This window comes from Peribacillus muralis, assembly GCF_001645685.2.
Classification (GTDB): Bacteria; Bacillota; Bacilli; order Bacillales; family DSM-1321; genus Peribacillus; species Peribacillus muralis_A.
In genome coordinates, this window is record NZ_CP017080.1 from 3,414,262 (window position 1) to 3,471,932 (window position 57,671).

Consider the following 57,671-nt stretch of genomic DNA (forward strand, 5'->3'; position numbering starts at 1 on the left):
GAGAGTATAAAGTCATTGTATCGGTATTAATCATCTATTTTTTGTACGGAAAACTAGGTGTTTACACTCAAAGTGTTTGGTTTGACATTTTCGCATCCTTTACCGCTTTCAATACTATGTATTCCACATTGGAAGCATTTCTGCCATTGGTTCTATTATTTATCATGGCGATAATATTACTGATCGCAGGTGTAAATAAGACAGTTAAAAATCCAGAAAGTTAAAGGTCTAAAAAAGTGGCGATAAAAAACTATCCAATATTATTACTAACCGTTATGATCACTTCCATTTCATTAGCTTTTATTAACTATATCCAAGGCTATCAACATATCATCATCTATATGAATGACTATAATGAATCGTTACCAGCTGAAGCGATCCTTGATCGGATCTTTGTTAATAAAGCCTTTAACCAGAATGAACATATGGAAGGAAATAGCGTTCTTCATTTCATCAGTCCATATACGTTTTATGCAGCGTCGATTTTTTGGGGTTCCATTTCTTTCCTCATGATCAAGAAAACCTATCATCCATTTGTTTTTTCCCGAATCAACCTGCAACGAGAGGCTTTAAGAATAATCAGGGGTCGATACATCCTTCCTGTAACGTTATTTGTATTTATATACATCAGTTCCATTTTTACGTTCGTTTTTGTTCATGGTGCACTGGAATTTGAGTATCCAGCTTCAATCATAAGACAATTTTTATTTTTTGGCATCGCAAGCATTCTCATTTCCTTAGGACTTTCATCAATCTTGTTTTACCTCTATTTGAAATTCCAAGAAACGATGGCATTATTGACTGTGTTCATACTCATTTCCGTATTATTCATCATGGATCTGCAACTAAAGACGTTCAGCATTGTATTTATTAGTGGAGATGCTTATTATGTAGGCGGGATGATTTTGGGAATATGCTTAATGATTCTTTCCCACTTTTTACTACGGAACTTGAAATATAAAATTGCATAGGGGCCTTAAAATGATTAAAGTACAGAATATTAATAAGAGCATAAAACATCACACCATTCTAAATAATATTTCCTTATCTATTAATCCAGGTATTTGTGTGGGCTTTGTAGGGCCAAACGGATCAGGCAAAACGATGTTGTTAAAAGCGATTTGTGGATTTACGGCAATTAATGATGGCGAGATTTGGGTGGAAGGCAAACGAATCCTTTTCAGTAAGAAATATATTGACAATGCCGGCATCATCATTGAACAGCCTCCATTCATAAACTACTTAACTGGCATGGATAATTTGTCCATCTTAGCGAATATACAAAAAAAGATTACAAAAGAAGATATCGTTCAAACCTTAAAAAAGGTGGATCTAGCTCAGGCAAAAGACAAAAAAGTGAAGGAATATTCCTTAGGCATGAAACAACGCTTGAGGATAGCGCAAGCTATTATGGAGAATCCGAATATATTAGTTTTGGATGAACCTTTCAATGGATTGGATAAGAAGTCCGTTATTGAGATCCAAGAGCTGTTATTGGATTACAAGAAGAACGGAGTCACGATTTTACTGACAAGCCATGATGATAGGCAAATAAATTATCTTTGTGACCTAGTCTATGAATTGAATGGAGGCGAACTCGTTGAATAAAAAATATGCTTGTCTTATCTTGGGCATACTCTTACTAACAGCATGTTCGCCATATGGAATTACTGGAAATCCAGAAGATGCTAGTGATACCGAATCCACTCCTGAAGAAATAACTGCCATGGAAAATCCTACAACTTTTTCAATAACAGTGGAGGAATTTGAAAAAGAGATAGTAAACAATGATAATCAAAGGCTCCTGATTAAAACAGAGTCAGGTTTCAATACAAAAGATAATAAGATCCAGCTTACTTATGATTTAACAGATGAAAAGAAAAAACTAGACGACCTTTTTTTATTCGTTGAGGAATCTAAAGAAGACTTCCCCACTATTGAAAAGAAATTCACGGCTGTTTTAGAAGTGATTTTTCAATCTTTGGACGTATCCTATGATATAAGCGAATTAAAAGCTAATTTAAAAGGAAATGATTTCCTCGGTATGGATACGGACGATGTTTCCGTATCCATAACAAATAATAGTACAAATATTCAATTGGCTATCATTCCGAAATAGCGACATATACGCCTGAAAGGGCTTAAGCTTATTTTGCGTCACCCGCACTATTATTCATGGTGAAAAATATATATAATAATTTTTTCCCGAAACTTTTCTAAAAACATTTCTAAACAAATAAAAAATCACCCTGAAATGTTGACCAACCAACATTTCAGGGTGATTTTTCTAGTTAGTGTCCCAGGAGAGATTCGAACTCCCGACCGACGCCTTAGAAGGGCGTTGCTCTATCCAGCTGAGCTACTGAGACATGATGCTGTCCCTTATCAGCCAAACAACAGGCATATCAAAGGTTTACACAGAATTAAAACTTTCACTGTAAGACTACACTATATAAATAGTAGGGATTAGAACAATTCCCTAACAAAGTTCTATTACCATGTATCAGAATACCCTAAAGCTTTAAAGTTTTCAAGTACTTATGTATAATATGTTTGCTTTATTTATCACATACACATTTCATAAAATACTAGTTACTCATTCCGATAGATCCAGAAGACTATGGGGCATGAAAAGCGTAGCACTTTAAGTCTTTCAAGAGCCTAAATAGGCATGATTTTAGCTCGCAGTTTCAGGCGAACATTTATAGACGGAGACACCCTCTCAAAAATTATTGTAAGGACTTCTATCAGCAGCAGGAGGAAAGGTCTTAAGATTATCAGCAACTTCCCCTACATCCAAGTCAAGATACTGAATTGTAGCAGCTCAGCTCAATGTGTGCTCCTTGCTTAATAAGAGAAATGCCAGCCTCACCCTTATCTGTCTCCTCCGATATGGGTATTAGGAGATAATAGAACCAGGCAGGGATATTGCATTGCATGAACGAAAAAAGGTATGCTCACACAGTGTTATAACCTGTGTTAGCATACCTTTTCTGTTAGTGTCCCAGGAGAGATTCGAACTCCCGACCGACGCCTTAGAAGGGCGTTGCTCTATCCAGCTGAGCTACTGAGACGTTTATGATATAAGTTGCGGTACTACTTATGTATTACCTTAACTGTTCCCTTAGGACACTTCTTATTATAGTAGGATATCAAAAGAAAGTCAACGATTTTTCAAAAAAAGTTTTTTCCTTTTTTTGAATCCAGGAAGCGGGGAAAAACGCTTCCTGTTCATTATACATGAAGTCATTCGGTTTGATAAGCATTTCTTAGCTCCTCAACGATTTTTCCTTCAAGGTCATAATAGATGATTTCAAGCTGCTTCGCTCCGATTTCCAAAATGGCATAGGTCTTTTCCATTCGTCCCCGCGGCTGTCGGATGCTGCCAGGATTGATGAAAAGCTTGCCGTCGATCATTTCAGAGCCTGCAGCATGGGAGTGGCCAAAGCAAATGATATCCGCTCCGATTTCTTCGCTTTTATAAGCTAAGTTCATCAGCGTCATCTTGATGTTGTAGAGATGCCCATGAGTAAGGAAGAACCGCTTGCCAGCGATGTTCTCCACAAAGTCATCCGGATAGGCATCATCATAGTCACAGTTCCCGCGAACGGCTAGGAAATCCTCCATGAGCGGATTCTTTCTTTCCAATTCGGAGTCCCCGCAATGAATCATCGCTGCGACTTCCTGTTTATGACGGTCGGTTATCATGCTGATTTCCTGCGTGAGTCCATGACTGTCACTCATGATCAGAACCTTCATCGTCACATTCCTTCCTCCCTCTTTAAAAATAGATCAAGTTTTTCATCCAAAGCCTTCAAGGCATGAGCCCGGTGGCTGATTTGGTTTTTTTGCTCTTTCGTCAATTCTGCACTTGTTTTGCCTTTATCTTTAACAAAGAAGATGGGGTCATACCCAAATCCATTCTCACCAGAGGGCTGCTCCGTTATTACCCCCTCCATCGTCCCGGATACAGTAATCGTTTCCTGGTTCGGTGAGGCTAGGGCCAAGGCGCAATAAAATCTCGCGGTCCTCTCCGCTTCTGGTACGCCTTCCAGTTCGCTGAGGACTTTTTGCGTGTTCGCTTCGTCACTTTTCGCTTCACCAGCATAACGCGCAGAATATACGCCCGGCCGGCCATCCAGGGCATCTACAATCAAGCCCGAATCATCCGCAATGACAAAATGCCCTAGCTGCTGGGCAATGGCCTCTGCCTTCAGGATTGCATTTGCTTCAAAAGTTGTACCCGTCTCCTCTACATCCGGTGCATCCGGTACATCGAGGAGCGTTTTGACTTCATATCCTTTAGCAGCGAACAAGCTTTCGAATTCCTTTGCTTTCCCTTTATTCTTCGTTGCAATGATTACTGTCTTCATCCTTCATCTCACCTTTTTTCGTTTTTTGATCTTAGAATAATGCGCGAAGCCCTTTTGGGCCACGGAAATCATCTCTTTATATGTAATTGCCGACGCTTCCCAGTGCCTTGTAGTTCAACTGGCTTCCAGGTAATTTAAGTCTAACACAATTCTCGCTTCATCAATAATCCCGGCTCTTACGGCCAACAGATAATTTCCCTCGCTGAATTTCCATGTTACGTCGTTAATCCAAAATAAGAGACAGCGGTAGGCTGCCTCCAACTAATCCAGCTATAGTATCCAAAATCGGTGCTTTAGAAGCTGCCCGTGTTGACCTTTTCCGGACGGACGACAGGCTCCGATATTTTCTTTCCTTCTTCATTCAGAATATCGGCGCTGCCCTTCACTTGCACTTCAACGCTTTCAATCCCTTTTTGTTCCGTTAACGAAAGGACCAAGGCATCGAGAACTTCTTTTGAAACTTTTTTCTCTTTAAAACTGCCTAGAATATTCTCGTTAAAGTTGAGGCTGACCTTGCCATCCGCCATTTTAGGCTCGTCAAGTAAAGCTACATCACTCATGAATCCTGTTAGTAACTTCGAGCCTGAAGGACTTTTCGTCAGTTCCTTGACCGCTGCGGTTACATCATCAGACACCGTTTCACTGATTCGGCGCGTTACCGGAACATAATAGGTATATTCCTCGTCACCGCCGACATAATAAACGGTCAGAGCTTTCGTATTCGAAATGTCGACTACGTCACTTGTATCGATATTGATTCCTGAAGACCTGGAAATATTCTCATCTATCGGTGTGCCATTGACCGGCATTTCGGAAATATCCTCGCCATTTATCCTCATTTTGATTTTATCGACGGAGTCAAATTGTGTCAGTGTCCACGTAATGGACTGGAGGATCTTAAGCTCATCTTCTTTTTTATAGTTTTTGAACTCCGGAGAAAAGTCCGCCACTGCCACTCCATCTTTAATGTTCACGCTTATTTGGGTATCAGTGGGAATGACCGCCCTGAACCCATTTGGCAGTTTATCCGTGACAGGGCCATTATCGACAAGGTAATCAAGTGCCTGCTTTGCGACGGCTTCGGATTTCGGCAGCTCCAATGTCTGTGGAACGACATACCCGCTTTTATCAATCAAATATAACTCCGTTTTTACCGTTTTGGATTCAACAGCGCCTTCCTCACCATCTGTTGCAGGCTGCTTTTGACCATTTGACTCTTTTAATGAAGATTCATCGTCTACTAATGAAACATCCTTCGGTGGATCGATTTCCTTTTTTTCTTCACCGCCGAATAATCCGCACCCGGAAAGCCATAGAGAAGATGCGAGAATGGTAACAGCCATCGTTACTTTTGATTTATTGGACATAAAATCACTCCTAGGACAGTTTGTACTCCTATTTATACGAGCCCTGGAGGAAAATAGACCAATTATTTTTCATCTTTCCCTGACCGTCTTCCTTCATGTTCATTGAAGGCATGCAGCTTCCCCTATGTCTAAAGCTCCGTGATCACTGCAGCCTTTTTTCATCTTGGACTTTCCCACCCAAAAAAAAGACTCCCATAATGGAAGTCTTATAAATGATCGATTTTTATCGTTTCAATCATATTAATATGAATGCCAAGCCAGCTCGATGCGATCGAACCGAACATATCCCTAGATCCCGTCGTATAAAAACGATGAACCGGGCGGAGCTTGCTTTTGTTGATCAATCTATAATAATCCAAAATGACGCTTGCCTCACGAGCAGTCTCTTCCCCCGAGGAAATGACCTGCACTCCAGCTCCCATATAGGATGAGATGACAGGCCCCAATAATGGATAATGGGTACAGCCAAGAATTAACGTGTCGATCTTCGTTTTCTTCAACGGGCTTAAGGTTTGTGCCACGACCCTATTGACGATACCCCCTTCAAACTCCCCGCTTTCCACGATCGGGACAAATTTTGGGCAGGCCAAACTATCCACTTTCACATCGGTATTGATGGAAGCCAGTGCGTCGTCATACGCTTTGCTTTTCACCGTGCCTTCCGTGCCAATAATGCCAATATGTAAGGAACTTGAAACTTTCAATGCCGCTCTTGCACCTGGATGGATGACACCCAGTACAGGAATAGAAAGTGTCGCCCTGATTTCTTCCAGTACCGCCGCTGTCGCTGTGTTGCAAGCAATGATCAGCATCTTAATATCCTTCTTCAACAAAAACCTCGTCATTTGCCATGTAAAGGCTTGAACATCCTTTTTGGACCTGGGCCCGTAAGGACATCTTGCGGTATCGCCTAGGTAGATTATATTTTCATTGGGCAGCTGCCGCATGACTTCTTTCGCTACAGTCAAGCCGCCTACCCCTGAATCGATGATTCCTATTGGTTGTTTCAAAAAACTCGCCTCATTTTTCTTTCATTTCTTGATGTAATTTAGCTAGAATCGCTTGTAGGGAAACGATATCGGCTTCATTGAATTGGGCCAATACCCCACTCAAATACTGTTGCCGTTTATTGATCACTTCTTCAATGATCCGTTCCCCTTCACTAAGAAGGTGGATACGAACCACGCGCCGGTCCTTTCCATCTTTTACGCGCTGGACAAGCTGATGATTCTCCATCCGGTCAATCAGATCCGTCGTTGTGCTGAAGGCGAGAAACATCTTCGTCGACAATTCACCAATTGTCATGTCGCCCGATTCAAAAAGCCATTGCAAAGCCACGAATTGAGGAATGGTAATTTTATAATCATGGAGAATTTCTCTTCCCCTTTGCTTAAGCCACGTCGATACATAGCGCAATTCTTTCTCGATATCGGCTACATAAGCAACCTGCTTCTCTTCTTCCATACACCCAGCTCCCCACTTCATGAAACTTACTATACTACCATTTTGGATGAAAGTGAAATGATTTTCAAGATTGATTACCTGGAAACCGCGATACCCCAGCATAAAAATAAGCAGCATCCAAAGAAGTCAAAACAACGATATTGTTTTGGACTTCCTTATATGCTGCCAAATAGAACGGGAGAGAAAATATTTATAAGGCTTACGTATTAATCGTTAACACATTAAAGCTTAAGTTCTCCCATACGAAGGAGTTCTATGACTGCCTGCGAACGTCCTTTGACTCCAAGCTTTTGCATCGCATTCGAGATATGGTTTCGAACTGTTTTTTCGCTAATAAACAATTCACCTGCGATTTCTTTTGTTGTTTTGTCTTGTACTAGTAACTCAAATACTTCTTTTTCTCTTTTGGTGAGTAGTGGCTTATGAGTGAATTCGTTCTCCGTCAAGTAATGTTACCCTCCTTGCCTTCACCAGCATAAAACCCGGAGTGGGTGTCTATTTAGTCAAGATATAGTATGTCGGCAAGTGCAGGGGAGTGACTATTTTACTTAATGGGATGAAATTTTTTCAGGAATGTTCGACCTCCGCATAGCACATCCCCTGCTTCATCTCTTCCGTCCAAGGAGTCGGCTTGCCGGTGGCCTTGGAGACCTGGACGATCGTTCCCCTGCCCGTCAAGCATATGGAACCATCCTGCTTAGTGCCCATGTAATGAATGTCCACGGAGGAATTCCCTATACGGTCGGCTTTCACATGAATCGTCAATTGATCATTGAAAAACACCTGCTGTAAATAATCACACTGCAGATCGGCCACTACCGGAATTTCATCACTTGTGAAAGCAGTCCAATCCTTCATGAATCCCATACTATTAAAATATTCTATACGTGCTTCCTCAAAATAAGTGAAAGGAACCGTGTTATTTAAATGTCCGAACATATCCGTTTCCGAAAAGCGGACCTTAACCTCATGTTTAAAAGAGAAATCATTGATCCACTCCGTTATATTATCGATATATGATATTCTGCCCAACTTGTGCACTCCCTTTCGAAAATGAATGGCTATTCACTCATTTTATAAGAAAAAACAGATAAAGAAAAGGATTTTCTCCTGTAAAGCTGCTTAATTTAAAAATTACACCCTTCATTTAATGAAATACTTATAATTTTTGATGAATTTCAATTAGAAAAGAGCCCGTATCCTAAGATACAGGCTCTTTTCTAATTGATGATTAAACTTCGTCGCTTCCAAAGAAGTTACGGAATTGCTGAATGGCAGTATCACGGTTCAATGCTGCAATCGATGTAGTCAATGGAATGCCTTTAGGGCAAGACTGCACACAGTTTTGTGAGTTACCGCAGTTTGCAAGTCCTCCATCGGACATGATTGTATTTAAACGTTCTGCCTTGTTCATTGCACCAGTTGGATGTGCGTTGAATAAACGGACTTGCGATAACGGTTGTGGTCCCATGAAGTTTGAGTTGCTGTTCACGTTTGGACAAGCTTCCAAGCAAACGCCGCAAGTCATACATTTTGATAATTCATAAGCCCATTGGCGTTTCTTTTCAGGCATACGCGGTCCTGGCCCAAGATTGTACGTTCCATCAATCGGGATCCAAGCTTTCACTTTCTTCAGCGAGTCGAACATGCGGCTGCGATCCACTTGAAGGTCACGGACCACTGGGAAAGTACGCATTGGAGCAAGACGGACAGGCTGTTCCAATTGGTCGATAAGGGCTGTACACGATTGCCTTGGTTTGCCATTGATGACCATGGAACAAGCACCACATACTTCCTCAAGGCAGTTCATGTCCCAAGCGATTGCTGTCGTATGTTTGCCTTGTACCGTTACCGGGTTACGGCGGATTTCCATAAGAGCGGAAATGACATTCATATTCGGACGGTATGCTAATTCAAATTCCTCATCATAAGGAGCTGAATCCGGTGTATCTTGACGAGTGATGATAAAACGGACTGTTTTAGTCTCAGATTTAGTTTCAACCATTTTTTTGCTCCCCCTCTTTAATGTTTCGTAGTGTAGTCACGTTTACGCGGTGCGATTAGTGATACATCAATATCTTCATAATGGAATTCAGGTGCTTGATCCAAGCCCTTGAAAGTCGCCATTGTCGTTTTCATGAATTCTTCATCATTACGTTCCGGGAAATCAGGTTTGTAATGCGCTCCGCGGCTTTCATCACGGTTTAACGCACCAATCGTGATTACACGTGCCAATTGCATCATATTTTGCAGCTGTCTAGTGAAGGCAGCTCCTTGGTTACTCCATTTAGCCGTATCATTGATGTTGATTTTTTTGTAACGCTCCATTAACTCAAGAATCTTGTTATCCGTTTCTTTCAACTTGTCATTGTAACGAACTACAGTAACATGCTGAGTCATCCACTCACCAAGTTCTTTGTGAAGTACGTACGCATTTTCAGTTCCATCAAGAGACATGACATTGTTCCATTTTTCTTGCTCTTGTTTTTCATACCCATCATACAATGATGAAGGAATGGATTCGGAAGTTTTGCCAAGGCCTTCGATATATTTAACGGCATTCGGACCAGCAACTGAACCGCCATAGATGGCAGAAAGAAGTGAGTTCGCACCAAGACGGTTACCGCCATGCTGAGAGTAATCACACTCACCTGCAGCGAATAAACCTTTAATGTTAGTCATTTGGTCATAATCAACCCAAAGTCCGCCCATTGAATAGTGAACGGCAGGGAAAATTTTCATTGGGACTTTACGAGGATCTTCACCCATGAATTTCTCGTAAATTTCAATGATTCCGCCAAGTTTAATATCAAGTAATTTAGGATCTTTATGGGATAGATCCAGATAAACCATGTTTTCTCCATTAATACCAAGCTTCATGTTCATACATACGTCGAAGATTTCACGAGTCGCGATATCACGAGGTACAAGGTTACCGTAAGCAGGGTATTTTTCTTCAAGGAAATACCAAGGTTTTCCGTCTTTATAAGTCCAGATACGTCCACCTTCACCACGAGCCGATTCACTCATTAGACGAAGTTTGTCATCTCCAGGTATTGCTGTCGGATGAATTTGAATGAACTCACCGTTCGCATATTTAACACCTTGTTGATAGACGATCGATGCTGCTGAACCTGTATTGATCATCGAGTTAGTCGATTTACCGAATATGATTCCTGGGCCCCCGCTCGCCATGATGACTGCATCGCCAGGGAATGATTTAATTTCCATTGTCGTCAAGTTCTGAGCTACGATGCCGCGTGCCGTTTCTTCATCATCGATAACGGCTCCAAGGAATTCCCAGCCCTCATATTTCGTTACAAGACCTTCCACTTCGTAACGGCGAACCTGCTCGTCCAATGCATAAAGTAATTGCTGTCCAGTCGTTGCACCAGCGAATGCTGTACGGCTATGTTGTGTACCGCCGAAACGACGGAAATCCAGAAGACCTTCCGGAGTACGGTTGAACATAACGCCCATACGGTCAAACATATGGATGATCGATGGTGCCGCTTCGCACATCGCTTTAACCGGCGGTTGGTTAGCCAAGAAATCCCCGCCATAAACTGTATCATCAAAGTGGATGAATGGAGAATCCCCTTCACCTTTTGTATTTACTGCCCCATTGATTCCGCCTTGGGCACAAACTGAGTGAGAGCGTTTAACAGGGACTAATGAAAATAAATCAACCTGTTGCCCAAGCTCTGCTGCTTTGATCGTCGCCATTAAACCGGCTAGACCTCCACCTACGATAATGATTTTACCTTTACCCAATTCTGTCACTCCCTTATTCCATTAGCAAAGCTATGTTTTTTATCCGGATACTATAAATGAACTCTAACTTCTTATACGAAAGCGAAAACTGCGCTAACGCCGATATAAGAAAGCAGAACGAAAATGATCAAAGTAACGTACGTCATGATTTTTTGCGATTTAGGTGAAACCGTCAGGCCCCAGCTCACTGCAAATGACCATAATCCATTGGCAAAGTGGAATATTGCAGAAATGATACCCACAATATAGAACACGATCATGAATGGGTTAGAGAAAATCTCTGCCATCATGTCAAAATCAACATCAGCACCCATGGCTGCTTGAACTCTAGTCTCCCAAATATGCCAAACAAGGAAAATCAGCGTTATGATCCCAGTTAGGCGCTGTAGCATGAACATCCAGTTACGGAAGAAACTGAATCTCCCTAAGTTGTTTTTTGCTGTAAAGGCAATATAAATTCCGTACACAGCATGGAAAATAAGCGGTAGATAGATTACGACCCATTCTACCAAAAGCTTTACGGGCGTAAACTCAATTAAATGAACTGCCCCATTGAACGTCTCTTCCCCTTTTGTTGCCATAAAGTTTACCGATAAATGAAAAATTAGGAATAGACCGATTGGAATAACTCCAAGAAGTGAATGAAGTCTACGGTTCCCAAACTCACGATTTTTTGCCACTAAGTGCCCCCCCTTAATTTGTGAAAAATCATGCAAAGATAATCTGGTGGCTACCTTTTATCTCCGCGTGAAAATAAAGTATAGAGTGCAAAAAGCTCTCTTATACTTTCTTACAATTATGTGACATGTCCATTTTACTCCTGACTTCTATGTGCGTCAAGAAAACGGATACAACAAATCTCTTTTTTAAAATAGATATTCTTGGCTAAAATTGCTTATTATTTTATTTGTCAAGGTTATTATTAGTGAAATCACGTAAGAATCTATTAATATTTCGGTATAATTATCATTTTTTTCCAATTGTGTTTTAAATAAATAAAAAAACAATATAATTTGCAAAAGAAAAACGTTTATAATAGATTTACAGAAAGAGGCGATAAACTATGAAAAAAAATATTGCTGCAGCGATAGAGGAAGAAATTCAAACGGAAACGTTCCAAGTTCCGGCTTTCGGATATGAATTAATCAGGGAAGTGCTTCTGAACGATATCCTTGGAAAAGACTCGAATAAAATTCTCTATTGGGCAGGTAAACAATTAGCACGAAAATTCCCACTGAATGGCGATCAGGAGGTTATGGAATTTTTCCAAAGCGCCGGTTGGGGCGATCTGGAAATCCTTAAGTATACAAAAAACGAGATGGAATTGTCCTTGACGGGTGAAATAATCAGCCGCCGTCTCGATTTGCATCCTGATTGTCACTTCCAGCTTGAAGCCGGCTTTCTTGCCGAGCAGTTCACACTGCAAAAAAAATTCCTCAGCGAATCAACGGAAGAAGTTAAACGCCGCGCAAAAAAAGTGACATTCACCATTCAATGGGATCCAAGAGATCCAATCTAATGAGCCCAAAAAACAGACTTACCCTTTTTACCGGAAGTCTGTTTTTTATTGGACTCCGCACATTCAAGCTAGCACATTTGCATGCTGTCCCAATTTAAATGCTTCATGCAGGGCTTCGACCGCCTTCACCATTTCCGTTTCATTGACGACAGTGGAAACTTTAATTTCCGAAGTGCTGACCATTTTCACTTGGATGCCGGTATTGGCCATCACTTCAAACATCTCGGCAGCCACTCCCGGATTCGAAACCATTCCCGATCCGACGATGGACACCTTGGCCAATCCTCCCTCCGTTTCCACCCTTTCAAATGCCAATTGGTCTTTGTTGTTTTCCAGCACGATCAAGGCCGCTTTTTTATCTTCACTTTTGATGGAGAAAGATAAATTGGTCGTGTCCTCTGCTGTCATGCTTTGAATGATGATATCCACATTGATCTGGTTTTTCGCCAGCGTCATGAAAATGGTCGATAATGCACCAAGTGATTGGGGCAAGCCATATACCGTCACCCTTGTAATGCTGTCTTCAAAAGCGATGCCGCGGACAATTAAGTTTTCTTCCATAGTTGCTTCCTCCTCAATGATCGTTCCTGATTCCCTCTCCATGCTCGAACGGACTTCAAGCGGGATTTGATAATTTTTTGCATATTCGACAGCCCTTGGGTGGAGCACGCCTGCCCCTAAATTGGCAAGCTCGAGCATCTCATCATAAGAGATCGATTGCAGTTTCCGCGCTCCTTTTATGAAACGCGGATCCGTTGTGAAAACACCCGTTACATCCGTATAAATATCACATCTATCCGCATTGATCGCTGCAGCGATGGCAACAGCCGTCGTATCGGAACCGCCTCTCCCCAATGTAGTGATCTCCCCATTAACATCACTCCCCTGAAAACCGGCGACGACGACAATTTTCCTCTCTTGGAGCTTAGCTTGGATTCTTGACGCATCGATGTCCAATATCCGGGCATTCCCATGAATGGATTCCGTTTGCATGCCAGCCTGCCAGCCCGTGTAGGAAATCGCTTCATGCCCTTTCTCAAGCAAGGCCATCGTCAGCAGGGAAATCGTAACCTGTTCCCCCGTCGTCAATAGCATATCCATTTCCCTCTTGCTTGGGGTGCTGGATATATCTTGGGCCATGGAAACCAATTGGTCGGTCGTTTTGCCCATTGCTGAAACAACGACGACTACCTCATTGCCCTTCTCCGTTTCCTCGATTACCCGATTGGCAACATTTTTAAGTTTTTCTACGCTGCCGACGGAAGTCCCGCCGAACTTTTGAACGATTAACGCCATCCTCATGCACCCTCTCTACCTTTTTAGGCAATAAAAAAAGCAATGAGAAATATCTCATTGCTGTGATCACATATTCTATCCTGTAAGCACAGTGAGATAGCTCTCCAGGATATACATCCTGACAATCCGCCATTTTTTAAATGTCGGACCAGAAAAACAAGGTATGAGTCTCGTCTTCCTTCGGCGTCCTTCCCTTTCAAAACCCTTCATGGAAGCTCATACTTCTCCAGGTTTTTACTCTTGAATTCCGCACCTCTATCAGCACTTTTAAGTTGTCTAGTTAAAATTCCTTTTAATCATAGCATAGAGATTTATCAGGAGCAAGATTATTCTTGCAATTTTCTTACGATTCCCTCAGCTACCCCTTTTGGCATGCCTGCACCGATAATTTCCTCGACTGAGGCCTCTTTAATTTTCTTCAATGAACCGAAATGTCTCAATAATTGCTTTCTCCGTTTTTCGCCGACTCCGGGGATATCATCAAGCTGCGAGTGTACGGCATTTTTACCGCGCAGCTGGCGGTGAAACGTAATCGCAAACCGATGCACTTCATCCTGAATTCTTTGCAATAAATAGAATTCCTGACTTCTGGAATCAAGCGGTACAAGCTCAAGCGGATTCCCGATCATCAATTGCGAAGTTCGGTGCTTTTCATCTTTTATTAGACCGGAAAGCGGGATATCAAGGCCAAGCTCATTTTCCAAAATATCGCGTACGGCCTCGACATGTCCCTTACCGCCATCGATGATGATTAAATCGGGAAGCGGAAGACCTTCCTTCAATACTCGTGAATACCTTCTTCGGACAACTTCCCGCATCGATTCATAATCATCAGGCCCCTGGACCGTTTTAATCTTATATTTGCGGTATTCCCTTTTCTCAGGTTTACCGTCAATGAACACGACCAAAGCGGAAACGGGGTCGCTACCTTGGATGTTGGAATTATCAAAAGCTTCAATTCGGTGCGGGGTATAAATCCCTAATTGCACGCCAAGGTTTTCCACTGCATTGATCGTTCTTTCTTCATCCCGCTCGATCAAAGAAAACTTTTCCTGAAGCGCAATGGAGGCATTTTCATTCGCCAATTTCAGCATCTCTTTTTTCGGTCCCCGTTTTGGGTGAATCGTCTTCACGCCAAGCAGCCCTTCAGCCAATTCGGCATCCACCGACTCCGGCAGCAAGATTTCCTTCGGCTTGAAATGGTTGGTAATCTCGTAAAACTGACCTAGAAATGTGAGCAGTTCCTGTTCCGGTTCGTCATAGACGGGAAAATGGGAAACATCCCTTTCTATCAATTTACCTTGTCTCACAAAAAATACTTGAACGCACATCCAGCCTTTGTCATGGGCAAATCCAAATACATCCCTGTCGATGAAGTCGGTGGTCATCATTTTTTGCTTTTCCATCGTGATATCGATATGGGCAATTTTGTCACGGAACTCCTTTGCCCTTTCAAAATCGAGCTCCTCGGATGCCTCCAGCATTTTTTCGGTCAGTTCTTTTTTTATCTCAGTATGCCCGCCGTTCAGGAAGCGGTTGATATCATCGACCATTTTTTTATATTCCTGTTCCTCCACATCATATACACATGGAGCCAGGCATTGGCCGAGGTGATAATACAGGCAAACCCGATCCGGTAACGTATTGCACTTTCGAAGAGGATAGATGCGGTCGAGCAATTTCTTCGTTTCATTAGCCGCAAAAGCATTGGGATAGGGACCGAAATATTTCCCTTTGTCTTTTTTGACCTTTCGCGTAATGATCAAGCGTGGATGCCGCTCCGCAGTCAGCTTGATGAAGGGATATGTTTTATCATCTTTAAGCATGACATTATATTTTGGATCATGTTTTTTGATTAGATTCAACTCTAAAATGAGCGCCTCGATATTGGAAGATGTGACAATGTATTCAAAATCCTCAATCTCATTTACAAGCCGAAATGTCTTTCCATCATGAGACCCGGTAAAATAGGAACGAACACGGTTCTTCAACACTTTCGCCTTGCCTACGTAAATGATCGTTCCTTGACGATCTTTCATCAAATAACAACCAGGCTGATCGGGAAGAAGGGCAAGTTTATTCTTTATTTGTTGGTTCATGCTTTCAGCCTCCTGTTCTCCCATTTTACAATTATTATATATCAAGATAGTGAAAAAAGCTTCAAGTCCGGAGACTTGAAGCTTTTTTTGGCGGCCCGCTTATTAAGCGTGTTTTGCAATAAGATCGGCAAGAGCTTCTTTAGGTTGGAAGCCAACCACTTTATCCACCACTTCACCGTCTTTAAGGACGATTAATGTTGGGATGCTCATTACACCGAATTTCCCGGCCGTTTCTTGGTTTTCATCTACATCGACTTTTACGATTTTCGCTGTATCGCCGATTTCCGTATCAAGCTCTTGAAGAACAGGAGCGATCATTTTACAAGGTCCGCACCAAGGAGCCCAGAAATCTACAAGAACGACACCTTCGCTAGTATCGGTTGTGAAAGTTTGGTCAGTTGCATTTACAATAGCCATATATAATTCCTCCTCAAATTTACTCAAATAACTAAAGACAGTATACCATTGTTGCTAGAATCGATGCTAATATTTTGCTTCAGTGGTAGGATGTCCAAAAAAAGAGGGAATATGCACCCATAAGTCCCCGTGCATTACAAAAAAGAAAGGGACAAGACTATAATGTCTCATCCCTGATACGAGGCGTTTTTGCTTTTTATGCGTTCACTTTAAGCTTTTTGAATTCTTCCGTCAGTAATGGAATGACTTCGAAAAGATCGCCAACAATTCCATAGTCGGCAACATTGAAGATGTTCGCTTCAGGATCTTTGTTGATCGCCACGATAACTTTGGAGTTGGACATGCCAGCTAAATGCTGGATGGCTCCAGAGATTCCGCAAGCAATATATAGATCAGGTGTAACGACTTTTCCCGTTTGCCCGATTTGCAACGAATAATCACAATAGTCTGCGTCACATGCACCACGTGATGCACCTACCGCTCCGCCAAGAACTTGTGCCAGCTCCTTCAAAGGTTCAAAGCCATCTTCACTTTTCACACCGCGGCCGCCAGCAATGATAACCTTGGCTTCTGAAAGGTCGACGCCTTCACTTGCTTTTCTGACCACATCTTTTATGATGGTGCGTAAATCCTTGATATCCACGTTCAATGCCGCTACATCGCCGGAACGGGACTCATCTTTCGCCAATGGCTCAATATTGTTCGGGCGGATCGTCGCGAAAACCACCCCACCTGTAACAATTTTCTTTTCAAAAGCTTTACCGGAATAAATCGGCCGGGTGAACACGATATTTCCGCCTTCTTCTTCAATGGATGTCACGTCGGAAATCAATCCTGATTCAAGCTTTCCTGCCAATTTAGGGGCAAGGTCTTTTCCAAGTGCCGTATGGCCGAAGAAAATGCCTTCCGGCTTTTCCTGCTCGATGACGGCGAGCAAGGCTTGAGCAAAACCATCTGAAGTGTATTGCTTCAATTGAACGTTTTCGACTGCAACAACGCGGTCTGCACCATATTGAATCAATTCATTCCCGAGATTTTGAACACTGTCACCAACTAAAACACCTACGATTTCTCCGCCATCAGCAGCAAGTTTTGCCGCACCGATAGCTTCAAATGATACATTTCTTAGTGAACCGTCGCGAACTTCGCCCAATACAAGAAACTTTCTAGCCATTTATAAAAACCTCCTGTGCTCTATTTTATCCATTTGTTGTGTGTAGTTTATTTAAAGACGAACCGTTACCATTAAATCACTTTAGCTTCGCTGCGTAATAACTGAACAAGTTCGCTAACTTGGTCACCGATCTCGCCACTCAACACTTTTCCTGCTTCTTTTTTTGCTGGAAGGTAGATTTCAATCGTTTTCGTTTTCGCTTCAACATCATCCTCTTCCAGGTCCAGATCATCCAATTCCAATTCTTCAAGCGGTTTTTTCTTCGCTTTCATGATCCCTGGCAAAGAAGGGTAACGCGGTTCATTTAATCCTTGCTGAGCGGTAACCAACAATGGAAGGGAAGCTTCAATCGTTTCGGAATCTCCTTCAACATCACGGATAACGCTTACATTTCCATCTGCAATATCCAATTTAGTGATTGTTGTAATATAAGGAATTTCTAAAATTTCGGCAACGCGTGGACCGACTTGACCTGAACCGCCATCGATTGCCACATTCCCTGCAATGATTAAATCGGCCGATTTGTCTTTTAAGTATTCGCCAATGATTTTGGCAGTCGTGAATTGGTCGCCATTTTCTATATCATCTTCGATATTGATCAATACCGCTTTATCTGCACCCATTGCAAGAGCTGTACGCAATTGCTTCTCAGCCTCTTCGCTTCCGACGGAAATGACCGTTACTTCGCCGCCTTGTGCATCACGCACTTGGATGGCTTCTTCAACAGCATACTCATCATACGGATTAATGATGAATTCTGCTCCATCCTCATTAATTTTCCCGTTTGATAATGTAATTTTTTCTTCTGTATCGAATGTTCTTTTCAGCAGCACATAAATGTTCACGGTAATACCTCCCGAATGATTTGAGTTTTGAAGATTATGAATTTTATTGATATATGAATAGTATTCTTCAGGTTCCGGCAAAATCCTGCATAATATTTAAAAATAGTTTTTTGGTACCTTCAATAATATTATTTCCCTTTGAATACAGCTTCCCTTTTTTCGATGAAGGCCTGAATTCCTTCTTTTGCATCAGCCGTATCAAAAGCTTTGCCAAAAAGGGCCGCTTCCCTATCCACGCCTTTATAGTAGGAATCATGCTTGGAATAATTCAATAACTCGATGGCCGCCTTTAAAGCAACCGGGCTTTTCCTGGCTATTTTACGGGCCAGCTCATTTGCCTTCGGAAGCAGTTCTTCCTCACTGAAAGCATGATTCGCCAGACCCCTTTCCACAGCTTGAGTGCCTGTGATCGGTTCACTTGTAAAGAGCATTTCAGCTGCTTTGGCCATACCGACATAACGAGGAAGACGCTGTGTGCCAGCAAAACCAGGGATTAATCCCAACTGCAGCTCAGGCAAGCCCAGCTTGGCCCTTTCGGTTACTAAACGGATGTGGCAGGCCATGGCCAGCTCCAGCCCTCCTCCAAGCGCTGCACCATGGATGGCGGCAATGACCGGCTTAGGAAACGATTCGATTTTCTCAAACACTTCTTGGCCTTTTTTGGTCAACGCTATGAACGCTTCACCATTTTTCACTTCAGTAAACTCTTTAATGTCAGCTCCCGCCGAGAAGAATCTTCCTTCGCCATGAAGAAGGACAGCTCGTACATCTTCGTTTTGCCCGATTTGATCGAAGGCATCCCCTATCTCCCCGATGATGGCTGAGGACAGTGCGTTCGCGGGTGCGTGATCAATCGTTATGAATGCCACATGATCTTCGATAGAAAGCTTCAGGTATTCCATATCCATCCCTCCTGTCATGTTAGTCAAACTTTTTTGAACATTCAATATGTATCTTTTCCCTTGCCCACTCGGAAGCAATTAACCGATTCTTGAGAGGATGGCTAGCCATCCCCCATTCAAACCGTTAACTTTTAAAGGCGCATCCTCCAAGCAGAAGGCGATGAACATCCGGTGCAAGGTCCGAGAGCGAATACTTTTGCTCATTCATGACCCATGTCGTCACCGTTTCGTCTATCGTTCCAAATATCATCTGCCTTGCAAGTAAATTATTTAAATCCGGCAGGAATTCGCCTTTCTCTTTGCCTTCAATGATGATCTGGTCGATTAAATTTAAATACCCTCTCAACACATCATTGATTCTTAGGCGCAATTCTTTATTCGACTGCCTTAATTCCAATTGGGTGACAATTGCCAAATTCACGTCTTCTGAAAGGATTTGAAAATGTTTCTGGATGAGCACATGCATTTTTTCGGATGCTGTGGATTTCCCTTTGAGTTCTTCTTCGATCTGTTCAACAAAATAGCCCATCTTTTCATGAAATAATGATATTAAAATATCTTCTTTATTTTTAAAATAAAGATAGATGGTGCCATCCGCTACGCCTGCCTGCTTGGCGATTTTGGATACTTGAGCTTGATAATAGCCGTTTTGGGCAATGACGATGACGGCTGCGTCAATAATTTGATTATACTTTGGTCTGTTGCGTTTCACTGGCGGTCCCCTTTCAGAAAATGAATGAATCATCATTCATATTTCTATCATAAAATGACGGCCCTTGACTGTCAAGCAAAAACTTCGAAGAGTACCGACATTCGGCTATCTCTATTGCATATTCTACAGCCTCGGTCTGGAGGTTGTCCAGCTTCTCTCCAAAACACGGAGCCATGTGCCAATGCTCCGTAAGGACGATTGTGCTTTACGCTTCTTTTCTTTCGTCGGAAAGCTTTTTCTTTTCTTCTTCGATCAGGACTCTTCTCAAAATCTTTCCTATCGTCGTCTTAGGCAATTCCTCCCTGAATTCATAACTGCGCGGTACCTTATAGGAAGCCAGGTTCTTTCTGGCAAATTCATTCAATTCAGCTTCGGTCGCACTGGCATTTTTTTTCAGGACAACATAGGCTTTGACGGTCTCACCACGATATGGATCAGGTATGCCTGCCACAACAACTTCCTGAATCGCCTCATGCTCGTAAAGTACCTCTTCCACCTCACGCGGGTATATATTAAACCCTCCGGCAATGATGGTATCTTTTTTCCTTTCGACCACATAAAAGAATCCCTGTTCATCCATGTAGCCCAAATCGCCGGTAAGCAGCCAGCCATTTTTAAACGTGCTTTCCGTTTCTTCCGGTCGATTCCAGTATCCCTGCATCACTTGTGGCCCTTTTATGGCTATTTCGCCAATTTCATTCGGCGGAAGTTCTTCGCCCGTTTCCAGGGACAAGATCACAGAGTCCGTATCTGGCCATGGCAGTCCGATGCTTCCTTTTACCCGGGGCTGATCCCAAATGAAATTAGCATGAGTGACCGGAGAGGTTTCCGATAGTCCATAGCCCTCAACCAGCTTACCGCCCGTGAGTTTTTCGAATTGCTCCTGAACCTCCAATGGCAAAGCAGCAGAACCGCTTATACACGCATTGATGGAAGACAGGTCATACTTGGCTATATCCGGATGGTTCAGTAGGCCGATATACATCGTCGGCGCACCTGGAAACATTGTCGGTTTCTGTTTTTGAATGGTTTTCAGCGTCGCTTCAATATCGAACTTCGGCATGATGATCATCGTATTCCCTTCCATGACGGAAAGAACCAATACCGTCGTCATCCCATACACATGGAAAAATGGCAAAATGGCCAGGACCCTTTCCTCTCCGCGCCTATTTTTATAAAGCCAAGCATTGCACATTTTCGTATTGGCCAATAAGTTCTTATGAGTAAGCATGACCCCCTTTGGAAAGCCCGTTGTCCCGCCTGTATATTGCAAAAGAGCAAGGTCCTCATTCACGTCGATCGGCTCAGCGACTTCCTCAGGAATTTTTCGTTTCATGATTTCGGTGAACAAATGATGATTTCCTGCATGCTCGATTTTAACGACGATGCCATATTGCTTTTTTTGAATGAACGGATAGATAAGGTTTTTCGGAAAAGGTAAATATTCCTTGATAGCGGTTACAATGATATGTTCGATATTCGTTCTTGAAGCGATTGCAGTGACACGTGGAAATAAAATGTCCATCACTAAAATCATCTTCGCCCCGGAATCTTTCAGTTGATACTCAAGTTCACGTTCCGTATAAGTTGGATTCGTTTGAACGACGATTCCGCCGGCCATCAATATCCCAAAAAAGGCTATGACACCTTGAGGACAGTTAGGAAGCATGACGGCTACGCGTTCTCCCTTTTGAAGGCCGATGCTTTTTAAATAGGCTGCGAACTTTAAAGCCGATTCATAAACTTCGCGGTACGATAATTCCTTTCCCTGGAAATGAATCGATGCTTTATCTGGGAATTCCTCGGCCGACTCCTTCAAAAATGAATAAAGAGGTTTATCTTCATACGATAAAACGGCTGGTATCTGTTCCGGATAAATGGCTTGCCATGGCTTTTGGCTCATGCACACCCCTCCTTCTGAATATTCTTAATACTCATTCACATTATAATACAACCGGGATTTTCTTACAATTGTTGAAATCAGGAAATATAAGCATAAAGGCTGATGGCAGGGGTAAAAATGTATTCAATGAGCCATAGACGACCCACAGTTTGGAGCAAGTTTGGCTTTGCATCGAATTTGAGAAGGGTTCTAACAAAAATTGCGCCTTTCACACCCAATTGGGGCCGTTTTTCGTCAAATTCTTACGTTACACTCCCAGTTTGCCCGGGTTTTCCGTATAATTACTGCTTTCTTTCAGCATTTCGGAGCGTTACTCGCCAATTTAATCACTTTACTCTCCAGTTCGGCACTTTTACTCGCGAATTTATTGACTTTACTCGCCAGTTTCGTGCTTTTACTCGCGAATTTAGATTTTGTCCATCATTCTATTTGACTTCAAAATAAAAAGCGACGCAAATGGCCGCTTCTTTCAAGTGAAGAATAACATATAAACGATTCCAAGCAGAAAAAAGATTCCGCAACAAACAATCAGGACTTTTGCAAGTTTCTCCACAGTTTTCTCCCTCTCATGATGGGCATCAAGAAATTCCGGCACCGATGACAAAAGATAAAGCGATGGATATGATCATCGACAGGAATCCGACTGCCCGGTTATCTTTTTGTATCTCTTCATCTATTTTAAATCCAGGTGTCATAAATTCAAAAATGAAATAACCGATCAGCAAAAGGACAAATCCATACACACCCCAGCCAATCATGGTCAGGAGCGAATTCTGATGGAGGATGGACTGTTGGAATACATAGGCGATCCCAAATATTTTGCCGCCAGTTGCCAAAGCCACAGAAAGGTTTCCCTGTTTGATTTCCTCCCAGTTCTTGTACTTTGTGACAAGTTCAAAAATGGCTAAAAAAACAATCATGCACAAAATAACGACACTGTAACGAGCAGCTATATATACATATTCATTTTCCCACATATTCTCCATGGTCCAACTCCCAAAACGGTAACTGGCCATCCGGCTTGGCAGAATTGCCGGCATGACCGCTTCCTTTATTTAAATTCAACCACCGTAATGCCTGTTCCGCCTTCTCCAGCGTCGCCGAACCGGATTCTTTTGACAGAGCGGTGATTTTTCAGGTATTCCTGGACTCCGGACCGGAGAGCCCCCGTTCCTTTACCATGAATGATGGAGACACTTGAATATCCGGCCAATAGTGCATCATCCACATACTTTTCGACTCGTGAAATCGCATTTTCAAAGCGTTCCCCACGCAAATCAAGTTCCACGCTGACGTGATAATCCCGCCCTTTTATCGTGGTGAGAGGCTTGGTTTCCTTCACTTTTGTTGCCTTGATGAATTCAAGATCAGACTCCTTCACCTTCATTTTCATGATGCCGATCTGAACTTGCCACTCATTCCCGGAAACCTTTTCGATCAGGTGGCCCTTTTGTCCGAAGCTAACGACTTTAACTTCATCTCCCGGCTTCAGGCTTTTCTCCAGAGGCCTTGCCACTTTATTCGATGTTTTTTTCACTTTCGGCGTTGCTTCTTCAAGCCGTTTTTTCGCATCGATCAGTTCATGCTCTTTCACATCGGCATTTTTTTCGAGTCGCAGCTTACGTAATTCCGCGATAATCGCTTCCGCTTCTTTTTTTGCCTGTTCAACGATTGCGGCTGCCTCTTTTGCTGCCTTTTCAGCGAGCGCATCGCGTTCTTCTTCATATACACTCATTTGTTTTTGCAAATCCTTATGAAGGATCTCTGCCTGTTCCAGATGGTTCTTGGCTTCCAGCTCCTCTTCTTCCGCCTTCTTGCGGCTATCTTCAAGGGAAGCTATCATATTTTCAACTTTATTCGTATCTTCTCCAATATGGCTGCGGGCATTGCTTATCACGCTTTCATCCAAGCCAAGACGTTTGGAAATTTCAAAAGCATTACTCCGTCCCGGTACACCGATCAAGAGTTTATAAGTCGGGCTTAATGTTTCCACATCGAATTCGACACTAGCATTGATGACGCCTTGCCGATCATATCCATATGCTTTTAATTCCGGATAATGTGTCGTTGCCATCACACGTGCTCCGCGCTTATATACCTCATCCAAAATCGATATCGCTAAAGCGGCGCCCTCCTGTGGGTCGGTTCCCGCACCAAGCTCATCGAATAAGACAAGACTGTCGTAATCGACCTTTTTCAGGATGTCGACGATATTGACCATATGGGACGAAAACGTACTGAGGCTCTGCTCAATCGACTGTTCATCGCCAATATCGGCATAAACAGAGGAAAACACAGCCGTTTCAGAACCATCGAGTGCGGGAATTTGCAGACCGGATTGAGCCATTAATGTGCAGAGGCCAATCGTTTTCAAGGTTACCGTTTTCCCCCCCGTATTCGGGCCGGTGATGACGATCGTCGTGAATTCATCACCAAGGACAATGTCATTGGCCACGACGGCATCACCCGGAATGAGCGGATGCTTCGCCTTGAACAGCTTCACGCGTCCCTCATTATTCAGAATCGGCTTCGACCCCTTTATCGCTTTGGCATATTTCGCTTTGGCAACCAGGAAATCTATTTGTGCCAGCACCTTGACATTATGAAGTAATTCAGGCGTGTATCCACCGACTTTTTCCGATAATTCGACCAATATCCGTTCAATTTCCTGCGTTTCCTTCACTCGTGTTTCCTGAAGGACATTATTCAATGGAACGATTGCTTGCGGCTCGATGAACAATGTCTGCCCGGAAGATGATTGATCATGGATGATCCCGCCATACACACTGCGGTATTCCTGTTTAACCGGGATGACAAAACGGTCATTCCGGATCGTGATGATGGCATCCGATAACATTTTTGTTGCGTTCGAGGAACGAATCATGCTTTCAAGCTTTTCACGGACACGACTTTCATTCGTTCGGATCTGGTTTCTTAAAGTGCGGAGCTTATCGCTGGCAGAATCCATCACTTCTCCATGTTCACTGATTGCAAACGTGATTTCCTGCTGCAAATCAATCAGCGGATGAAGCGAATCGATATATTCGGCCAATAGCGGGACATCGATTTCCTGCTCGGCTAGTTCTTCGAAGAAACGAGTCAGGATCCTTCCGGCACGAATCGTACTCGCAAGCTCCATTAGTTCCATCGGTGAGAGCATACCGCCAATCTGTGCCCTTTTTGCATGTGGCCGGATATCAAAAATTCCGCCCAATGGCAAATTGCCTTTCAACCGGACGATTTTGGCTGACTCATCCGTTTCCTCCTGCCACCTCGTCACCTCTTCAAAGTCGGTCGAAGGCATCAATTGCTGTGCCTTCTCTTTACCTATTGAAGAGGAGGCGTGCGAGATTAATTGTTCTTTGATTTTATGAAATTCCAATGTTTTTAAAGCTTTATTATGCATGGAGTTAAAGCTCCTCCTTATTTATGGGCAAGTTGTTAATCATTTCTCTTCAAAAATGCTAATAATCCAGCTGTATCCTTTGCGTTCAGGACCGTCGCTTCTTTGATCCAGCCCTTCTTGGCCGAGGAAACGCCAACTGGCATATGTTCGAGCATATCAATGCTATGGGCATCCGTATTGATGACAATCGAAACACCCGCTTCCTGTGCCTTACGCAGATGTGGAGGCGCCAAATCCAGGCGGTTCGGATTCGCATTCAATTCCAATGCCGTATTCGTTTCACGGGCCAGCTCGATCAGCATCTCCATATCGACATCATATCCGGTACGTTTGCCGATGATCCTTCCCGTTGGATGGGCGATGATATCGACATGCGGATTATTCAGAGCCGTTTTTAAGCGCTCCATGATCGTATCGCGCGGCTGTGAAAAACTGGAATGGATCGATGCGATTACCAAATCCAGCTCCGCAAGCAGTTCATCATCGTAATCAAGCGTGCCATCAGGGAGGATATCCATTTCTATCCCGGAAAGAACGGTGAAATCATCGTATTTTTCATTCAGTTCATGAATGATCTTCTTTTGTTCACGCAACCGCTCCACAGTCAGTCCGTTCGCCACCTTCAAATATTGCGAATGATCGGTGATGGCCATATATCGATAGCCTTTTGCACGGCACGCTTCAATCATCTCTTCAATCGTATAAGCCCCATCGCTCCATGTGGTATGCATATGGAGATCACCTTGTATGGCCTCTAGAGATATGAGCGGTTCACCTGCATCATAATGCTCCACTTCGGTTCCGTCTTCACGTAATTCCGGTGGGATGTATGGCAGATCAAAGTGATGATAAAATTGTTCTTCCGTTTCGAACGTCAGGATTTCTCCCGTTTCCGCCACTTCCACACCATATTCGCTGATTTTTTCGCCTCGATCTTTAGCAAGCTGGCGCATCCGCACATTATGATCCTTCGAACCGGTAAAATGATGCAGTGTCGTAATGAATTCCTTATCCTTCACGATCCTGAAATCGACAGAAATATCATATTCATAATCAAGCACGACCGATACTTTTGTATCACCTGCCGCAATGACCTGCTTTATCCCTGTTATGGCGAGAAGCTGATTCTTCACTTCTTCGGGATGATCTGTCGAGATGATGAAATCGAGGTCCTTGATCGTTTCCCTCATGCGACGGATACTGCCAGCCCTCGATGACCGGATGATGTGCTCCATGTTGGCAAGGGCCGCTTCAATATCAGCCGCAATCGGCCGCATGAAGGCAAGTGGAAGCCGATCAGGCCTTGAACCTGCCTCAGCGATCGCTGCCAGGATCTTCTCTTCCGTTTTTTTGCCAAAACCGGCCAATGCCGCAACCTTGCCTTCTTCACAGGCAGTTTTAAGATCATTCACATCATTGATATGCAGCTCTTTATGAAGCTTGGCAATTTTCTTGCCGCCCAAGCCTTGAAGTTGCAACAATGGTATCAAACCTTTTGGCACCTGCTCCTGAAGCTCTTCAAGCACGGTCGATTTCCCCTCATTGATATACTCTTCAATGACGGCTGCCGTTCCTTTCCCAATTCCATTTAAAGCAGTGAAGTCCTCGATGGCCGCAAGACTCCGATCATCCGTTTCCAAAGCTCCTGCCGCCTTGCGAAAAGCTGAAACCTTGAAAGGATTCTCACCTTTCAATTCCATATATATTGCGATTTTTTCCAATAGTTTAATGATATCTTTTTTATTGATCGTCATTTATTTCACCGCCAAAAAAATTAGTAGGGTGTCCCTTGTTTTCTTCCTTAAAGATACCTTTCTTGAAGGTAAAGTACAAGCAGTCCGATTCTTGCCATGATTCCATCAGGTCAAGGTCATCCTGGTACAGAAAAGGGGCCTCCCCCAATCAAAGTATATGAATCCGACACTTTGAGAAAGGGAGGCAGGCCCTCGTTAACTGTCATTATGATTGATCTGGTTTTTGAAACCACAGTTCCTTCACTTGTTCGGAAAGGAACGGTGTATGCTTTACGATCGATTCTGCCAGAAAAGACCCCGCTAATGGCTTCTGGATCGAATCCATTGGCAGCATGGCAGCTATATATAATATAATAAACATGATAAGATAGATTTCGATAAAGCCCAATATCCCGCCGCCCCAGCGATTCAGCTGTTTCAATATTGGTAGGTGGGTAATGAAATTGAGCATGGAGCCAAGCATTTGCCAAAGGATCTTGGCAGCAAAGAAAACGATGGCGAAGGCAATCGCATTGTAATACGCCGTTTCGAGCCCGACTGTTTCGAAAAACATATTAAGGGCCGAGGAATCCCCCATCGTTGGAAACGGGATCCACAATTTCAAATTGGGAGCAAGATCTCCATAAAACACATATGCGACGATAAAGGCCACTATGAACCCTGTCATATGAACAGTTTGTAAAATGAAGCCACGCTTTAAACCGATTAATAAACCGATTAAAAGAATGGCCAGAATTGCTAAATCAAGCATGTACTCAGTCCTTCTCTCTCTTTAATTCCAGTTGAAGCTGGTCTAGTTCATCTTTTAACTTAATATATTCGTGAATGGTATTTACGGCCGTTAGTACCGCTAGCTTGCTTGTATCCAAGTATGGGTTTTTCATACTGATTTCTCTCATTTTTTCGTCAACCATCGAAGCGACCAGACGCATATGACTTGCGCTTTCTGTTCCGACGATTGTATATGGTTGTCCGTATATATCAACTGTTGTTTTATTTCGTTTATCGTCTGACAAAATGATGCCCCCAATCTAAACAATCCTAATTCTATCATATCATGAAGTTTTTCGTCATGAAAGAGAGTACCACGTCATTTCTTGTATAAAAACTGCAATAATTTGTCAAATGAAACGACCTAGGAAGCAGATTGCCTAAATAATAATATGAAGATAGGAGTTTACCGATTATGTCCCATGTTGTTTTACTTACCAATCCCGCCCAAATAAAGGCGATGCAGGTTCATTATTCTTCATCCTTAGCTACCAAACTGCCGCCGGGGAGCATTTTCTCAGCCAAGCCCCCGCTCTGCACGGTAACCGCCTATAAATCAGGAAAGGTCCTTTTCCAAGGCAAGAATGCTGAACTGGAAGCTGGCAAATGGCAGCAGGCCGCTACAGCTGCAGCGCCGAAGAAAAAAACGACATCGACCGCTTCAGTCAATGTCCACCGGTATTCACCTCCCGCCAATATCGGAACGATGTCAGTGATCGGGTCCGATGAAGTGGGGACTGGAGATTATTTCGGCCCGATCACGGTCGTAGCCGTTTATGCAAAAAAGGAACAGCTCGCCTTATTGAAGGAGCTTGGTGTCCAGGATTCCAAAAATCTGAAAGATCCACAGATTATCGAAATTGCCAAACAGATTAAGGATGTCGTGCCATTCAGCCTGCTCACGTGCGATAACCCAAAGTATAATACGCTTCAGGCACAGGGAATGTCACAAGGAAAAATGAAGGCTCTCCTCCACAACCAAGCGATTAAGCTTCTCATGCAAAAAATTCAGCCAGAGCAAGCAGAGGCGGTCCTTATTGACCAATTTGCCCAGCCTGATGTATTTTTCAATTATTTGAAGGGCCAAGAGCGATTTCAAGCGAACGCCACCTATTTATGTACAAAAGCGGAGGGCATACACCTCGGCGTAGCCGCCGCATCCATCCTGGCACGATACGCCTTCGTCAAACGCTTTGATTTGCTAAGTGAAAAAGCCGGATTCAAGATTCCTAAAGGAGCCGGATTTGCCGTCGACGAAGCCGCCGCACGATTGATTCATGAAAAAGGAATGGACTCACTCCACGAATTCACGAAAACCCACTTCGCCAATACCGAAAAAGCAAAGCGTCTATATCAGCAGAAATATCATAAATAAAGAGTGAAGCGCTTTACTCGCCAATTCCAGTGCTTTACTCACCAATTCGAGCGCTTTACTCGCCAATTCCAGTGCTTTACTCACCAATTCGAGCGCTTTACTCGCCAATTCCAGTGCTTTACTCGCCAATTCGAGCGCTTTACTCGCCATTTCGAGTGCTTTACTCGCGAATTCGAGCGCTACTCGCCATTTCGAGTGCTTTACTCGCCATTTCGAGGACTTTACTCGCCAATTCCAGTGCTTTACTCGCCAATTCCAGTGCTTTACTCGCCAATTTGAGCGCTTTACTCGCGAGTTTATAAAAAGACAGCTTCCCGAGTTTCAGGGAGCTGTCTTTTTGTTTTATCCTCTTAGTTCGGCGCCGGCTTTTTCTTTGACGGCTTCAAGCACTTTTTCATGTGCTTTTGTAATGTCTTCGTCGGTCAGCGTGCGTTCCGGGTCGTAGTATTTCAGTGAGTAGGCAATGGATTTCTTGCCTTCCTCCATTCTTTCACCTTCGTATAAGTCGAAGATGGTTACTTCCTTGAGTAGCTTGCCTCCGGCTTCTCCAATAATGTTTTGGATGTCTCCGGCTTTTGTCGCTTGATCGACGACGAGCGCGATATCGCGTGTCGTTGATGGGTAGCGCGGAATGGTTTCGTAGGCAATTGGCGCCACTTCTGCTTCTGCCAATGCCTTTAAGGATAGTTCGAAAATATATGTTTCCTTTATATCCAAGTCTTTTTGGACAGTTGGGTGCACTTGGCCGATAAAGCCAATTACATCACCATTCAATAAGACTTCCGCTGTCCGTCCTGGATGCATGTCGTTGATTTGTGCTTGGCGGTAACTGATCTGATCCGCTAATCCAAGTGTGTCGAATAATGCTTCGATCACGCCTTTGGCAACAAAGAAGTCCACTGGTTTCTTTTCACCTTGCCATGGATGAGACTCCCATAGGCCAGTGATGGCTCCGGCAATATGCTCTTTTTCTTCTGGAAGCTCTTGGTCTTCCGTCTTAAAGAACACCGAACCGATTTCATATAGTGCTAGTGAATCAAGCTGGCGGGCATTGTTATATTTTACGACTTCCAACAATTGAGGTACGATGCTTAAACGCAACTGGCTTCTTTCTTCACTTATCGGCATGGCTAATCCAATGGATTCTCTTGCTTCCAATGCGAATTGCGATGCTTTTTCCTCACTTGTCAGTGAATAGGTCACCGCTTGATAAAGGCCTGCTCCTTCAAGTGTACGGCGTGCCTTCCGACGTTTCATTTGATAGTCCGTCAAATGGCCAGGGATAGCAGCACCGATCGGCAATGTAGTGGGAATATTATCATATCCATATAAACGGGCCGCCTCTTCGACTAAGTCAGCTTCAATCGTAATATCGCCACGGCGTGTCGGGACAGTGATCGTAAACGTTTCATTGTCAAGATCCACTCCGAATTTCAGGCGATTGAAGATGGATTCCACTTCTGTTACGGTCATGTCTGTTCCAAGAAGCTTGTTGATCTTTTCAAGGGTGATGCTGATGACAGCAGGTTCCATTGTCAATTCGTCAACTTCTGCCGTTCCTTGCAGGACTGTTCCGCCAGCATAACGGGCAATCAATTGTGCCGCACGTTCTCCAGCTTCACGTACACGGGCCGGATCGACGCCTTTTTCAAAACGTGCACTTGCTTCACTGCGCAAACCATGGTCTTTTGACGCTTTACGAACGACCGTACCTGCGAAATAGGCACTTTCAAGGATGATGTTTGTTGTATCGTTTTTCACTTCGGAATCGGCTCCGCCCATCACACCTGCTATCGCTACAGGCTCGCTGCCATTAGTGATCACTAGATGTGCTGGTGTCAATGTACGTTCCGCTTCATCCAGCGTTACGATTTTTTCAGCGTCCTTCGCCCTGCGGACGACGATTTCCTTTGAACCAAAGCGGTCATAATCAAAGGCATGAAGCGGCTGGCCATATTCAAGTAAGATATAATTCGTGATATCGACGACATTATTATGCGGGCGGATGCCTGCAGACATCAATCGAGTCTGCATCCAAAGCGGTGAAGGACCGATCTTGACATCTTTGATGATTTTAGCGATGTATACCGGGTTATCTTCTTTTGCTTCCACTTTGACACTAATATAATCCGTCGCTTTTTCAGTTGACTCTTCTTTCTCGACAACCGGCCATTTTACTTCCCGGCCTAGGATCGCTCCCACTTCGTATGCAACACCAAGCATGCTCAATGCATCGGAACGGTTTGGAGTCAGCCCAAGTTCGAGCACTTCATCACTTAAACCAAGCTCCTCCAATGCATCTTTTCCCACTTCCACATCATCAGGGAAGACGAAGATGCCCGTAGCATAATCCTTGGAAACGAGCTTGGATTCAAAGCCCAATTCTTGTAGCGAACAAATCATCCCGTGCGATTCCTCTCCGCGCAGCTTCGCTTTCTTGATTTTGAAATTGCCTGGCAGGACAGCCCCGACAGTGGCGACTGCGACTTTTTGGCCTTTATCGACATTAGGTGCACCGCAGATGATCTGAACGGGATTTTCTGCCCCGATATCAACTTGGCATTTATTCAATTTATCGGCATTTGGATGCTGTTCACGTTCAATGACATGGCCGATTACGACGCCTTTTAGCCCTTCACTTTTCTTTTCCACCCCTTCAACCTCAATGCCGCTTTTCGTGATTTTGTCAGCTAGCTCCGTCGCATTGATGCCTGAAAGGTCAACATAATCTTGTAACCATTTATAAGAGACAAACATGATAGGTCCTCCTTTTTAAAATTTAAATTTATGCTTCGTGATGGTTGAATTGTTTTAAGAACCGTACATCATTCGTATAGAAATGACGAATATCGTCTACACCGTATTTCAGCATCGCGATCCGTTCCACACCCATTCCAAATGCGAATCCAGAGTATTTTTTTGAATCGAAGCCTGCCATTTCAAGGACATTCGGATGAACGATCCCAGCGCCAAGCACTTCGATCCAGCCTGTTTGTTTACATACGCTGCACCCTTTTCCACCGCAGATTTTACAGGAAATATCCACTTCGACGGAAGGCTCGGTGAATGGGAAGAAACTTGGACGAAGACGGATTTCACGGTCTTGTCCGAATACTTTTTTCGCGAATACGTCAAGCGTTCCTTTCAAGTCACTCATGCTGATGTTCTCATCGATGACCAAGCCTTCAATTTGCTGGAATTGATGGGAGTGCGTCGCATCATCATTATCACGGCGATATACTTTTCCCGGACAAATGATCTTTACAGGACCTTGACCTTTATGTTTTTTCATCGTTCTTGCTTGCACCGGTGAAGTGTGCGTCCGCATCAGGATTTCCTCCGTGATATAGAACGAATCCTGCATATCACGTGCCGGATGGCTTTTTGGCAGATTCAGGGCCTCAAAGTTGTAGTAGTCGCTTTCGACTTCCGGACCTTCTGCAACGGTGTATCCCATTCCGATGAATAAGTCTTCAATTTCTTCCACGACACGTGTTAACGGATGAAGGTTCCCTTTGTTCACCGGACGCCCTGGCAGAGTCACATCAATCGTTTCCGTTGCAAGCTTAGCATTGACAGCAGCCGTTTCCAGAGCTTTTTGTTTTTGCTCTATTTCCGTAGCGATTGCCTCACGGACCTCATTGGCAAGCGCGCCGATTTTCGGGCGTTCCTCTGCTGAGAGCTTGCCCATGCCCCGCAATACCTCAGTGATTGGGCCTTTTTTCCCCAAATAAGCAACACGGACTTCATTCAGTTCCTTAAGTTCGGAAGCGGCGGTCACTTTTTGCAACGCTTCTTCCTGCAGTTCTAGTAATCGTTCCTGCATCATGTCTTCCTCCTTTAATCCTTTTTGTAAAAATGAACACAAAAAAACCCCTATCCCTAAAGGGACGAGGTTTATGTATCGCGGTACCACCCTTATTAGTGCAAGGACAAATAAACGCCTGCACTCACTTCATAAAAATAACGGCTTTTCACCGGAACATTTTTCGGACGATATGTCTTCCCAATGCCAACTCGAAAGGTGAATTCACTTAAGCAGCGCCATAAAAATGCTTTCAGTCAAGGCATTTTTCCCTGAATATGGATAACCCAAGTTACTATTCTTTGTCATCGTTGTTTGCATTATAAAATTCTGTTTCATTATATTATAATTCAGCTGCCGTTTCAAATTCATTTTCGCAAATGGTACATTAAAATCCCGGCTGCAATCCCTACATTAAGCGATTCGCTTTTTCCATAAATCGGAATATAGAGGTTTTTTGTCGTATTGGCCAGTAATTCCTTCGAAACGCCTTGACCTTCATTACCTACAAGCAGGGCGAATCGGGATGTTTTTTCCACTTCTTCAAATGGTGACGCTCCTTCCAAGGCCGTTCCATAAACCGGTGTCCCCTTTTGTTTCAGTTCTTCGATGATCTCGGATAGGTTTGCTTTGATAACAGGCATATGGAATAGACTCCCCTGCGTCGATCGGACCACTTTCGGGTTATATAAATCTGCACAGCCTTCACCAACAATGACCGCATCCATACCAGCTGCATCGGCTGTCCTGATCATCGTTCCAATGTTCCCCGGGTCCTGAACGGCATCGATCAGTAATAGCTTTTCATGATCAATCGAGGACATGCTCGCTAACTTCTGTTCACAAACGGCCGCAATTCCTTGGGGGGCCTCGGTGTCGCATATTGCTTTCATAATATCATTTTTGACATAAATGACTTCCGTGCCTTCCAATTTAAAATGGGCGGGCATTTCGGTTTCTTCATTTACGATGACTTCCATGACGATTTCTTCTTTTAAGGCTTCTTCAACAAGATGAAATCCCTCGACTAGATATTTCCCTGTCTTATCACGCTCTTTTTTCGTCAATAGCTTCTTCCATTGCTTGACTTGCGGGTTTTTTACGGATTCGATATATTTCAAGGGTAAACGCTCCTTTAACTTCACACTGATTTTCCTATTATAACGCAAATCACATACATATTGCATGCTCGTTTGTGAAATGCTATTAATGTCAGTCATTATGTGTTAGAGGAGGAATAATTGTGAATTTAAACCTACGTAATGCGATCATCCAAAATGTAACTGGAAATTCGCAAGAGCAGCTGGAAGATACGATTGTCGATGCGATACAAAACGGTGAGGAGAAAATGCTGCCCGGCTTGGGCGTATTATTCGAGGTCATCTGGCAGAATTCTTCCGATCAGGAAAAACAGGAAATGATTCATGCTTTGGAATCCGGATTAAAAAAATAACAGCCCTCGTCGGCTGTTATTTTTTTGCTCGCTATTTTGTCATCGGGACTACTTTATCCGGGTCAGCCTTCATTTCTTCGACTGACACCTCTTCATCAAGAAGTAGAATGAATTTTTTTGCTTTCACTTCTTCGAGAATCGCATTGGTTTCGGTTACAGAGTATCCATATTTCGTGAAAAAGGTGCGCAAGTCCCCTGAGCCTTCTTCGGTGAAGAAATGGATAATTTTCTCTAAAAAAGTATCCTTATCCTGATTGGCGATGATCAATATATCCGTATGCTCGTTTCCTAGCTGCACATCATTTTTTATATCAGCTGCCACTGTCATTTGTATGCCAGTCACGCCTTTTGCTTGTAAATCATGAATTGCAGCAAGTAGTTCCGGATTAGAGTCAAAAACACCGTAAACGTTTTTGTCCATGTTTTCTTCCTCCTTGTTACTTCACTTGAAATAGAATTCCTCTGTAATTATACCTTGCCGCTTAAACAATAAACAAGCAAATAATACAAGGGGAAATGCTCGTTCATTGCCGAAGAACCCCTTTGCTGGAACATTCAAAAAATAACAGCCCTAGGCAGGCTGTTATTTTTTTTGCGCTTACAGCTTGTCGGTGTTGATCCGATTCTTGATGTAATCGTCTTCCAACGGATCTTCTTCCCCTTTAACATCACGGTTTACAGTTCGTTCTGCATTCAAGGCTTTTTGGGTATCTGCTGAAAATGGGTCTGCATGGGGATCACTAGCCAGTGTTCCTTCATAGTCCACCTTCTCCTGCTGCTTAAATTTATCAGTGGAGTTGGCCCTGATTTCCCTTTCCTGGGCTCGCTTCGTGTCAAGCTCTTCATGATCTTCGAAGATATGGTCGGAATTCCCGTGCAGCTCTTTACTTCTCCCTGGCTGTGCCTCCACTTCCCTTGTTTGATAAGCATTGGCAGTCGTCTCTGGAAAAAGATTTGGGTCCGGGTTGTTCACCACACCTGTTTTAAGCGGATCGTTTATGAGGGTTTCGTCATCGTGCATATCGTTGGACGCGGCTGCCTGATCATCTATAAGGATCAAGAATTTCCCTGCCTCCACTTCGTTTATATAAGCGGTTGCTTCACTATCGGCAAGACCCAATTCACCTAACCTGTTCCTGATGTCACCAGATCCTTCGTTCAGGAAAAAATGTTTCATCTTATCCAATAAGGATTCGTCGTTAGAGTTCGTTACGACGTCCACTTCGTGATTCCGGCTGTCATTCCCAAAGTCGAAATCTTCCTTATCATTAGCAATTACGGTTATTTCTCCTTCATGTCCCGTTTTCTTTAAGGATTGTATCGCCTGATATACGTCTGTTTTCGTATCATACACACCATATAATGCTTTTCCCATGCATCTCTTCCTCCTTAATTTCTGAAACAATATTCTTATTGTAGGTATACCCCAAGCGCCGCTTTTTAAACAAGTGCTGCTTCCCTGGAATCCATTCTTCCTGCATGTACTTTAAACCGTTCCTTCCCACTGTAGACACTTTTGAGCGTGCAGTTCGGGCGCCTTTTTGGCCACAAATTGCAATCCCGCTGTTCATGCCGGCAGTCGTTAAGGCGGGATATTTCACTCATCTCCTGTAAGCAACATGCGATCAAAGTCGTGATAGGATGCTTATTGCCGCAGCATGAATGGAAACAATACAGTAAAAAAGGTCTTCGGAATGCATACATTCCGAAGACCTTTTTAATAAGCTGCAATTAGAAGCGGGCGCCTCTTTTTTCCGTTTCGTTTTTTTCATTGACAATCGAGTCATCTGTACTATCAAGCTGAATTTCTTCCTTTTTAAGGGTATCTTTAACTTGCTCCGTTTCTTGTACAGCATGCTTCTTGATGACAATTTCATCTGTTACTACTGGTTTTTTTGATACTTCCAGTTTTTCTTCCACGACAGGAATGCGAATGGTTTCCCCGGCTTGAATGCTGCTGCCAGGTTCGTCGCTTGCTTCTCTTCCTGTAACTGATCGATGCTCGATTGTCACTTCTTCATGTTCAACAGGGACATTGATGGTTTTATGTTGTTCATTGACTTCTTTATTAATGACCACTTCTCCAGTCTGAACTCTTTGTTTGTCTATACTCAGCTGTTCTTCGCGAAGCTTGAGCGTCCGTTCATCTTCTGGCAATTCCCGGCCTTGACCGTTCACTCCATAAACATCCTCTTTATTTAGTGCATCCTCTTTATTTAGTGCATCGATTTTTTTGGTATCGTTATAGAGTGGCGTTGTGGTGTTTGCGTCCAAGCTCGTTCCTGCAGTGTCAGTCCTTGCAGTCGTGAATTTATCTTTCGCCGTCCCAAGATGCCCTTTACCTTCTTCAACTAGTACGAGGACTTTTCCGTTCTCTACATCAAAAACATGTTCAGCTGCATCACTATTGGAAAGACCGGCATTTGCCAATTTTGTTGAAAGATCGGCTGTTTCGTCCGGCATGAAGAAGCGGGCCACCTTGTCCATGAATGATTCGTCGCTAGATACATTCGTTATTGTATGAACATCCGTTTCACGTTGATGGTTCATAAAATCCAATGTCTCTTCCTTCTCAGCGACAACTGTGATATCGTCTCCTTCAAAGCCCTTAGCCTTGAGTGCATTGATTGCTTGAATCACTTCTGCATTCGTTTCATATATTCCGTATACTGTTTTATTCATGTTACATTCCTCCTTAGGGTTTGGTGTGCTTTTAAGTAGTTGTTATATATAAACTCTACCCGCTTGGCCCCTAAGTAAACGAGAAAATCATATTTCATTTATGTTATAACATGACAATTTGTTCTCGGAATAGAACGGTCGTTTCCTTGAAAACCAGATTCTTCAATGGTTTCCTCATTAATAAAAATGTAATGTTTAGCCAATTGATTCCAACTTATCATTTGCCGAATAGCGTGTGCCCCCCATTTCGCCTTCCCATTCTTCTATTATAATGCTGCAGCTTCCACGAGCAGGTCGGCGATATGCACCGCTTTTGTGCAATCCCCCATTTTTTCCCGCTCGATGCCAAGCTGCATTTGCAGTAAACAGCCAGGGTTTGCCGTAACAACAATATCGGCCTGCGTCGATTTGGTGTGAGCCATTTTCGTGTCGAGGATTTTCATCGACATCTCTGATTCGACGATATTATAGATTCCTGCCGAGCCGCAGCAGCGATCGGCATCCTTCATTTCCCTGAAATCGATTCCTTCTATCGCTTGTAGGAGAATACGCGGAGCAATGGATGTATTCATCACATTTCGCAAGTGACAGGAATCCTGGAATGTGACCGTTTGAGCTGGCAATTTCAGACGAGTTTTTTCGTGAAAGCGTAAATCGACCAGAATTTCGCTGATGTCCTTCAACTTATTTGTAAAGGCGATCGCCCGTTCATGCCAAGTTGGTTCATCTTGAAGCAAATGGTCGTAATCAATAAGAAAAGCCCCACAACCACCGGCATTCGTAATGATATAATCCACCTCGTCCGCTTCAAACGCTTCTATATTACGTTTGGCCAGTCGCTTTGCCCCTTCTTTTTCACCACTGTGCCCATGAAGCGCCCCGCAGCAAGCCTGGGACTTGGGAATCACGATTTCACATCCCGCGAGCTGAAGGAGCTTCAATGTTGCCTTGTTCGTTTCCAGAAACATCGTATCCATTAAGCAGCCGGAAAAGAAGGCGACCTTTTTGAGGACTGGCCCTATCGAGGGCAGATCGGTTGGCCTTTTTTTCATTTCGGATTTTGTCGGGACCTTCGGAAGTACCTTTTCCATGGTCGCCAAATGATCGGGCAGCATACTGAGGACCCCTGTTTTACGGGCGATATATTGCAGACCGGACCTTTGATAAAAGCCAAGTAAGCTCGTCATGTTCTGCATTCGCTCCTGATGTGGGAATAATCCGCTAAAAACGGCCTTGCGGATCGTTTTCACAGGAAAGCTGTGATCCTTATTCTGATGGATGATATCTCTTGCTTCTTCCAGAAGATGTCCATATTTCACGCCGGAAGGGCAAACAGGTTCACACGCCCTGCAGCCCAGGCATAGACTTAAAGAGCGTTCTACATCCTCATCGGGCTCTATCAGCCCATCCGTCACCGCTTTCATCAGGGCAATTCTCCCTCTTGGCGAATATGATTCCTTTAATCCGGATTCGATGTATGTCGGGCAATGGGGCAGGCAAAAACCACAACGCATGCAATTCAGCAATTCATCTTCATTCATTTTTTCCGCGAATTCACTGGCAATCGCTTCTCTTTCCTTAACGGTCGTCATGAGGAAACCACCACTCTTTTCCTGCTCTCCTTAGCAAAGATCTTGCCGGGATTCATGATGTTATTTGGATCGAATGCTTGCTTTATTGCAGTCATCGCGGCCACCCCCTCTTTCTTGAGCTTCCACTCAAGGTAAGGCGCCTTCATCGCACCCACTCCATGTTCACCGGTGATCGTTCCGCCAAGATCGATGGCTGCGGCAAAAATATCGGCAAAGGCGAGCTCCACCCTCTCCATTTCATCATGATCACGAGCATCCGTAATACAGGTAGGATGAAGGTTTCCGTCCCCGGCATGACCGAAAGTGCAAATGTTCACATCATGCTTGCTGGCGATTTCATTGATCGCTCGCACCATCTTGGCAATTTCCGAACGGGGAACGGTGGCATCTTCCAAAATGGTCGTCGGCTTCAGGCGTGCCAATGCGGAAAGGGCAGTACGCCTGGCCGTTTTCAGCGCAGCTGCATCAGCCTCCGTTTCGGCAATTTCCACCGAAACCGCCTTTTCTTCGAGACAGATATCCGCCATCCTTTTCATATCACGTTCCACCACTTCCAAAGGACCATCCTGTTCAATCAAGAGGACCGCTTCCACATCGGTCGGCAATCCGATCTTCGCAAAATCCTCAACGACGACCAATGTCGGCCGGTCAAGAAATTCAAGGGTGACCGGAATGATTTTATTCGAAATGATTTTTGCCACTGACTGGGCTGCGGCATCGAGATCTTGATACAGTGCTAGCATCGTCTTTGTCGTTTCCGGGGTGGGAATCAGTTTTAAGATCGCTTCCGTAACGATTCCTAGCGTCCCCTCGGAGCCGACCATCAGCTTCGTTAAATCGTACCCCGCTACATCCTTTGCAAGCTTGCCTCCTGTGTGAATGATATCCCCATTAGGAAGGACCACCTCAAGCCCGATGACATAATCGCGCGTGACTCCATATTTCAACCCGCGCAAGCCACCGGAGTTTTCATTAATGTTGCCTCCGATCGTCGAGATTTTCATCGAACTTGGATCGGGCGGATAAAATAACCCCTTCGCCTCAACGGCTGAAATCAAGTCCAATGTGATGAGACCGGGCTGCACCGTCGCCGTTAAGTTTTCCTCATCTATTTCCAGCAATGAATTCATTCGATTGAATAATAGAACAAGCCCTCCCTCCATCGGACAGGTACCGCCGCTCAAATTCGTTCCGGATCCCCGTGGAACGATGGGTATCTTGTACTCGCTGCAAACCTTGACGATGTCCGACACTTCGGCTGTACAACCAGGTTTAATGACCGCATCAGGCATCGCTTGATACCCTGGCGTGGCATCATATGAATATACTAGGCACTCCACTTTCGAATCATCGTAGTTTTCGGGACCAACGATGGAAAGGAGTAGCTGCTTGACCGGCTTTGTTATCATGTATGTATTTCCCCCTCATATTCACAATCACATTGGATCGTTTTGCTATGATTTAAGTATAAGGAAAAAACGGCACTACCTTCCATGTATGAACATACATATTTTCGAGTTTTATCGACAATTAATATGTATGTTCATCCAATATCCTAAGTGCTAGATAGAGTGTGACCAAATCTGCTAGCTTCCTTGGGTTCAGTTCGGTCAAGTCTTCGATCCGCTTTAGTCTATAATGGAGCGTATTGATGTGTATATGAAGAGCTAAAGCGGTGTCCTTCATGGACAGATCACAGGCAAAGTACATGGAAAGAGTTTTAAGCAACTCCTCGTTGGGAAGCAAATCCTCTATCGTCCGGGCTACATATTCCTGTCTTGTTTCCGGGGTAACCTCATCAAGCAGGACTTCAAGCTTCAAATCCTCATCAAAAATAATTCCCTCAAATGCATAGGCGATTTTCAACGAGCGTTCCGCCTTAAAATAAGCCTTTCTGAAGGCCGCTCCAGACATATGCGAGCTTACGCCCACACACACTTTATAACCGGAGCTGCCTTCGAGCTTACTTTGCAATTTACGCAATTTCATTAATTGTTGGTCTCTTGTTCCGAAGTGATCGGCTGCCGAAAGAAGGACGAACTGATTCCTCCCCCACCGGACGACGATATCCAATGGATGCTGCTGCCTTACGTAAATCTGAAGCGCTCTCCACACATGCGGCTCGATGACCTTTTCAGTTTTGAATTCACCGAGGATGAGAACCCTGTCAACATGAACATCGACTCCAAGCAGCTTCGCCTTCTGAAGGAATGGCTCATCGAACGTTTCAAGCTGATGCCATTCAAAGACGAAGAATTCCATCAGACGTGATTGAGATTCCTCCCGTTCGATGTGATAGCTTTCCTGAATGAACATCTCCGTCATCTTTTTCAATAGTTCTGCATATGGGGAAACAAGATTGGGTTCCCCAGTGATCCCAATCACGCAAACGGCTTCCTGATTAAAGAAAATGGGTAGGTTGATTCCTGCCTTAACCCCTTTCCAACTTCGTTCATCCTGTTTATTTATGATTAATTTCTCACGGTTTTTGAAAGCATGTATCGCCCCTTCATGATAGGAGCCAATCCGGCTGTTATCGGTGCTTGCGATGATTGTGCCTGTATGATCAATGATGATGATTTCCTCATCAATCAATTTCCGGACCTCATGCACCAATTTCTCAGCAACGACTGACAATTGCACTGTCCTTCCTCCTTCCTTATTGGTCTTGGAAAATTTTTGAGGCTCCTTGCTTAAGGGCCATTCTACTTATGGTATCATCCAGGAAAGGACGCCATTTTGCAAGAAGGTAATCACACAAACGAGCAGCAATAAGAATAAACTATGTTTGATCGTGAATCTCAATAACTCCGATTCCCTGCCGGCCAGTCCAACGGCGGCACAGGCAATCGCGATCGATTGAGGTGAAATCATCTTTCCGGTCACCCCTCCTGAAGAGTTCGCTGCAAGTGCGAGGACCGGCTCCATGCCAACCTTTAGGGCCGTCACCTTCTGAAGACTCCCAAATAAGAGATTGGCTGATGTATCGGAGCCGGTAATGAACACACCCAGCCAGCCAAGAACCGGTGCGAAGAACGGAAACAAATCCCCCGATTTCGCAAGGGTCATCCCTAAGGTTGTCGACATCCCTGAAGCATTCGTTACGTAGGCAAAGGCGACAACGGAAGAAATCATCAAGATCGGTTTCGCCAGCTCGCCCATCGCTTCGGCAAAGGTGGTGAAAAAATCCTTTACCGGCATATGGACCAGGAACTTCGTAACGATGGCAGCTAGTAATATCGCCGTTCCTGCCGCTCCAAGCAGCTCCAATTTAAAGAAAGCGGCAATCGGCAGGCCATTGCTCCCGATAATTTCATTATGCAGCCCTGGCACTTCCACTTGGAAGGTTACTAGTTTACCAAGTGCATTGATTCCCCCAAACAGAAAGTTCTGGCCTTCATAATGGCCTGTCAGCGCCAGTTTTACCGGGCTTATCCCCCAAATGGTTATGAAAAGCGTCAAAAGCAGGAATGGTGACCACGCATGGAGTATCTGCCCCTTTGTGTACACAGGTTCCTTCTCGGACGACTCATCCAGCGGGTCTACAGCTGCAGCCGTCTCTTCTGATGCAAACCGGTAGATATTTTTAGGCTTCCAAAATTTAAGGAAGATCGCTAAGGCAAAGAGTGATACTAACGCAGACAGAATATCCGGCAACTCAGGGCCAAGGAAATTCGAGCTTACATACTGAGTGATCGCAAAGGAAGAGCCGGAAACCAAAATGGCAGGCAAGACCTCCAGCGACCTTTTCCATCCAGACATGATCAAAATCAGGTAAAGCGGGATGAAAGCCGAAAGGAAGGGCAATTGACGGCCGACCATTTTGGAAATCTCCATCGCCGCTATGCCAGTAGGCCCTTCCATGGCGATGATCGGTATGCCAACCGCTCCGAAAGCAACCGGCGCAGTGTTTGCGATCAAGCAAATACCCGCGGCATATAGCGGGTTAAAACCGAGCCCAACCAAAAGCGCGGCTGAAATCGCCACAGGTGCGCCAAAGCCGGCGGCGCCTTCCAAAAAGGCCCCGAAGGAAAAGGCCACCAATAACGCTTGGAGGCGGCGGTCTTCGGTAAGGGAAAGGACCGAAGACCGAATAATATTGAATTGGCCGCTTTTAACCGTCATTTTGTACAAAAATACGGAGGTGATGATTATCCAGCCGATTGGCAGCAGTCCATAGACCGCTCCTTGTGAAGCAGACATCAATGCCTTTCCTGCAGGCATGTTATAAATCCCTACTGCCACTGCAAGAGCTACAAGTAACGTCGTTAGCCCGGCCATGTAGCCCTTCATCCGTTTGATTGCAAGAGCCCAGAAGAAGTAAAGAATTGGGATGAGTGCGACGAGAGAAGATAAAACTAAATGATCAGTGATCGGTGTAAAGTTTTGTGTCCAGGTCATTCATTTCGACTCCATTTACGATAAATTTTTTTAAAAAATTCTGAAATCAATCTCTAGTTGAAAACCCTTACAATTCAAAAAAATCAAAGTCATCTGATGACTTGATGAGTATTCATTTAAATTAAATGATTGAAAATATAAAATCAAGATTTTTTTTATTTTCATTGGATTTTTTAATCTCCGATGAGGGTGAAAGAACATTTGTGTTATATACTATTAACTAGAGAAACTCATAGAAAATAGAGGTGCTACTACTTGGTATACAAAAAAATAAAGCCGAAAAAAATTTATGAAGTCGTCAGCGATGAACTTTATGAAATGATTCGGTCCGGTACACTGAAGCCCGGGGAACAATTGGATTCCATTCAACAGCTTGCGGAAAATTTCCAAGTCGGGCGCCCGGCCATCCGTGAAGCACTAAGTGCATTAAGCTCGATGGGCCTCATCGAAATCAAGCAAGGGGAAGGCACATTCGTTAAAACCTTCGACCCCGCCATCATGAATCATCCCTTGACCTCTGCGCTTTTGATGGATCAAGACAATATCAAGCATTTGCTCGAGGTCCGAAAAATCCTTGAGTCTGGTATGGCAGAAGCTGCTGCAAAGAAACGAACGAAGGAAAACCTTACCGAACTGAAGGAAAGGCTTTCCCATATGAAAAACGTCTCTGACAATGAGGAATTGAGTGATAAAGCCGATATCGCTTTTCATGTTGCCGTCGCAAACGCTTCACAAAATGAGTTACTGATTTCCTTGATGAACCACGTGTCAGAATTAATGACGGAAAAAATGCGCGATATCCGCAGATTTGCCTTATATTCCGAGGAAATGACGGTCAATCAGCTTTATCAGCAGCATGCCCTGATTTATGAGGCCATCGCTGACCAAGATGAAGCCGGAGCCCGTAATGCCATGCTATTTCACCTGCAAAGCGTCGAGGAATCATTGGATGGGGTCATCAAAAAAAATCAACAAGATAACCACTGATTTTGTATGAATTTTCAAAAACACTGTATACAAACTAAGATATTATTGATATATTATTTTGAAAATGATGTCTTCATGTAAAAACATTGGAAATTGGTATTCGCCATTTCCTTTTTCTATTTTTCAGTCATCAGATGACCTGTTAACCTAATCGAAAAAAGGAGGAGTTCATATTGAAAGTGACTCTCTTTGCTACATGCTTAGTTGATCTGTTTCAATCCAATGTCGGTAAAGCAACGGTGGAGCTGCTGGAGAGATTGGGCTGTGAGATTGACTTCCCGGAATCCCAGATATGCTGCGGACAGCCGGCATATAATAGCGGGTATACAAAGGATTCGAAGGAAGCGATGAAAAAAATGATCGAAACCTTCGCAGACGCTGAATACATCGTCACCCCTTCCGGTTCCTGTGCGGCGATGTTCAAGGAATACCCGGTTCTTTTTCAAGGCGATGCTGAATGGGAAGAGAAAGCTGTCTCGTTAGCGGCGAGAACCTATGAATTGACCCAATTCATCGTCGATGTCCTGAAGGTCACCGATGTCGGGGCAACCTTTAAGGGAAAGGCTACTTATCATACTTCGTGCCATATGACAAGGCTGCTTAAAGTGAAGGAGTCTCCTTCGATACTATTAAGCCATGTGAAAGGCCTTGAAATGACCCCTCTTCCGGATGCCCAAAACTGCTGCGGATTCGGCGGCACGTTTTCGGTTAAGATGGGTGATATTTCCGGTCAAATGGTGGAGGAGAAAGTCTGCAATATTCAAGACACTGGCGCCGATTTTTTAATTGGGGGCGATGCCGGATGTTTGATGAATATCGGCGGACGCATCCAGAGGAAAGGGGAACCGATTCAAGTGCTTCATATTGCGGAAGTGCTGAATAGCATATAAAGAAAGCGAGGAGGGAAAAAACGATGGCAATGAAAACGAGCTCGGCCAAATTCAAAGAACGGGTGGATGAAGGCATACATAATGATTTTATGCGCATGGCCGTATCGAGTGCCCAAGAACGGTTGCATGGACGAAGGCTGACGGCGGTTGATGAATTGGGCAATTGGGAGGATTGGCGCTCCCTTGGGCAAGAAATCCGGCAGCATGTCCTCTCCAACCTTGACTTCTATTTGCACCAGCTGGCAGATAATGTTTCGAAACGGGGCGGTCACGTTTTTTTCGCGGAGACAGCAGAACAAGCAAGCGGTTACATCAAGGATGTGATTGTTGATAAGAAGGCCAAGAAAATCGTGAAATCCAAATCGATGGTCACGGAGGAAATCAACTTGAATGCTGCCCTTGAAGCAATTGGCCTCGATGTCGTGGAAACGGATCTTGGCGAATACATTTTACAGGTGGATGATCATGATCCCCCTTCCCATATCGTCGCGCCTGCCCTTCATAAAAACAAAGAACAAATCAGGGATGTTTTCAAAGAGAAGCTTGCCTATACACAAACCGAAAAACCGGAAGAACTGACCGCCCATGTCAGAGGGATCCTCCGAAAGGATTTCTTAAGCGCCGATGTGGGGATTACAGGCTGTAATTTTGCAATTGCGGAAACGGGCTCGATCGGTTTGGTGACGAATGAGGGGAATGCCGATTTGGTCACCGCCCTTCCGAAAACGCAAATTACCGTGATGGGAATGGAACGGCTTGTCCCCACTTTCGATGAATTCGAGGTCCTTGTCAGCCTCTTGACAAGAAGCGCCGTCGGTCAAAGATTGACCAGCTACATCACTGCCCTTACCGGCCCGCGAGATGAAGGCGATGTCGACGGTCCCGAGGAATTCCATCTGGTGGTCGTCGATAATGGCCGTTCCTCCATTTTAGGAACCGAGTTTCAATCCGTCCTTCAATGCATCCGCTGTGCTGCCTGCATTAATGTATGCCCAGTCTATCGCCAGGTTGGCGGCCATTCATATGGCTCCATTTATCCGGGACCGATCGGGGCAGTGCTTTCACCGTTGCTCGGAGGGTATGATGATTTCAAGGAGCTTCCGTATGCATCGACTCTTTGTGCCGCCTGTACAGATGCCTGTCCGGTAAAGATTCCGCTTCATGATTTACTCAGGAAGCATCGTGAAGTTATTGTGGAAAAGGAAAAAATGGCGCCATTTTCGGAAAAGATGGCGATGAAGGCATTCGGTATCGGGGCAGCCTCCCCTATGCTTTATAAGTTCGGCTCCAAAATGGTCCCTTCTGCCATGTCCCCATTTAAAACGGGGGATAGCATCTCAAAAGGCCCGGGCCCGCTGAAAAGTTGGACGGAAAGCCGCGAGTTTCCTGCGCCAGGGAAAGAGAGTTTTCGGGACTGGTTCAAAAATCGTGAGAAGGGAGGAAACCCATCATGAAGGGAACCATCCATAATGAAGGGGCATTTTTAGCCAATATAGCTAAAAACCTGGGAAGACCGCCTATAACCGAAGGCATTTCACTGCCTGCATGGAAGAACGCCCCTCAAAGAGAGGTGTTGAAACATGCAACGCGAAATGATCTTGTCGAAGAATTGCAGGAACAATGCAAACGAGTCCATACCGAGTTTCACCTGACCGATTCGACGCAATTGAAGCATCGTTTAAATCAGGTGATCGAGCAGCTTGGTGACGGCCCCTTGATCATCCCTAACGACGACCGGTTTTCGCAATACCGACTGGATGATTTATTATTGGAAAAAGACACGTTTGTATGGGACCATCAAGCAGGCAGAAAAAACATCGAAAAAGCTGAGCGTGCAAACATCGGAATCACATTCAGTGAAATGACACTGGCAGAATCAGCCACCGTTGTCTTATTCAGCAGCAAGGATCACGGCCGATCCATCAGCTTCCTTCCTTCCTGCCATGTTTCAATCATCCCAAAAAGCACCATCATTGCACGAATGACCCAGGCTGCAGCGGCCATCCGTTCCAAGGTCGCCCGCGGTGAGGTTATTCCTTCCTGTATTAATTTCATTACCGGGCCGAGCAATTCCGCCGATATTGAAATGGATCTTGTCGTTGGCGTCCACGGTCCCATCAAAGCGGTCTATATCGTCGTCGAAGATAAGTAGATGTTCGCAAAAGAAAATGGAGTGGACCTTTTTCAGGTCCACTCCATTACTATTTTCCCCGATAATATTATTCGTAAATGATACGATCTACGGCTTCACGGTCAAGGCGTTTGATCACTTCGACAATGAGCTTGACAGCATTCTCATAATCATCACGGTGCAGCATGGCTGCATGAGAATGAATGTAGCGGGTTGCAATCGTGATAGCCAGTGCAGGCACTCCATTCGCCGTCAAGTGGATGGAGCCGGCATCCGTCCCGCCGCCTGGAATCGATTCATATTGGTAAGGAATATTCATTTCGTCGGCTGTGTCGGTGACGAAATCGCGCAAGCCCTTATGTGCCACCATCGATGCATCATATATGACGATTTGCGGGCCTTCCCCCATCTTACTCATCGCTTCTTTATCGGTAATCCCCGGTGTATCTCCAGCAATGCCGACATCGACGGCAAAGCCGATATCCGGCTGGATCTTGAATGTCGACGTTTTCGAGCCGCGCAGTCCCACTTCCTCCTGTACCGCTCCGATCCCGTAGACGACATTGGGATGTGCGCTATCTTTCAGCTGCTTAAGCACATCAATGGCGATGGCACAGCCAATGCGATTATCCCAGGCTTTGGCCAGCAGCATCTTTTCATTATTCATGACCGTGAATTCGAAATATGGCACGACCATATCCCCTGGCTTGACGCCCCATGCTTTAACTTCTTCCTTGCTTGATGCCCCAATATCAATGAACATATCCTTAATGTCGATAGGCTTTTTCCTCGCCTCTGCTGACAGGATGTGCGGCGGCTTGGAACCGATGATGCCGGTTACATCACCTTCACCCGTCACGATGGTAACGCGTTGGGCAAGCATCACCTGCGACCACCAGCCACCTACCGGCTGAAAGCGCAAAAATCCTTTTTCATCGATTTGGGTTATCATGAAACCGACTTCATCCATATGGCCAGTGACGACGATCTTTGGACCGTTTGCGTCACCCGTCTTCTTGGCAATCAAGCTTCCTAAGCCATCACTGGAAATTTCATCAGCATACGGTGTTATGTATTCAGCCATCACTTTTCTTACTTCACTTTCATTCCCTGCAATGCCTTTTGCATCCGTTAAGTCCCTCAGCATCCGTAACGTTTCATCTAATTGAGCCATCCTTTTACCTCCCTATTACTTACATCACAAGAATAATTATACAAAAAATAGATTGCATTAACAATCAGTAGCCCTGCTTTTGGCGTTCATAGTTCACTTCATTTTTGCTCACGTATGCCTGCTCCACATCCGCTGCGGAAAATCCGAGCATTTCCCCTAAAGAAAGATACTCCGCAAACACCTTTTGATACGCTGTTTCCGTCAGCTTGGTACGGAATTCACTGATGTAGCCATAAATCGCAATGAATTGAGCCGTAAGATCGGCACCATGCTCCTCTGCTTCCGATGGGATTTCCGGTACAAAGCCAATTTCGATACCGAGGGAGAGAATGAAATGAATGCCATCCACGTATTCAGCCAAAATCGTCTCTTTCCCGGCAGGTCCTTTAAGACTCCAGAATTTAAAGCATCTCGTTTCATTAGCCAGCTCTCCAAGCTCCACTAAAAGAGCGAGAATTTTTCGTTCGACCAAGTTTTCAGCATTCAGGTCATGCTTTGTTTGAATATGCTCATCTAAAGCTGCCTGCATCTCCAATAATTTCACTATGTTCATTTTCATCACCACTTTCTATCATCATCCATTAAATTATAACAAATAAATGAAACTTATTAAAAACCCATACGTAAATGAAGGGAATCACTCTGTTTAGGGAGGTCGCTCCATGGTATTGATCATGCGGTTCATTCTTTTGGCTCTCATCATCTTCTTCATATACACGGTCATCAAATATCTATTGAACCCGAAAAGAAAATTAGAGCTTGCACATGAACAGAAAAAGTACTTTCTTCTCGATGACACAGCGAATATCCACAAGAATTTTTTGTTGACGTACAACGGAGTCATGTTTGAAGGGGAAAAGTATTTAGGAACGACGGAGCGCGCCTTCGAGGTCATATCGATCTTCATCTGGCCTAAAAAGGTCGCCGGCTTGAAGGGCTTGAAGCGAAATGACTTTTTAAAAATCGAGGCATCGATAAAAAAACAATATCCCGATGCGTCTATTGATTGGAAAAGTCCGGTAAAGGAATTTTTGAAAAAAGAATGAAGCCACGCATGAAGAGCCTTGAGGGAAATGAACCCAAGGCTCTTCATGTCTATTCATGCGATCGGAAAAATTCCTTCCAGGGGACGACTGTCTGCTTCTCTCTCAATAAATAGAGCAAGACCGTTAAGGATAATAAAATGATGACAATCAGCGTTGGGCTGAAGTCTGAAATATAGTGGCCAAAAACCGTGTAAACGAAGGCAACGGGGATATTAGTCATGAAGGAAAGGTAAAAATAATTTTTCAGCCCTTTATTGGATTCCAATAAGCAAAGCGACAATAAGTAAAAGTGGATGAACGGTATGAGCCGCAGTACAGCAATCTGCCGGCTGTTCAGCTTTCGATTCCCGAATAATTTATTCTTAAGCCGGAGCAGCTTATCCTTCGTTTTCGGAAATTTGCCTATCACGAAATAAAACACCATACTCGACAACGTCAAGCCGATTATCGAATAGATCGTTCCAAAGGCTGCCCCGAATAACACACCGCCGGATATGCAGACGACAATGACGGGAATGAATAAAAATTGCCGTAACAAATGAAACGCGATAAAAATCAATGGTGCAAACACACTGCCGGATTGAACGTAGCTCATCACAAGTGTCAGTTTATCATTCATGCTCTCCCTCCAGCTACTTCTTGCTGCTTCCTTCAAGCATATACATTATATGGGCTACATATGACTATTGAATGAATATCTTGAGGCATACGCCTATTTGGATGACCATCAAGATTGGCAGTCCCCATTTAAATGCAGCATGCTTCGTCTTATGGCGAAAATGCTTCATCCCCAAAAAAGCTCCTGTCCCTCCGCCGATGAACGCCCAGAACCATAGCGTCTTTTCACTGATCCGGTATTCCCGGGCACGCGCTTTCCTTTTGTCGATTCCCATTATCGCGAATCCGATGATGTTCGTGATGACCATATACACCATGATGATCCATGCTCCCTGCATCCAGATTTCCTCCTTCGTCTATGTAAAAAGCCACCCTCTTGAAAAGAGAGTGGCTGATATCAGTCAGACTTATTTGTCTAATTGTTGTTTAGCAGCAGTTGCTAATTGAGCAAAAGCTTGTTCGTCAGCAACAGCAAGATCTGCAAGCATTTTGCGGTTCACTTCGATACCAGCTAGCTTTAGACCATGCATTAAACGGCTGTAAGAAAGACCGTTGATGCGTGCAGCTGCGTTGATACGAGTGATCCAAAGTTTGCGGAAATCACGTTTTTTCTGACGACGGTCACGGAAAGCATAGTTTCCTGACTTCATTACTTGTTGGTTAGCTACTTTGAAAAGAATATGTTTCGCGCCATAGTAACCTTTAGCTAATTTTATTACCTTTTTACGACGTTTGCGAGTAACAGTACCGCCTTTTACACGTGGCATGTTATTTCCCTCCTATTTAACTCGATAAATCGAACTTATTTAATGTTATCTAGCATATGACGAATACGTTTGAAGTCACCTTTGCTTACAAGGCTAGCTTTGCGAAGCTTACGCTTTTGCTTAGTAGATTTGTTAGCAAATAAATGGCTTGTGTAAGCGTTAGAACGCTTAAGTTTACCGGATCCAGTCTTTTTGAAACGTTTAGCAGACCCGCGGTGAGTTTTCATTTTAGGCATAAGGTATTCCTCCTCATTACAAATTACTTTTCAATTACTTTTCAGCTTTTGGTGCCAAGATGATGAACATGCTGCGTCCATCCATTTTAGGGTGTTGCTCGATTGTAGCCACTTCTTTACATGCTTCGGAAAAGCGAACGAGTACACGTTGACCAATTTCCTTATGCGTAATTGCACGTCCTTTGAATCGGATAGAAGCTTTTACTTTATCGCCTTTTTCAAGGAATTTAATACCGTTGCGAAGCTTCGTATTGAAATCATGTTCTTCAATCGTCGGGCTCAAGCGAACCTCTTTCAGACTGATGACTTTTTGATTTTTACGTGCTTCCTTGTCTTTCTTTTGCTGCTCGAAGCGGTGTTTTCCGTAGTCCATGATCCGGGCTACCGGAGGCTTTGCATTTGCAGCAACTAAAACTAGATCAAGATTTACACGAGCGGCAATTTCCAATGCTTCGAATTTCGTTTTAATTCCAAGTTGTTCTCCGTTTTGGTCAATAAGACGAACTTCACGGGCTCGGATGCCCTCGTTTACCATCGCGTCTTTACTAATAGTTAGCCACCTCCAAAGATATTGGCGAATACGAATATTTGAATCAATTCGGTCACGCTCACAACTCGCTTACAGGATATAATCATAATAAAAAAGTGTGGATGCATGCTGCACCCACACTGATAGACTCATTCAGAAAGATCCAAATAATCAAATCATGACCTGTTAACTGCATTGCTTGCGTCAACCAGGTGAGAAGCGGGTGCTTCTTCTTTTCCTCAAACACGTATTCAATTCACTTTAGAAATATATCATAAACACTGATGACTTGTCAAATGCTAATTTTATTCGTTTTTCACAACAAAATTAATATTAGCAGACATTCTGTTATTTGACAATACGTTTTTTCAAAGTAATTTGGACAAAAGATATTCATCATGAAACTTCCCATCAAAAAACAGGGATTCACGCCTTACGCCCTCTTGTTCAAACCCCATCTTAGCATACAGCGAAAGCGCGGGAGCATTATTTGCGATCACAGACAATTCCAGGCGCCGGATTCCATTGAGGCGGGCAAACTTCTCCATTTCCTGGAACAACTTAACCCCGATGCCTTTTCCCCGATCCTTTTCACGGATGCCGATGACGATCTTGGCTGAATGCCTTGTTCTCTCGAGCCCGTTCCCGACCAACAGTAAATAACCATGGAGATCATGGCCGCTTGCAGCAACAAGGAATACGGAATTGCGATTTTTTTCTATTTGCTCCAATTGTCTTTCCATTTGGATGTCCGTAGCTTTTCTTTCACCTGGGTTGAAAAGCATATACCCGGAATCTTCAACATGATTGAACAAAGCTGCCAATTCATCACTGTCTTGCCTCAAGGCCCTTCTGATTTCCATTTGCGGCCATTCCCCCTTTACTTCTTAAGGTGTTAGTCTAAAGAGTTTTCTTTTGCTTTCTTCTTTTTTTCGATCGAATCCCAAGAAAAGAGAATGATCCAAAAAAGCAGGACCGGGACAATCGCATACTGTCGATAATCGTCCAACACCAATAAAATGATGATGGCAAGAAATGTTGGCCCGAATAGATAAGAGAATTTCTTCTTCATTCTGACCCTCCTTTTCAATGTTGTGGTGGTCTCATTTTATCATGACTGAAACAAAAGAGGGACACAACAAATGTGCCCCTCTTTTGCCGTTAGCGGCTTACTTCCGCTTTAATCGCTGCAACGAAATCTTCAAAAGCGATCGTTTCCGATTTTTGTTCACCGTATTTACGTACATTCACACTGCCCTCTTTGGCCTCATTATCGCCAACAACGAGCATGTATGGGATTTTTTGCATTTGCGCTTCGCGGATCTTATAACCGATTTTCTCGTCACGTGTATCCAGATCGACGCGAATGCCTTGTGCTTTAAGTTTTTCTTGCACCTCTTTCGCATAATCCAAATGCACTTCTGGAGAGACCGGGATCACTTGTGCCTGGATAGGTGCCAGCCAAGTCGGGAATGCTCCCTTATATTCCTCGATCAAGTACGCGACGAAGCGTTCCATTGTCGAAACGACACCGCGGTGGATGACGACCGGACGGTGCTGCTTGCCGTCTTCCCCGACATAATTAAGATCAAAACGTTCAGGAAGCAGGAAATCCAGCTGTACAGTGGAAAGCGTTTCATCTTTCCCTAATGCGGTACGCACTTGAACATCTAGCTTAGGACCGTAGAATGCCGCTTCACCTTCCGCTTCAAAATAATCCAGTCCAAGTTCATCCATGGCATCTTTTAACATGCCTTGCGCTTTTTCCCACATCGCATCATCATCAAAATATTTTTCTGTATCTTGCGGATCGCGATAGGACAGACGGAATGAATAATCCTTGATATCGAAATCTTTATATACTTCGAGGACAAGGTTCACAACACGCTTGAACTCTTCTTTGATTTGATCTGGACGGACGAATATGTGGGCATCATTCAATGTCATCCCGCGTACACGCTGAAGGCCGGAAAGCGCACCCGACATTTCATAGCGGTGCATCAAGCCAAGCTCGGCTATCCGGATCGGCAGCTCACGGTAGCTGTGAATACTGTTTTTATATACCATCATGTGATGCGGGCAGTTCATCGGACGTAAAACGAGCTGTTCGTTTTCCATCTCCATGACAGGGAACATGCCGTCCTGGTAATGATCCCAGTGTCCGGATGTTTTATAAAGGTCCACGCTTCCCATTACAGGTGTGTAGACGTGGTCATAGCCCAGCCGTTCTTCCTTGTCGACGATATACCTTTCGATCGTCCGGCGAATGGTCGCACCTTTTGGCAGCCACATCGGCAGCCCCTGCCCGACTTTTTGTGAGCTCATGAACAAGTCCAATTCCTTGCCGATTTTACGGTGATCCCGTTCCTTGGCTTCTTCGAGGAAGCGCAGGTGCTCGGCCAATTCTTCTTTTTTATAGAAAGCCGTTCCGTATATTCGCTGAAGCATCTTGTTTTTGCTATCGCCTCTCCAATAAGCACCAGCGATGCTCAAAAGCTTGAATTCCTTGATCTTCCCAGTTGATGGAACGTGAATTCCACGACAAAGGTCAAAGAATTCCCCTTGCTCATAAAGCGTTACCTGCTGATCGGCAGGAATCGCATCGATCAGCTCCAGTTTATACTCATCGCCAATTTCTTTAAAACGGGAAATGGCTTCATCACGACTGACCTCGATACGGGATACTTCCAAGTTTTCATTGACGATTTTCTTCATTTCTTTTTCAATCAATGGGAGATCCTCGGGAGTCAATGATTCCTCTAAGTCGATATCATAGTAAAAACCGCCCTCGATGACTGGTCCCACACCGAATTTAGCATTCTTGTACAAGCGTTTGATGGCTTGGGCCATTAAGTGGGCTGTACTGTGGCGCAGCACTTCAAGTGCATCCGGTGCGTCCTGTGTAACGATTTCAATCGTCCCGTCTTCAAGAAGCGGACGTTTCAAATCATATAATTCACCATTGAATTTTCCGGCAATGGATTTTTTCCTTAAACCAGGACTGATCGATTGCGCGATGTCTTCAGTTGTTGTGCCTTTGGCAAACTCCTTAACCGCTCCGTCAGGAAAAGATATTTTCAGTAATTCAGACATTCAGTTTCACTCCCTCTTATTGTTCGGACAATTTCCTTGCAGGCAGCTGATTCCAATACAACACAAAAAGCCCGCCCCTGTATGAATACAGGGACGAGCTTAGTAATAGTAATCATTAACCCGCGGTTCCACCCTCGTTCCATTTTGCTTTTCAGGGCAAAACGGCACTTGTAACTTGGTAACGGCAGCTTCCCGTCAGCTCATATTCGCAGGAATGCCTGCTTTCCGAGCCGAAGTTTAAAGGTGGTAAGTGTTCCATGCGAATAGGAAGCTTTCAGCCTGTTGGCTCCCCTCTCTGCAAATCGAATATCAGAATACCCTTGTCCTCATCATAACTTTTGTTTTTTTATAGTATGTAGGAAATTATAAGTTGTTATACGGGGAAAATCAAGGTTAATTTTCTCTTTCCGATGAAAGTCATTCATTTGCACGGGAAAATGACGAAAGTGGCAGAACAGTCGCACGCTCTTCAAAAATCCTTGAGATCGTTTGAATGAGCCCCTCTTCCTTGTCATCTGTATAAATATATAAGTTCACGGGTGCGATCGAAAGCAGCGGGGCCAGTATCACCGTGTCGAGAAAAAGTGAACTTTTGGCAAGAAGCCTCCTATCGATCAAACTATTGATTCTCGGGCGGTCGAGCTTAGTGAATGCCTGATCATAGAAATGAAACCCGTCACTATTGACGAGGTGAAGCTTCGTGAATTTCGGCTCTTGGCCAAAAAGGCAATCACGCAGCGTCGCGATGAAATTTTGGTAGTCCTGTTCCAATTTATATTCATCAATCGCCTTCACCACATACTTCTCCAACGTGTGCTGGAATGACTTCAACCGAAAAGTCGTAAAGGAATCGAATGAAAAAGATACCTTCCCCTCCAAAATGCTTTGCAGGCCGAACTCTATTGATTGCTTCTCATTATCGAATGCCGCATCCCCATTCACGGCCCTTTCCCCATCAATGATCGAGGAGGCGATTTCAATGATCGCTTCGATTTCCTCCCGTTCCCTATAAAAAAATTTCCCGACGATTATTTGTTCAAGTACAGTAAGCGTCTTTTCTTCCAATAAAAAAGAATGGAATGAGTCACGAAGCAAAATCAACCATTTATCCGCCGAAGACTCCGATATATCCACATGCATTCCTTGTTGCGGAAGAAATTGAATGCATGTTCGAAATTCTGCCCCAAGTGGATGGACAGAAACGAAATCAAGCAATTTCAATGCCTCTGAATCATTTTGAAACGAAATTTGCACTACGACATCCCCCCTTCCCCCTTGCTTCTTTTTTCAAGTATATGGGGGTGGGGACAGGTTTAGAAGTGGATGGGAGCTGTAATAAAGAAAAAAAGTGACCTCTTATCAGAGACCACTTCCCTTTATCTTCTGCGGTTCACTCCATCCAGTCTTACAGGCTCCGCTAAATATTGAATTCTTTCCAAAACCCGGGCCGCCTTCACTTCTTCCTTCTCACCACGCTGTGAAAAGGTCAGGTGATTCTCGAGTCCATCCATATCAAAATTCGAAGTGAAAAACGTCGGCAGGTTTTCCAGCATCCTAAATTGCAATATCGGCCCGAAGACCTCGTCACGGCCCCAACTCGTCATGGACTCTGCCCCGATATCGTCCAGCATGAGGATAGGTGCCGTTTTCACCATCTCGATTTTTTCGTTGACCGTATTATCTCCGATCGAACCCTTAAGCTCCCTTAAATAGTCAGGTACATAAACAATAAGGGAGGCAATTTGCCTTTGGGCAAGTTCATTGGCGATCGCACCTAGCAAATACGTTTTTCCCACGCCGAACTTCCCATATATATAGAGACCCTTCTGACGTTTTCCCGGTTCATACTCCATAATGAACGACATCGCTTTACTTAAAACATTCAAGCGTTTGTTTTCATCATCCGTCTGGGTAAAGTCCTCGATCGATGCCCTTAAAATATCCTTCGGCACGTAAAGGCTGCGGATCAATTTTTCCCGTTTACGCTTTTCATCCTCTGCGTGCTTCCGCGGGCAAACTTCATAATGCAGATTCAATGCCTTCCCTTGAACGACCAGTTTCGGATAATATCCATGCATCATATTGATGCAGCCATCCAAGCTCGGGCATTTGTCGCACTTATTGCTTTGTGAAGTGAATTCATAAAGCTTTCCGAGGTTTTTATCGATCATTTCCTTCGTGACGGTCGAACTGTTGGCATTCAAGTAAAGCCGGACTTGCTCGTCTGCAAAAATCTCCTGTTTAAGCTTTTCGTAACGCTGTTGAAATTGGTTCGTATTCGCCAATTTATTAAGCGATCTATTGATCTTTTCCATCGTTCATTTCACCTCCTGCTTTCCATTGCTTCCATTTCTCCTGAAGATCACGTTTTTGGGCATCGAGTTCAGGCTGATCAGCTTTCTGCTCCTGCACAGCTGTTTCCTTTTTCTCGAGCCATTCCGGAACCACTTCTTCCCGAATTGCCTTTTTCCTTCCGCCTTTGGCCGCATTCCTGCTGCCTTGAGCCCAGTCCTGATATTTACGGTGTTCATTTTTGGCTAGCTCCATCGCCTCGATGACGGTGGAAACCTTCAGGCGTGCCCAATGGCCTGCCAGCTTCTCCACATAGCCCTTCAAGAATTTCATATCCGTTTTGAGCATGACATATTCTATCAGGACATTGACGACGCCAGGATTGAGCTTTTGATTGATCATCACGCCTTCCACGACCTTCAAATCTCCGCTTGATGGCTCTGCACCACCGGAAAGCTGCATTAGCCGCTCGCGCGGTGAGATTGTTTCCAAATGGCGGATCAGCTCTTGTTCCTGTGTTTTCGGTTCTTCTTTTTGTGTCCGCTCACGAATAGGCTGCACACGATTGACAAGGGACGGCATATCTGCCTGCCGTTCGATTTGGTACCAATCCCTTGCCGCTTTTCGAAGATTCTCCTCATCGATCTCATCATCCAATGAAACGGCATCCATCACTAGCTTTTGCATTTCGAGCGGATCGATGCCATATAAAAAAGCAAGTTTGGCAATCGTGCTTTTAATTTTCGGCGTAAAGGCCTTTTTTGGTACGATCGAGGATTTCATTCCTGCAAATAACAGCTCAAAATCGAATAGGCTATCGAATC

59 protein-coding genes, 2 tRNA genes, 1 riboswitch and 2 other annotated features (2 of these 64 only partly in view) are annotated in these 57,671 nt (G+C 44.2%); of the genes, 12 read left to right on the plus strand and 49 right to left on the minus strand.

Features of this window, described 5'->3' with window-relative positions; genetic code table 11:
- The 4 genes in view from ABE28_RS16595 to ABE28_RS16610 are tightly spaced (at most 12 nt apart) and all read left to right on the plus strand, a layout consistent with a single transcriptional unit that may run on beyond the window.
- A protein-coding gene (locus ABE28_RS16595; protein WP_064465914.1) for a hypothetical protein crosses the window boundary here: on the plus strand, positions 1–224 show its 3' portion. It extends 592 nt beyond the left edge of the window; 224 of the gene's 816 nt are visible here — the last part of the coding sequence; its start codon lies beyond the left edge, outside the window; it ends in the stop codon at positions 222–224.
- Between the two features lie 12 nt (positions 225–236).
- A complete protein-coding gene (locus tag ABE28_RS16600; protein WP_064465915.1) occupies positions 237–971 on the plus strand; it encodes a hypothetical protein in 735 nt (244 codons plus the stop codon).
- Between the two features lie 10 nt (positions 972–981).
- Positions 982–1,608, plus strand: a complete 627-nt coding sequence (locus tag ABE28_RS16605; protein WP_064465916.1) for an ABC transporter ATP-binding protein — start codon at positions 982–984, stop codon at positions 1,606–1,608.
- Complete coding sequence (locus ABE28_RS16610; RefSeq protein ID WP_064465917.1) at positions 1,601–2,119, plus strand: hypothetical protein; 519 nt, start codon at positions 1,601–1,603, stop codon at positions 2,117–2,119. The genes ABE28_RS16605 and ABE28_RS16610 overlap by 8 nt, the downstream gene beginning before the upstream one ends.
- Before the next feature lie 176 nt (positions 2,120–2,295).
- On the opposite strand, the gene ABE28_RS16615 is transcribed toward ABE28_RS16610, so the two are convergent.
- The 12 genes from ABE28_RS16615 to ABE28_RS16670 form a co-directional block, all read right to left on the minus strand.
- Positions 2,296–2,369: transfer RNA gene (locus ABE28_RS16615), tRNA-Arg, on the minus strand.
- Between the two features lie 631 nt (positions 2,370–3,000).
- A tRNA-Arg gene (locus tag ABE28_RS16620) sits at positions 3,001–3,074 on the minus strand.
- Positions 3,075–3,246: 172 nt separating this feature from the next.
- Positions 3,247–3,759 (minus strand): metallophosphoesterase family protein, encoded by a 513-nt coding sequence (locus ABE28_RS16625; protein ID WP_064466140.1) that lies wholly within the window; start codon positions 3,757–3,759, stop codon positions 3,247–3,249.
- Positions 3,760–3,761: 2 nt separating this feature from the next.
- The gene (locus ABE28_RS16630) at positions 3,762–4,373 is read right to left on the minus strand and encodes an XTP/dITP diphosphatase (RefSeq protein ID WP_064465918.1); all 612 of its coding nucleotides are present in this window, start codon (positions 4,371–4,373) and stop codon (positions 3,762–3,764) included.
- 293 nt (positions 4,374–4,666) lie between these two features.
- Positions 4,667–5,740 (minus strand): GerMN domain-containing protein, encoded by a 1,074-nt coding sequence (locus tag ABE28_RS16635; RefSeq protein ID WP_064465919.1) that lies wholly within the window; start codon positions 5,738–5,740, stop codon positions 4,667–4,669.
- A gap of 206 nt (positions 5,741–5,946) precedes the next feature.
- Positions 5,947–6,750, minus strand: a complete 804-nt coding sequence (gene racE, locus ABE28_RS16640; RefSeq protein ID WP_064465920.1) for a glutamate racemase — start codon at positions 6,748–6,750, stop codon at positions 5,947–5,949.
- A gap of 10 nt (positions 6,751–6,760) precedes the next feature.
- A complete protein-coding gene (locus tag ABE28_RS16645; protein WP_064466141.1) occupies positions 6,761–7,204 on the minus strand; it encodes a MarR family winged helix-turn-helix transcriptional regulator in 444 nt (147 codons plus the stop codon).
- Between the two features lie 221 nt (positions 7,205–7,425).
- Positions 7,426–7,650 (minus strand): helix-turn-helix domain-containing protein, encoded by a 225-nt coding sequence (locus tag ABE28_RS16650; RefSeq protein ID WP_064465921.1) that lies wholly within the window; start codon positions 7,648–7,650, stop codon positions 7,426–7,428.
- 121 nt (positions 7,651–7,771) lie between these two features.
- Positions 7,772–8,236: an acyl-CoA thioesterase gene (locus ABE28_RS16655; protein WP_064465922.1), complete on the minus strand. Its 465-nt coding sequence runs from the start codon at positions 8,234–8,236 to the stop codon at positions 7,772–7,774.
- Between the two features lie 199 nt (positions 8,237–8,435).
- Positions 8,436–9,209, minus strand: coding sequence for a succinate dehydrogenase iron-sulfur subunit (gene sdhB, locus ABE28_RS16660; RefSeq protein WP_061142165.1), 774 nt, complete (start codon positions 9,207–9,209; stop codon positions 8,436–8,438).
- Between the two features lie 17 nt (positions 9,210–9,226).
- Positions 9,227–10,978 carry a succinate dehydrogenase flavoprotein subunit gene (gene sdhA, locus ABE28_RS16665; RefSeq protein ID WP_064465923.1) on the minus strand — a complete coding sequence of 584 codons (1,752 nt, stop codon included), beginning with the start codon at positions 10,976–10,978 and terminating at the stop codon, positions 9,227–9,229.
- 71 nt (positions 10,979–11,049) lie between these two features.
- Positions 11,050–11,658, minus strand: a complete 609-nt coding sequence (locus tag ABE28_RS16670; RefSeq protein WP_064465924.1) for a succinate dehydrogenase cytochrome b558 subunit — start codon at positions 11,656–11,658, stop codon at positions 11,050–11,052.
- 383 nt (positions 11,659–12,041) lie between these two features.
- Here ABE28_RS16670 and ABE28_RS16675 point away from each other — a divergent pair, with 383 nt between their 5' ends.
- The gene (locus tag ABE28_RS16675; protein WP_064465925.1) at positions 12,042–12,497 is read left to right on the plus strand and encodes a YslB family protein; all 456 of its coding nucleotides are present in this window, start codon (positions 12,042–12,044) and stop codon (positions 12,495–12,497) included.
- A 63-nt stretch (positions 12,498–12,560) separates the two neighbouring features.
- Here the strand turns inward: ABE28_RS16675 and ABE28_RS16680 are convergent, their stop codons facing one another.
- From ABE28_RS16680 to zapA, 13 genes are all read right to left on the minus strand, one after another.
- A complete protein-coding gene (locus ABE28_RS16680) occupies positions 12,561–13,793 on the minus strand; it encodes an aspartate kinase (protein WP_064465926.1) in 1,233 nt (410 codons plus the stop codon).
- 89 nt (positions 13,794–13,882) lie between these two features.
- A riboswitch (Lysine riboswitch) is annotated at positions 13,883–14,059 on the minus strand.
- Between the two features lie 60 nt (positions 14,060–14,119).
- A complete protein-coding gene (gene uvrC / locus ABE28_RS16685; RefSeq protein WP_064465927.1) occupies positions 14,120–15,892 on the minus strand; it encodes an excinuclease ABC subunit UvrC in 1,773 nt (590 codons plus the stop codon).
- Between the two features lie 102 nt (positions 15,893–15,994).
- Positions 15,995–16,309 carry a thioredoxin gene (gene trxA / locus ABE28_RS16690; protein ID WP_064465928.1) on the minus strand — a complete coding sequence of 105 codons (315 nt, stop codon included), beginning with the start codon at positions 16,307–16,309 and terminating at the stop codon, positions 15,995–15,997.
- Positions 16,310–16,505: 196 nt separating this feature from the next.
- Complete coding sequence (locus ABE28_RS16695; protein WP_064465929.1) at positions 16,506–17,483, minus strand: electron transfer flavoprotein subunit alpha/FixB family protein; 978 nt, start codon at positions 17,481–17,483, stop codon at positions 16,506–16,508.
- Positions 17,484–17,554: 71 nt separating this feature from the next.
- Positions 17,555–18,328: an electron transfer flavoprotein subunit beta/FixA family protein gene (locus ABE28_RS16700; protein ID WP_064465930.1), complete on the minus strand. Its 774-nt coding sequence runs from the start codon at positions 18,326–18,328 to the stop codon at positions 17,555–17,557.
- Positions 18,329–18,456: 128 nt separating this feature from the next.
- Positions 18,457–19,230, minus strand: a complete 774-nt coding sequence (locus tag ABE28_RS16705; protein ID WP_064465931.1) for an enoyl-CoA hydratase — start codon at positions 19,228–19,230, stop codon at positions 18,457–18,459.
- A 124-nt stretch (positions 19,231–19,354) separates the two neighbouring features.
- Positions 19,355–19,942, minus strand: a complete 588-nt coding sequence (locus ABE28_RS16710) for a fatty acid metabolism transcriptional regulator FadR (RefSeq protein ID WP_064465932.1) — start codon at positions 19,940–19,942, stop codon at positions 19,355–19,357.
- Between the two features lie 205 nt (positions 19,943–20,147).
- Positions 20,148–21,845: a long-chain-fatty-acid--CoA ligase gene (locus ABE28_RS16715; protein WP_064465933.1), complete on the minus strand. Its 1,698-nt coding sequence runs from the start codon at positions 21,843–21,845 to the stop codon at positions 20,148–20,150.
- A gap of 578 nt (positions 21,846–22,423) precedes the next feature.
- Positions 22,424–22,831: a DUF350 domain-containing protein gene (locus ABE28_RS16720; RefSeq protein ID WP_034309012.1), complete on the minus strand. Its 408-nt coding sequence runs from the start codon at positions 22,829–22,831 to the stop codon at positions 22,424–22,426.
- 65 nt (positions 22,832–22,896) lie between these two features.
- The gene (locus ABE28_RS16725; RefSeq protein ID WP_064465934.1) at positions 22,897–25,251 is read right to left on the minus strand and encodes an endonuclease MutS2; all 2,355 of its coding nucleotides are present in this window, start codon (positions 25,249–25,251) and stop codon (positions 22,897–22,899) included.
- A gap of 35 nt (positions 25,252–25,286) precedes the next feature.
- Positions 25,287–27,005 carry a DNA polymerase/3'-5' exonuclease PolX gene (gene polX / locus ABE28_RS16730; protein ID WP_064465935.1) on the minus strand — a complete coding sequence of 573 codons (1,719 nt, stop codon included), beginning with the start codon at positions 27,003–27,005 and terminating at the stop codon, positions 25,287–25,289.
- Between the two features lie 205 nt (positions 27,006–27,210).
- Positions 27,211–27,756 (minus strand): CvpA family protein, encoded by a 546-nt coding sequence (locus ABE28_RS16735; protein WP_064465936.1) that lies wholly within the window; start codon positions 27,754–27,756, stop codon positions 27,211–27,213.
- Positions 27,757–27,760: 4 nt separating this feature from the next.
- Positions 27,761–28,021 (minus strand): cell division protein ZapA, encoded by a 261-nt coding sequence (zapA, locus tag ABE28_RS16740; protein WP_057911494.1) that lies wholly within the window; start codon positions 28,019–28,021, stop codon positions 27,761–27,763.
- A 170-nt stretch (positions 28,022–28,191) separates the two neighbouring features.
- On the opposite strand from zapA, the gene rnhC reads away from it, so the two are divergent.
- Positions 28,192–29,151, plus strand: coding sequence for a ribonuclease HIII (gene rnhC, locus ABE28_RS16745; protein WP_064465937.1), 960 nt, complete (start codon positions 28,192–28,194; stop codon positions 29,149–29,151).
- On the opposite strand, the gene ABE28_RS25155 is transcribed toward rnhC, so the two are convergent.
- The 4 genes from ABE28_RS25155 to ABE28_RS16760 form a co-directional block, all read right to left on the minus strand.
- Positions 29,125–29,301, minus strand: coding sequence for a hypothetical protein (locus ABE28_RS25155; RefSeq protein ID WP_156775810.1), 177 nt, complete (start codon positions 29,299–29,301; stop codon positions 29,125–29,127). The genes rnhC and ABE28_RS25155 overlap by 27 nt on opposite strands.
- A gap of 192 nt (positions 29,302–29,493) precedes the next feature.
- A complete protein-coding gene (gene pheT, locus ABE28_RS16750) occupies positions 29,494–31,908 on the minus strand; it encodes a phenylalanine--tRNA ligase subunit beta (RefSeq protein WP_064465938.1) in 2,415 nt (804 codons plus the stop codon).
- Between the two features lie 28 nt (positions 31,909–31,936).
- Positions 31,937–32,977: a phenylalanine--tRNA ligase subunit alpha gene (gene pheS, locus ABE28_RS16755; protein WP_064465939.1), complete on the minus strand. Its 1,041-nt coding sequence runs from the start codon at positions 32,975–32,977 to the stop codon at positions 31,937–31,939.
- Positions 32,978–33,034: 57 nt separating this feature from the next.
- Positions 33,035–33,274, minus strand: a binding site (T-box leader).
- Between the two features lie 50 nt (positions 33,275–33,324).
- On the minus strand, positions 33,325–34,077 hold the full coding sequence (locus ABE28_RS16760) for a TrmH family RNA methyltransferase (protein ID WP_064465940.1): 753 nt from the start codon (positions 34,075–34,077) through the stop codon (positions 33,325–33,327).
- A 122-nt stretch (positions 34,078–34,199) separates the two neighbouring features.
- Between ABE28_RS16760 and sspI the strand changes: the two genes are divergently transcribed.
- Positions 34,200–34,409 (plus strand): small acid-soluble spore protein SspI, encoded by a 210-nt coding sequence (gene sspI / locus ABE28_RS16765; RefSeq protein ID WP_064465941.1) that lies wholly within the window; start codon positions 34,200–34,202, stop codon positions 34,407–34,409.
- A 31-nt stretch (positions 34,410–34,440) separates the two neighbouring features.
- On the opposite strand, the gene ABE28_RS16770 is transcribed toward sspI, so the two are convergent.
- The 7 genes from ABE28_RS16770 to ABE28_RS16805 form a co-directional block, all read right to left on the minus strand.
- On the minus strand, positions 34,441–34,830 hold the full coding sequence (locus ABE28_RS16770; protein ID WP_064465942.1) for a general stress protein: 390 nt from the start codon (positions 34,828–34,830) through the stop codon (positions 34,441–34,443).
- A 177-nt stretch (positions 34,831–35,007) separates the two neighbouring features.
- Positions 35,008–35,784 (minus strand): general stress protein, encoded by a 777-nt coding sequence (locus tag ABE28_RS16775; RefSeq protein ID WP_064465943.1) that lies wholly within the window; start codon positions 35,782–35,784, stop codon positions 35,008–35,010.
- A gap of 356 nt (positions 35,785–36,140) precedes the next feature.
- Complete coding sequence (locus ABE28_RS16785) at positions 36,141–37,091, minus strand: YsnF/AvaK domain-containing protein (RefSeq protein ID WP_064465945.1); 951 nt, start codon at positions 37,089–37,091, stop codon at positions 36,141–36,143.
- A 266-nt stretch (positions 37,092–37,357) separates the two neighbouring features.
- Positions 37,358–38,683, minus strand: a complete 1,326-nt coding sequence (locus tag ABE28_RS16790; RefSeq protein WP_064465946.1) for a (Fe-S)-binding protein — start codon at positions 38,681–38,683, stop codon at positions 37,358–37,360.
- A complete protein-coding gene (glcD, locus tag ABE28_RS16795; protein WP_064465947.1) occupies positions 38,680–40,092 on the minus strand; it encodes a glycolate oxidase subunit GlcD in 1,413 nt (470 codons plus the stop codon). The genes ABE28_RS16790 and glcD overlap by 4 nt, the downstream gene beginning before the upstream one ends.
- A 121-nt stretch (positions 40,093–40,213) precedes the next feature.
- Positions 40,214–41,326, minus strand: a complete 1,113-nt coding sequence (locus ABE28_RS16800; protein WP_064465948.1) for a PucR family transcriptional regulator — start codon at positions 41,324–41,326, stop codon at positions 40,214–40,216.
- 66 nt (positions 41,327–41,392) lie between these two features.
- Positions 41,393–43,084: an L-lactate permease gene (locus tag ABE28_RS16805; protein ID WP_064465949.1), complete on the minus strand. Its 1,692-nt coding sequence runs from the start codon at positions 43,082–43,084 to the stop codon at positions 41,393–41,395.
- 255 nt (positions 43,085–43,339) lie between these two features.
- Between ABE28_RS16805 and ABE28_RS16810 the strand changes: the two genes are divergently transcribed.
- From ABE28_RS16810 to ABE28_RS16825, 4 genes are all read left to right on the plus strand, one after another.
- A complete protein-coding gene (locus ABE28_RS16810; protein WP_064465950.1) occupies positions 43,340–44,071 on the plus strand; it encodes a FadR/GntR family transcriptional regulator in 732 nt (243 codons plus the stop codon).
- A gap of 173 nt (positions 44,072–44,244) precedes the next feature.
- Complete coding sequence (locus ABE28_RS16815; RefSeq protein WP_064465951.1) at positions 44,245–44,961, plus strand: (Fe-S)-binding protein; 717 nt, start codon at positions 44,245–44,247, stop codon at positions 44,959–44,961.
- A 23-nt stretch (positions 44,962–44,984) separates the two neighbouring features.
- Positions 44,985–46,415, plus strand: a complete 1,431-nt coding sequence (locus ABE28_RS16820) for a LutB/LldF family L-lactate oxidation iron-sulfur protein (protein ID WP_064465952.1) — start codon at positions 44,985–44,987, stop codon at positions 46,413–46,415.
- Positions 46,409–47,113: a LutC/YkgG family protein gene (locus ABE28_RS16825; protein WP_218971343.1), complete on the plus strand. Its 705-nt coding sequence runs from the start codon at positions 46,409–46,411 to the stop codon at positions 47,111–47,113. The genes ABE28_RS16820 and ABE28_RS16825 overlap by 7 nt, the downstream gene beginning before the upstream one ends.
- Before the next feature lie 67 nt (positions 47,114–47,180).
- Here ABE28_RS16825 and ABE28_RS16830 read toward each other — a convergent pair whose 3' ends face one another.
- Positions 47,181–48,266, minus strand: coding sequence for a M42 family metallopeptidase (locus ABE28_RS16830; protein WP_064465954.1), 1,086 nt, complete (start codon positions 48,264–48,266; stop codon positions 47,181–47,183).
- Between the two features lie 64 nt (positions 48,267–48,330).
- A complete protein-coding gene (locus ABE28_RS16835; protein ID WP_064465955.1) occupies positions 48,331–48,819 on the minus strand; it encodes a dUTP diphosphatase in 489 nt (162 codons plus the stop codon).
- A 109-nt stretch (positions 48,820–48,928) separates the two neighbouring features.
- On the opposite strand from ABE28_RS16835, the gene ABE28_RS16840 reads away from it, so the two are divergent.
- Complete coding sequence (locus ABE28_RS16840) at positions 48,929–49,312, plus strand: hypothetical protein (RefSeq protein WP_064465956.1); 384 nt, start codon at positions 48,929–48,931, stop codon at positions 49,310–49,312.
- 49 nt (positions 49,313–49,361) lie between these two features.
- Here ABE28_RS16840 and ABE28_RS16845 read toward each other — a convergent pair whose 3' ends face one another.
- The 11 genes from ABE28_RS16845 to ABE28_RS16890 form a co-directional block, all read right to left on the minus strand.
- Entirely contained in the window at positions 49,362–49,931 is a 570-nt protein-coding gene (locus ABE28_RS16845) for a TVP38/TMEM64 family protein (RefSeq protein ID WP_064465957.1), read from the minus strand.
- A gap of 64 nt (positions 49,932–49,995) precedes the next feature.
- A complete protein-coding gene (locus tag ABE28_RS16850; RefSeq protein ID WP_064465958.1) occupies positions 49,996–50,268 on the minus strand; it encodes a DUF1294 domain-containing protein in 273 nt (90 codons plus the stop codon).
- A 69-nt stretch (positions 50,269–50,337) separates the two neighbouring features.
- Positions 50,338–50,697 carry a 50S ribosomal protein L20 gene (gene rplT / locus ABE28_RS16855; RefSeq protein WP_034309067.1) on the minus strand — a complete coding sequence of 120 codons (360 nt, stop codon included), beginning with the start codon at positions 50,695–50,697 and terminating at the stop codon, positions 50,338–50,340.
- Between the two features lie 35 nt (positions 50,698–50,732).
- Positions 50,733–50,933: a 50S ribosomal protein L35 gene (rpmI, locus tag ABE28_RS16860; protein ID WP_034309070.1), complete on the minus strand. Its 201-nt coding sequence runs from the start codon at positions 50,931–50,933 to the stop codon at positions 50,733–50,735.
- A gap of 34 nt (positions 50,934–50,967) precedes the next feature.
- The gene (gene infC, locus ABE28_RS16865; RefSeq protein WP_057911473.1) at positions 50,968–51,468 is read right to left on the minus strand and encodes a translation initiation factor IF-3; all 501 of its coding nucleotides are present in this window, start codon (positions 51,466–51,468) and stop codon (positions 50,968–50,970) included.
- 98 nt (positions 51,469–51,566) lie between these two features.
- Positions 51,567–51,703: a sequence feature (ribosomal protein L20 leader region), on the minus strand.
- 127 nt (positions 51,704–51,830) lie between these two features.
- Complete coding sequence (locus tag ABE28_RS16870; protein ID WP_064465959.1) at positions 51,831–52,325, minus strand: GNAT family N-acetyltransferase; 495 nt, start codon at positions 52,323–52,325, stop codon at positions 51,831–51,833.
- 32 nt (positions 52,326–52,357) lie between these two features.
- Positions 52,358–52,534: a hypothetical protein gene (locus ABE28_RS25160; protein ID WP_156775811.1), complete on the minus strand. Its 177-nt coding sequence runs from the start codon at positions 52,532–52,534 to the stop codon at positions 52,358–52,360.
- An 89-nt stretch (positions 52,535–52,623) separates the two neighbouring features.
- Complete coding sequence (thrS, locus tag ABE28_RS16875) at positions 52,624–54,555, minus strand: threonine--tRNA ligase (RefSeq protein ID WP_064465960.1); 1,932 nt, start codon at positions 54,553–54,555, stop codon at positions 52,624–52,626.
- A 417-nt stretch (positions 54,556–54,972) separates the two neighbouring features.
- Positions 54,973–55,809 carry a sporulation protein YtxC gene (gene ytxC / locus ABE28_RS16880; protein WP_064465961.1) on the minus strand — a complete coding sequence of 279 codons (837 nt, stop codon included), beginning with the start codon at positions 55,807–55,809 and terminating at the stop codon, positions 54,973–54,975.
- 122 nt (positions 55,810–55,931) lie between these two features.
- Complete coding sequence (gene dnaI, locus ABE28_RS16885; protein WP_064465962.1) at positions 55,932–56,870, minus strand: primosomal protein DnaI; 939 nt, start codon at positions 56,868–56,870, stop codon at positions 55,932–55,934.
- A protein-coding gene (locus ABE28_RS16890; protein WP_306807300.1) for a replication initiation and membrane attachment family protein crosses the window boundary here: on the minus strand, positions 56,854–57,671 show its 3' portion. Its footprint extends 598 nt past the window's final position; the window shows 818 of its 1,416 coding nt (coding positions 599–1,416); the start codon falls outside the window, past its right edge; it ends in the stop codon at positions 56,854–56,856. The genes dnaI and ABE28_RS16890 overlap by 17 nt, the downstream gene beginning before the upstream one ends.

Coding starts and splice junctions, on each gene's coding strand:
- ABE28_RS16720 (WP_034309012.1), bottom strand. CDS start 22,831: ATGGAGAATATGTGGGAAAATGAATATGTATATATAGCTGCTCGTTAC.
- ABE28_RS16840 (WP_064465956.1), top strand. CDS start 48,929: ATGGTATTGATCATGCGGTTCATTCTTTTGGCTCTCATCATCTTCTTC.
- ABE28_RS16835 (WP_064465955.1), bottom strand. CDS start 48,819: ATGAACATAGTGAAATTATTGGAGATGCAGGCAGCTTTAGATGAGCAT.
- sdhB (WP_061142165.1), bottom strand. CDS start 9,209: ATGGTTGAAACTAAATCTGAGACTAAAACAGTCCGTTTTATCATCACT.
- ABE28_RS16630 (WP_064465918.1), bottom strand. CDS start 4,373: ATGAAGACAGTAATCATTGCAACGAAGAATAAAGGGAAAGCAAAGGAA.
- ABE28_RS16645 (WP_064466141.1), bottom strand. CDS start 7,204: ATGGAAGAAGAGAAGCAGGTTGCTTATGTAGCCGATATCGAGAAAGAA.
- ABE28_RS16735 (WP_064465936.1), bottom strand. CDS start 27,756: ATGCTTGATTTAGCAATTCTGGCCATTCTTTTAATCGGTTTATTAATC.
- ABE28_RS16625 (WP_064466140.1), bottom strand. CDS start 3,759: ATGAAGGTTCTGATCATGAGTGACAGTCATGGACTCACGCAGGAAATC.
- ABE28_RS16675 (WP_064465925.1), top strand. CDS start 12,042: ATGAAAAAAAATATTGCTGCAGCGATAGAGGAAGAAATTCAAACGGAA.
- pheS (WP_064465939.1), bottom strand. CDS start 32,977: ATGCAGGAACGATTACTAGAACTGCAGGAAGAAGCGTTGCAAAAAGTG.
- ABE28_RS16715 (WP_064465933.1), bottom strand. CDS start 21,845: ATGAGCCAAAAGCCATGGCAAGCCATTTATCCGGAACAGATACCAGCC.
- rplT (WP_034309067.1), bottom strand. CDS start 50,697: ATGCCACGTGTAAAAGGCGGTACTGTTACTCGCAAACGTCGTAAAAAG.
- ABE28_RS16805 (WP_064465949.1), bottom strand. CDS start 43,084: ATGACCTGGACACAAAACTTTACACCGATCACTGATCATTTAGTTTTA.
- pheT (WP_064465938.1), bottom strand. CDS start 31,908: ATGTTTGTCTCTTATAAATGGTTACAAGATTATGTTGACCTTTCAGGC.
- ABE28_RS16680 (WP_064465926.1), bottom strand. CDS start 13,793: ATGGCGTTAATCGTTCAAAAGTTCGGCGGGACTTCCGTCGGCAGCGTA.
- polX (WP_064465935.1), bottom strand. CDS start 27,005: ATGACGATCAATAAAAAAGATATCATTAAACTATTGGAAAAAATCGCA.
- trxA (WP_064465928.1), bottom strand. CDS start 16,309: ATGGCTATTGTAAATGCAACTGACCAAACTTTCACAACCGATACTAGC.
- ABE28_RS16830 (WP_064465954.1), bottom strand. CDS start 48,266: ATGGCTCAATTAGATGAAACGTTACGGATGCTGAGGGACTTAACGGAT.
- ABE28_RS16785 (WP_064465945.1), bottom strand. CDS start 37,091: ATGAATAAAACAGTATACGGAATATATGAAACGAATGCAGAAGTGATT.
- infC (WP_057911473.1), bottom strand. CDS start 51,468: ATGGTAAACGAGGGCATCCGAGCCCGTGAAGTTCGTCTTATTGACCAA.
- ABE28_RS16775 (WP_064465943.1), bottom strand. CDS start 35,784: ATGGGAAAAGCATTATATGGTGTGTATGATACGAAAACAGACGTATAT.
- thrS (WP_064465960.1), bottom strand. CDS start 54,555: ATGTCTGAATTACTGAAAATATCTTTTCCTGACGGAGCGGTTAAGGAG.
- ABE28_RS16605 (WP_064465916.1), top strand. CDS start 982: ATGATTAAAGTACAGAATATTAATAAGAGCATAAAACATCACACCATT.
- ABE28_RS16705 (WP_064465931.1), bottom strand. CDS start 19,230: ATGGAATACCTGAAGCTTTCTATCGAAGATCATGTGGCATTCATAACG.
- rpmI (WP_034309070.1), bottom strand. CDS start 50,933: ATGCCTAAAATGAAAACTCACCGCGGGTCTGCTAAACGTTTCAAAAAG.
- ABE28_RS16695 (WP_064465929.1), bottom strand. CDS start 17,483: ATGGCTAGAAAGTTTCTTGTATTGGGCGAAGTTCGCGACGGTTCACTA.
- ABE28_RS25160 (WP_156775811.1), bottom strand. CDS start 52,534: ATGAAGAAGAAATTCTCTTATCTATTCGGGCCAACATTTCTTGCCATC.
- ABE28_RS16770 (WP_064465942.1), bottom strand. CDS start 34,830: ATGGACAAAAACGTTTACGGTGTTTTTGACTCTAATCCGGAACTACTT.
- ABE28_RS16790 (WP_064465946.1), bottom strand. CDS start 38,683: ATGACGACCGTTAAGGAAAGAGAAGCGATTGCCAGTGAATTCGCGGAA.
- ABE28_RS16635 (WP_064465919.1), bottom strand. CDS start 5,740: ATGTCCAATAAATCAAAAGTAACGATGGCTGTTACCATTCTCGCATCT.
- ABE28_RS16870 (WP_064465959.1), bottom strand. CDS start 52,325: ATGGAAATCAGAAGGGCCTTGAGGCAAGACAGTGATGAATTGGCAGCT.
- uvrC (WP_064465927.1), bottom strand. CDS start 15,892: ATGAACCAACAAATAAAGAATAAACTTGCCCTTCTTCCCGATCAGCCT.
- ABE28_RS16845 (WP_064465957.1), bottom strand. CDS start 49,931: ATGAATGATAAACTGACACTTGTGATGAGCTACGTTCAATCCGGCAGT.
- glcD (WP_064465947.1), bottom strand. CDS start 40,092: ATGATAACAAAGCCGGTCAAGCAGCTACTCCTTTCCATCGTTGGTCCC.
- ABE28_RS16850 (WP_064465958.1), bottom strand. CDS start 50,268: ATGCAGGGAGCATGGATCATCATGGTGTATATGGTCATCACGAACATC.
- ABE28_RS25155 (WP_156775810.1), bottom strand. CDS start 29,301: ATGGCGAGTAAAGCGCTCGAATTGGCGAGTAAAGCACTGGAATTGGCG.
- dnaI (WP_064465962.1), bottom strand. CDS start 56,870: ATGGAAAAGATCAATAGATCGCTTAATAAATTGGCGAATACGAACCAA.
- rnhC (WP_064465937.1), top strand. CDS start 28,192: ATGTCCCATGTTGTTTTACTTACCAATCCCGCCCAAATAAAGGCGATG.
- ABE28_RS16725 (WP_064465934.1), bottom strand. CDS start 25,251: ATGCATAATAAAGCTTTAAAAACATTGGAATTTCATAAAATCAAAGAA.
- ABE28_RS16820 (WP_064465952.1), top strand. CDS start 44,985: ATGGCAATGAAAACGAGCTCGGCCAAATTCAAAGAACGGGTGGATGAA.